The sequence below is a fragment of the Rhodopirellula sp. SH410 genome, from assembly GCF_055811895.1.
Window position 1 is genome coordinate 4,666,115 of record NZ_CM147949.1, and the last position, 53,886, is coordinate 4,720,000.

Consider the following 53,886-nt stretch of genomic DNA (forward strand, 5'->3'; position numbering starts at 1 on the left):
GCTCAGTCCATCCGGCACTGCAGTCTGCAAGTCGAATACAAATTCTGACAACAGCACATACGCACCCAACGGGGCTAGCTTCGCTTCGACTTTGGCCTTGCGCGGTGGAGGCGAATAGCCGTACTCGTCGTGCAACATCCTCTGCAGTTCATCAATAACGCCGGCAGTCCCTTCTATCTTGCCGACAATTCCCTTTTCACAAAGAACCTTGGCGACCACATCCATCGGTGAATCGGTGCCCAGACAATCCTTGATGAGCGGAAACGACTGTCCGACTTTTAGATTGTCGAGCATGGTAAGCGTTGGCTGACCCTCATCGAACAGTCGATCGATTTCACCAGATCGATCGGGCATTGCCTGCCGTGCCAACGATTGCAGCTTGTCACCTTCGTCGTCACCAAAGGCCGCGCCAATAACAGCGAAGACCTCAAACGGGTCTTCGTACCTTTCTTCTTCTCGTTTGCCACGACCTCTAGGACAGTAAACCAGCAAATGTTTGTGCTTCAGTTCCGAATCATCCGGGTTGTTGATCCCAGCCAGAACACGATCGGATTCACGTCGAGACTGGAGAGTTGACAGCGATGTATCGACGACGATGCAGTTGGGTACGGTGAGTTTCGCGACCAATTCCGTGAAGGACTGTTCTGCGTCATACCAGACGACGACACGCTGCTCTTCAAGCAGATCGACCAGTCGGCGGTGAATGAATGTGCTTACGCTCATATTGCCTCTACGCCTTTTTCTTTCGTGATCGTTTCGGTGCCGCACTTGCCACGAACAGTTCTTCTCGATCATGCGCAATGGCAAGCGAACGATCCGATCGGCATTTTTCTGTTACTTCGTCGGTGCGAATGTTGAACGCCAAATGCGACCAGTCATATTCACCACTCTCAATCGACTGCCAGCATTCTTCGCAGTCATTGGACCAAGGCCGGTGACGAAACAGTTCATGAAGTGGCGCGGCGTTGATGATCACACCATCGTTTAAGTCTGGGCGGTAAGGCAGATCAGCGATCCGAAGCAATTCGGTCTTCAAATCATTGAGTTCATTCAGAAATGCCTGCTGTTCAGTAAGTTGATCTTTCAGACGCGTTTGCTCAGCACCGCTCGCCCCAGCCAGTTCTTCTTCCGTTCGTGTTACTGCTCGCTGAACCTCGTCAATCTTTCCCAATTCCAGATATTGGTTGACGATGGTGTAAATGGTCTGATCGGTAAGCCGGTGATAGTAAACCCAAACCGTGTATGAGCCCGATGCAGTAGACAAAGGCCAGTAAATGGGAGCCTGACGCCGGCTCTTCTTGTATCGTGAAAGATGATGAGCAAAGAAATGACTTGGCGTCCGAAAGAACTCTCGGATTGATTGCACACCAAGCGTTTGGCAAATTTCCAGTTCAATCGCTTCTGCGTGATGCGGCCAAATCTGAGCGATGCCATCTCGCACGCGGCTCACAATATCCGAGTCATGAGGGCGGTGTCCGTCCAGTCCGGGATCATCGACAAGAATGCCGTTGTCGGCGATTGTAATGGGGTAGCTTGCAGGTGCCGCCGTGAGCGGCAAGCCGTCATCGCCGACGAGCATACCCGGTGAACACGCAGGAAGTTCTGCAAACGGATCAGCAAGGTCGGGACGAAGATTAGGATCAATTGCTTTCCGTAAGTCCCACCGTCCGAATGCAGCACCAACCAAGTAACTCAGCGTCCCTGCCGCTACTTCCTGCAAATCTTCTGAACGCAGAAGTTCAGCTTCCTGACGAAGTTCAGCAAAGCGTGCTGGTGTGATCTCGAACAAACGGCAGATTGTTGCTTCGGAACGAAGTGATTGTTGCTTCTTACGACGAGATTCCACTCGGACATCCGCAGAAGCATCTTCTCCACCGGGAAGACGGTCGCCGGGCAACACCTTTTTGGTCAGGTACGCGTCGCGGAACACGTCAGCATCAATGGCTTCAACGCATTCGAGTTGGTTGAGTGGGAACTCCAACTCCTCACTCATTATCTCAAAGTCGCTCTCCGTAAATCCGAAGGCTGCGGCTACGACACGATCGAGTCCTTGCTCAGACTCAGACCATTGAATCAGTCGGTGTTCACGTTCCACTACCCATTGCATAGTAGATTGACGAATTGTATTTGCAGAAAACTTGACTGCAGGTGGAACGGTGAAACCGGTCGTCGTTTCATCGACATCAAACTGCGCGATACGGACTGCATCAATTGCTTGATTAGTCAACTCTCCGATTCGTCGTTCCGCATCATCAGACAAATCCGGGTATGGGAGAGCCCCGATTAGTCCCACTTCATATGATTTAGAGGCCGAGCCGGGCGCGTTGTCGCCAGCACCAAGGCGGACTGAGAGAAGTAGCCTGCTCGGACGGGTCGTGAGGATTCCAAGTAAAACGGCTGGCGAATAGCCTGCTTTTGTGATTGCGGCTGGGCCCTTATCGCCGAAGGCGCACCCTCTGGAGAACACTCTTGGCCCAAACGGACTTGTTGTGCGGCGAGGCCACGTAATACCACTTGACCCAAAGAACTGCGTGTTCTGTGGGCGTCCACTACCTAACGCGATAAGTTCTTCGCCATTGCGAATCCACTTTAGGGTGAGATGAATGTCGTCAAAGAAAGGCGAGTATTCACCGCCTTTTGCAAATCTGGGCCAAGTACCCTGCAGTGACAACTCCGACGGAGGAACTTCCCAAGCCAAACGCAGGAAACGAAAATCTTTTCCGCTTGCGAGTCCCTGCTTAACATCCGCAACATCTGGTTTGATCGCATGTTTTGGGGAATATAGTTCGATCAATTCGGTTGACATCCAGTATCCATAGACGGCTTTCGGCATGTCCAAGAACCGTTTCGCGTTTGCGATAAACGCGGATGGATGCAACGTGCCATTTTGCACCTGCAAAATAATTTCGGACAGCATCTCCTCTTTTCGTCGAGTCTTTAAGAGTCGCGTCCATATCGCTTCCGTTTCCTCGGTCGCACCTTTGCCAATTATTGTCGCAATCGTTTCTACCTGTGCCTCCAGTACGAAAGAGCCGAGGTCTGCAGCAGTTTCGATGGCCCCAAGTTTGGTGAATACGTTCGTGCGGAGTTCCTCAAACGTGGGTAAGCCCAGCCAAGTACGATTGGTAATTGCGCCTACCTTGCCCCCCTCGGAAAGCCATTGAAGTGTTCGTTCAAAGAACATTCCGTAGAGATCGTTGCTCGTTAAAGTAAATGCGTCATCAAAGAACTTTTCGCACTTCACCGGGGGCTCACCAAAGGGAGGATTCATTAGAACGACATCGTATCGATTCCGACACACATCGATGAACGCGAACCCCTGAGCGGCATCCTCTTGAAACAACCCACGACGAACCGATGCTCCATTTGTAGCCTGATCAGCGTACCGACGAAGTGCATCGACAATCCGGCTCTCTGCTTCGTGCCAAAATTGGTCATCTGTGACATCAGAAAAATCCAATGTTTGCTGCTTGTCCTCTTTGATGGCGTCCAACTCGCCGACGGAGAACAACAGCTCATTTCCTTGTTTGTCTCTTGCTTTCTCCCATTGGTTCGTCCATTCTTTTTGCGCGGCAGCGATCGATTCGCTGATCAACTCGTCCACTTTCAAAAGTGAACCTGCTTCGCCGGCAAGTTCCATCGACTCGAAGACACGTTCAACCAGTTGTCCGAGTAGTGGTGGCTGTAGCGTTGCAATAAACTCAGCACGCAGGTCTTCTTCTCCGGGCATCGGCTCAGCAGTCACAATGTTCGACTTGCCGATTCGCGGACGATCCGCTGGCGATATTTGCAGTTTTTCATAGCTGCGTTGGGCTCGCAGCCAAAGTGCGAGAGAGGCAATCTGACATGCGCGTGAATCAACATCGATGCCATGCAGGTTATGACGAAGGATCAATTCTGGTATCGCACGTCGCAGCTCGTCTTCGGTCGGGTAATCGACCTTTAACGTCCGCCCCGTCGCTTCGGATGCCGGTGGCCGTTGATCTTCCCATGCTTCAAGATAAATCGTCTCCAACAAGTCGAATGCATACAGCAAGAAATGCCCGGAGCCACAAGCAGGATCGAGCACTTTTAGATCGCGAGGATCTTTCTTTGCACGATACGGAACGAAAAAGTCATCTTCGAGGGATAGCTCCGTGTCATCGTCGTCTGACGCAGGTGGTTGTTGCCCCGATGAAAGGAACACTTCATTCATTCGACGCACGAGAAATTCACATTCATCGGTGATTGCCGTTTGACCAGTACGCATCTCGTACCAGATTCGGCCCAGAGTATTGTCCGTCAAAAACTTGACAACGTATCGTGGCGTAAAGAACTGATTCCGCACCGCCAGTTCGCGTGAGTTGCGAGGCGCAGAAACTTTACGCATCTCCCGCCGCTCTTTTTCGTCATTAAAGTCCTGATAGATCCAGCCGATGGTTTCATCCAACTTCCAAAGGTTGGCAACGTCAGGTTTGTTGAGTTCCGTGACGACGGCCTTCAGGCAGTCTGGACCCGGAAAGATCAGTGATTGAACGGCTCGACGATCGAAGAGCAACCCGAGATCAATCGCCAGCTCGTCGAACATGTGTTCAAGGAAAACTCGATAGGTCGTCTCTCGATCACCGATGGCATTCCTTGCCAACTGCTCATACAGCTGAAACCCTGCCGATTCCATCCCCTTCGAGACACATTCGATGATCAGGCCACGCCGTCCGTCCCCACGTTCGGGACATTCGCACGTCCGCATGGCGGCAAGTCGATTGAGAAAAGTAAATGCGGTTTCGTGCTTGATACGAAACACAGCATTTTTCCGGCGTGTTGCCTCATCGCCAGACGAATCTGAAACTGCCAAGTGGTCGAGCCACTGCCGAAGCGCGGTAGCGATCTCTCGTCCTCGATCATCAAGTCGAAGTTTCGTTACATCCGATGCCGTACCATCCGGCTGAATGCCGTAAACCGACTGCAGTTGCGTACCGATATCAGCGGAGAGAAGCCGCCTGCATTCAGCGACCATTCCTGCGAGGTGGTTTCGAGTTGTCTTGTCAAATGCCATGCTAACGTCTCGCCCTGCGGTTTCTTCGCGCTTGCTGTGTGATGCGTTCCAGACGACTCAACAGTTTTCCGTACGACGGCGAGTAGCCTGCCATGTACGATCCAAAACCGAGTGCCGCCGTCAGTTGCGGCTGATGCGCAGTTGGTGAATAGGGCTTCGTTGTTGCCATGCACTCGGATACCTTGCGTTTCGAGCCACCCGGTTCTTCGACATCGTAACCATCGCGGAACTTCACCTGAGTGTGAAAAACGCCGCGTTGCTTCAGTCGGCGGTAGCCTGCGAGAAACCATGCTTCGTATTCACGATTCGCAACAACAACCTCTACCGGAATTCCATCCGCTGCCGCTTGCGCTCGGCGCGTCAGTTCTGGGCCAAGTTGTTGGTCAGCAGGTTTCCCCCGACGCTGAATGCACTCTTTGTCGGAATCCAATATGACCAAGATTGCATCTGGCCGTGCAGCACGAGCCCGTCGCACATAGTGCTCAATGCCGTTTTCACGTTCCGCATCGTACGGAGCGATCATCGCACTTTGCGGTGCGAAGACAGCTTCGTCGGTCGTGTAGAAATTGAAGAAACGCCGGAACTTGAACCAATTCTTCAGGAGGATCGGCACTGCGTCTTTTTCCCCGTCGCCTTCCACGATTGGAATGATCAAGTACCTAGTCCTTCCCGTCATCGGTGCCCACCTGAAAAAGATCTCCTATAACTTCTGAAGGCTGGTCTTCCTTCCAAAGCGAATTAGAACGAAGCAACCGACCCACGGTTTCAGGCGGTTCCAGTAATTCACGCGTGCCTTCACCAATCCCAAAGACGTAACTCCTATCCGACTGCCAATCAACAATTCGCACATTGTCGGCGTTGACAGTTTCATGTGACAGTGCGTCCGTGCTGTGTGAAGAAACGACAACTTGGCAATGATCAGTGCTGGTTGCTTTAGCAGCATTCATTAGCGATGAAAGCGCCGCTGTATGAATGGAGGCTTCAATTTCGTCAATGAAAACCAGCGATGGTGCCGGCTTCTGCCGCAACGCGACTAGCACTCCCAAACTGTGAAGTGTTCCGCTTGACATGTCAGTCGCCACGAACTCGGTGTCTTTCCCGCCCATCGTCTGTGTGAAACGAACAACACGCCTTCCCGCCGAAGCGCCTGCCCGGATTCGACAAATATCGCGTGTCACGGCATTCATGTGAGCGATGATCCAGTCCATCTCTTCTTTGTCGTCGTCTAAGCGTCGCAACACGTCGCCAAGATTTGATCCATCGCGAGCGAGCGACTCCTGACTTCCAATCCGCGGCTCTGACTGCATGATTTGCGGTGAAAGATCGTATACGAGCATGCGTCGCAGAACGTCAAGCGTCATCTGCCAGACGTCCTCTTCCCCAGCCACGAGCGGAAGGACTAACGACTCGCGATGCACCGATGGCTTTGCTGATCTGATCTCCGAGTTGAAGGTTCGACCCTCCCGATAAAACGAAAACGATTCTTTCGGATACGTTCTGAGATACTCTCGCTTGACCTGAAACCCCGAACGTCCGCGATAAGGACTAAGCGTGAAGCCATACAGCACATTCGTATGCGTTGTTGGTGTCAGCGGGATCTGTAGGTCGATTGCAATTTCCAAGTCTTTGCCAACGGAACGTTTAGTGCCTTCGACCGTTTCGACACTTTCTGGGATATCGCCGGAACTGCTCGGGCGATGCAGAATCGAGTTAATGCCACCACGGCGTTCCAACGCCGTCAATACGGAATGCGTCACTGCGTCCTGCACAAAGTCAATCGCTTCCATCAGCGTGGACTTACCGGCCCCATTTCGACCAACAATCACCGTGAAATCGTTAAGCACCAAACGTGCATTCTCGAAGCCACGAAATCGTCGAAGCCGCAATTCACGAATATGCGGTCGCGTCAGTTTCTTTTCGTTTTCCATAATGCCCCGCTAATCCTTGAAATGGATTTCTTTGTATTCACTCAAGAGCGTCACCAATCTCTCTCGAAGATCACTGATCCACTCGTCAAGGTTTTCCGACGTGATCGTCACCGGCTCTACAAGTTCCTTTGACGAGATGTTGACGATTGTTTCAGACTCTTCTTCACTCAACTCTTCTTCGGGTTGCTCTTCGGGAACACGTTGTTGAACCTCATGCGATAACGTGTCCATCAGACCTGCAAGGCCCATTCGACGCGTGAGCAACAATCGCAGGTCGGCGAGTTCTCTGTCTGGTCGAGGTTGGGATGGCAATTCCGATGATGTCATTCGACCAGCAATATCCTGACGATCATCGGGACTCAATTTGACCCAATCCGGCAAGCCTTCTAATTCGTTGCGAGAGTCTTCAAGTTGATCGTCGAACTGCTGTCGCAGTTCTGTAAATCGTGCGGAAATGTTGTCATTGATTCGACGGACGGCTCCACGTAACGCAGGCAACTGTTCAAAGAAGTTCTCACTCTGCTTGATTGTCTCAACCGTCTGACGCTGATCTTCTTCAAGAATCACCGAGGACTCGCCTTTGAACAGTTCGTCCAACTCGTCAATCGCGTCGAGTTGTTTTTGTGCTTCCCGGATAAGCCGTTCTCCGTCGTCGGACAGAGCTTTCAGCACCAACTTGGACCACTCGATGTCAGCTGGCAGTTTGCAGTCAGAAGCCCCTAAGACCATCGCCGCACCGCTTGCGTCTTCTTTCAAAAGGTCTGCACACGTTTGAAGCAATTGCTGAGCCCGATCCCGTCCCGGAAGTTGCAGCAAACGGAGTCGATCTGGCAGCGAGCCAACACTTTCGAGAACTGTTGGGATGTGTGTGCGTACGGCTCGACTGATGTGTTCTTCCAATGGAAGAACTTCGATGGCGAACAGTTCTTCCAGTCTTCGAGCAGCTCTGTCCATTGCATCAAGTGGCGGACGACTATCTCGAATCGAAACACCAGCTCGATTGAACGATGTGGTTGACTTGAAGGCTTCAATTGCCTGTGGGCCGGGAGTTGTGACTGTCCCTTCCCCCGTGTGCAGTTGAACTTCACCTGCTCGAAACAGGGCCGCGAAGATGTATCGTGTTGCATCCTTCGTCCAACCGTACTCCGATTGGAAAAAGCGATCCTGAAGGACTTTGCCTTGAATGCGACCAGACCCGGATGCTTCGGCAAGCTCGGCAAAACAGCGTAGTGCTTCAACCAAGACATCCTTAGTTGTCTGAACGGCATATTTGCCACCAACTTTTGCAACGAGTTGCAGTGGGTCTTTCTCGCTGGGCATCCGGTCAAGACGCTCGACTTCCAAAAACTTTGCCGCGATGTCAGTGTTTGGACGAATCGGAGCATCTTTGAATTTGGGAAAGACTGTTTTGGCAACTTCACCCACGATCTGCCGGCAAGCTGCATCGAGAGTGCTGCCAAGCTCTTTCACTGGCTTTGGTTGTGATTTGAAGATGAATAGGCCCTGCTGCAACAGCGTCTGCTCAATCAGCTTTTGAGCTTCTTCCTGACTCTTGTTCATCAGGGCGCGTTCACTTCGCAGGAACTGTGCTACGTCTTTGTCGGCATCACGTTCAGGGATGGTGCCGATGATGAAGTCGGAACGCCGAGCTTCGATGAGTTTCTCTTCAATCTCATCCGGGAGCGTGACCAAGAGTGCCACAGTGTTCTCAAATTCACGCGTGTTGTTCGTAGAGAGCAACAGATCTTCACGACGAGCATCAAAGCTCTCGGCAGAAGCCGGCTCAATGCGAATTTGGATATCGTTGCCTTCGCCCACAACCGGCGTCTTTTGGTAGCAAATCCCAGCTTCAACCTTCTTGATATTCTCCAGCATTGATGACGGCAGCTGTTCAAATATCCGTGCCAGTAACTGCGAACGAAGGCGATTGATCTCACCGCCTGTCGGGTTGTATTCGTTTCGCTTGTCGCGATAGACCTTGATTCCTTCGCTGAGAAATCCGTAGCCCCCGGTCTGAGGATCGTTTACCAGTCCCGATTCTTTCTCTCTAATCAGCTTGGCAAGTGAATCCTTAACTGGTTGGTCTTGAGGTTGCTCACCCAATTCTGGATACAGCAGCGCGGCAATGTTCTCTTCAGTTCTTGGGAAGTGTTCCTGCAAGGGCTGAAGTGCTGCAATGGCCTTCGCAACACGAACGGTAAAGGGATCGCTGGCGAAGATTCTCTCAACCTTTTCAATCCCGTTAAGAACGTGTGGAAGCACCTTGCCGATATCGTTACGCAACGTGTCAAAGAAATCGTCAGCGCAAGCGAGTGTTCCCACGGGCCGATCTGCCAATGGCTTTTTCCCAGCTGGCATTGGAGTTCGACTGACATTAACCAACAAGTCTTGGATTACTCGAATTGCAGATCGCAAGCCCACACCACCGGTCGAGCGTGCCAGCGTTCGGATCAACTCCATCAGCAAATCAAAGTGCTGCGGAAGGAATGGGTAGAAGCGGGCAAACGTATCTGGGTCCAGATCCGCATTGAACAGCGACCACCCTTCGAGCTTGGTCGCAGTGATCAGCTTCTGACCTTGCTTGCCAAACCTTTCCTTGAGTGCTTTGTGTGATTCTGGATCTTTGGTGAGAAGGCGTAGGTACGTGATTTCCTTGATGTCACGAGCGTCCAGCTGGATGCTGATTGGAAATCGATCTCGCAGTTTGTTGAGTTCCGCAGAGTTGTATGCCGCTTGTTCGACAATTTCCTGAAGCGTTTGCTGACCGGTAGCCGCAATCCAAACACGCCCTTTGCCAAGCTCCTTCAAGTTTCGAGCTAGACCATCAAGGTTGAGAATCAACTCACCACGCGGAGCAACATACTGGCCGGCTTCGTCAATCAGGAATAGCACGTTTTGGTGCTTGAAGTGCCGGCGAACCAAATCCACCATTCGCTCAGCAAGCTCACGAACGTTCAACTCCAACTCGAACTTTGTGCTTCGGAATTCTCCCGGTTCATACTCACTGAAAAACTGTGGCACCAACTGGTCAGCGCGTGCCATTGCGATCAAAGGGTCGTTATGGATGTCACTCCACTCACCTTTGTTCGGAAATTTCTTCTTGTACGCCTTCTGAAAGTCTGCGTACCTGCCTTCTTTGTCGAGCCGAAATTCCAGCTCTGCGAGTTTCTTTTCCTTCGAGAAGCCGATCTTTTGCAGAACCTTCCAATACAGAACCTTAGTGACCGGGGCCGTTGCTGTGTCGGCCAACTGTTCCGCTCCGAGGTCGAGCATGATGACAGCGGTAGGCTCGTTCTTTGCAAGAGTCTTGAGTTCAGACTCAACAGCAGGTGAGTTGAGACGATCGCTCAGAAGATCAATGAACGGTGTGCCGTTGATCTTTCGATCTGGATCAAGCGCAAAGCCAAGGTACTTGGTAAACGAACTCTTACCAGATCCATAGAAGCCGGAAACCCAAATCCCAACTTCTGTAATGTCACCGGTGCGTACGCCGGCACCAAAGTGCTCGACAAACTTCCTGAAGCAAGCCTCAACATTGTCGGTGACTTCGTACTCTTTGATTTCTCGTTCGAGCCAGTCGGGATCATCACGCTGATAATCAATGACCTTCTCAATTTCCCGATCGATCTTGCGATCAGTTGAAAATAGCTGCCGAATCGTTTCGCTCATGCTGTTCCTCCGACCAACGTTGATCGGTAGTTTCCGTCAACTGAGTAGAACCCAAGAAACTTGAGGCCGTACTGCCCCGATCTCTTTCCCGGATAGAAGATGACCATTGGTACTTTCACTCGATCATGAAGTCCGCTTTCTAAGGTGCGAACTCTAAAGTACGGATGCAGCAGTCCGGTGTCTGTGAGAAACAGGACGCGATTCTCGACCGGCTCAGAGACCAATGCCGCTACTTCCCCAATCAGTCCATCATCTCCACGCAAAACATCTCTCATCGCACTGTTGATATCAGCGGGCTCGGCATCTGGTTCAGCTTCGAGCCATGATTCCCATCGCCCCGAATTATCGATAATCTTCCACGCCAGTTCCGCCATCGAAACGGTTTGTACCTGCAAGTCATCCTGCCGCAGTTTTGCTGCCCAGAGAGGCAGTTTCTGCTTCAGTTCGAGTGTCTCTTCAGGCGCATGAATGAAGTAAAAGACCGGATCACTCTTTGCTGGATTGAGTGCGTCCGTTCCCTTTAACTGAGACTGAAGTAGTTCAAATGTTGAGTCCAGCGAGGACATCTACAGCCTCCTCCATAGTTGATGCGTTCCATGTAATGCGAACGACGTTGCCTGCAGCTTGAAAGACCCACAAACCGTGTCTGCTAAGTTCATCAAGGCTTTCACGAACAACTGCTTTATTGCTCTGCCAGATCGACCAGTCCTGATGAGCCACAACGCCAGCGTCAGATTTGCCAGAGAAATGCAGGTCGTAAGCCAGATAGGCAACAGCGACGGGATGCGGTCGAAAAGAGAGAATCTGCCTCGGCTTACGAGAGTCGGTAGACAAGAGTCCGAATTCAGCAAGAGATTTTAGGACACCGCGAGAAACCTTCTTCTTTGTTTCCGCCGCCCACGCAGATTCCATCATCCCGTTTTCCTCAGCTTCACAGAGGAATGCCACCGCTGTGTCAACGGAGACGGACAACCGCCCTTCGTTCATTGCGTCAGCTAAGAACACGGTGATTGAATCCCGAAGCAGGCGATCCGCACGAGCCGCGTACAGAAGACACAAATCCCGGAACCAGTCGTTGGAACTTCGGTTCTCAACGAGTCGCTTCAGATGGCGTGCGGGACAGCCATCAGGGTTGAGTAGCCTTGGCGCAAAACATCGCTGAACAATATCTCGAACACGGCGTGCCGTGGCTTTTCCTAAGAGGTCATCTTCAAGGGCACGCTCAGCCAAGCTGCTTGAATCCTCATCAACTCTCCATTCGCGCAAAAGCAGCCGAGTCTCGGGAAGGAGTGCGGCTCCTTTCGAGATGCGTATCGTGTAGGGATCGCTTATATGGTCTGTCATTACGCTACTCATCGTCCGCTGCCTCGAAGTAGGGATACACTCGCTGTTTCTTCGCGATGGACGCGGCATACAGCGAGGCAATGACCCGTGGCGTCGAAGCCTTGTTTATCTCTGCAACTTTGCCGAGCGACTTCGGTCCCTTGGCAAACTTGACATCACTACCTTCAGACATCTCCTGCAATAGCCGAACGATGTCGGCAACATCGGTCGGCAGTGACCAGTCGGCAAACTCGTTCGCAACATCAACCAGTTGGTGCTCAATACTCGAAGGAAATCGAAACAGATGAAACGAACGAAGCCCGGTCTTATCATCGTGATCACGTCTGGCTGCAACGGTCGCCGAAGAGAGCGCAGCAACCCCAGTGCTTCTCGGGAAGATACGCTGCCCAATGTTCATTCCTGTTGGCGTAAGAAACTGACTCTTCCACCAAGGTTCACTGACACGCTCACCCAATGCCGCGACCAGAAGTCGTGCTTTTAGGAGTCCGTCGATGATTGAATTGTTCGCCATTTCTATTTCCCGCCTGCCTCACTCATCATCCGAAAGAGTCGGACTATCAAGTTTCTGACGCAGTTCTTCCAAATCAACTCGCTTGAAGAGGCGATAGTTGTTCACTGCGTGTCGATACTCCGCAATCTTCTTGGCCGCGCCCCAGCTTCGGAGCGTGTTCGGTGACACGCCCAAAAACTCAGCCGCTTCTTTTACTGTCATGAATTCGCTGTCGGTGCTCATATTTCCCCCGTTTCGGGATGGAATGAGTTGATCCGTCTGTCTCGACGCAACCTTACCAAAGGTTGTGAACGTCAACAATCAGACTCGATCAAGAGGATTGTTCGATTGCCAAAGAATCCAACGTTCAATCTGCGCCACAACCTAGAAATGGCACAAATCACTCAATCGATGCCGTTTATCTCCCGGCACTTCGGGTAGTTGGTACACGCCCAGAAGCGTTTGCCGGCGTGTGCTCCTTTCGCTGCTTTGCGTTGGACCATTGCGGTGTGGCACTTTGGGCAGGAGGGTTCGCTTGATGACGCCAGCAATGTTGGTGGAGCGGACGTGATGGATGCGGTGTCGGGCAGAACGTCCGCGATCTGTTGCCGGACCTCAGTGATCGAAAAGGTGCGGGCGGCTTTGATGTGCAGAATCGACAGACCTGCGGCGCCGAGAGCTTGGTCGAGGAAGGCGTCGCGTTCTTGTCGGTCCTTGCGATTGTGGCTTGCGTCGTCAAGCTCGATCGCCAGAACGGGCTGCATCGCGGTGGGATCGCAAAGCAGGAAGTCAATGTGCTTGCTGCTGATCTTGTTTTCGTAAGTGCGGCTGTCGTCTCGTCGCGGGACGTACAGCACGTCCCACAGTCGCACCTTGTTGTTGATCGAGTAGGATTGCCCGACAGCTTGCTCAAGGACACGATAGAAGGCCAACTCGGCGGCTGACAGGAAATTGTCTCGTAGTCGGTACGGGAGGTCGTTCTTTCGACGCCCTGCTCCAGCACCTGGACCGATGCCCAACAGTTTCAGAAAGAAACCAAGACAGCCACTTTGTTTAGGATTGCTGGCCATCATTCGGCTTCCGGTTCGACGTGAAGAGTAAACACCTCGGCGTCGCCGACTGAAACGGAGTAGTCTTCGGTTATGAATGTCCCAATGGAAATAACCGTCTTATAGTTTTCACTGCGAACCCAAAAGACAGACTGAGACTTCGGAGGGCGTCCCACCGCTCCAAACTTCCCGTCCAGAAATGTCAGCGAGCCACGAAACAACAATGGCTTGCGAGTTTGCAAGGCCCCAGCCTCTTCCCGCGACATCGGAATGGCGAGCGGCTGCGTCGTTGCAATGTTAAAAGGCATCCTCGCTGATGGCTTGTACTTGCGAATCGGCGACTGAGTCTTGATCGTCGCAAAATCATTCCGCCAACCGACAGAAGCGATTTGCACCTTGTACTCTAAAACGACGCCATCGAATTTCGCGTGAATTTCCTCACGCAGCTTTGCCAGTGAATCCTCTTGCTCCAGTTTCGTATTGCCGACTGGAACGCGCCGAGCGAGTAATTGCATCTCTTTGAAGAAGAGTTCAACCGGCATCGTTACCGGCTCGGGGGATGCGGAAGGCTCATCCGCCCTCGCGGTGTTGCCGCCAAGAAACAGCCCAAAAATGACTGAAATGATTGTCGAAACGATTCCAAATTTTCCCATGCCCACGCATTGCCCCTACCGAACGGAACCCTAGTTTTCTTTGCTTCAGCCACATTTTACCAGATCAGGCATATTCGCTAAATCGGGTAGCTTGATGAACCTTCTTCCAAGCCGATACCGTCCTATTCCGAACAAGGCCTCGAATATTCGCGTTGGCGACTTGTCGAGATCGAAAACTCTTAAACGATCGAACGTAACTTCATGAAGATTTGGTTCATTTCTGACACTCACAACGAGCACCTTGGATTGCAGGTTCCTGAAGTGGACTTGGTGATTCATTGCGGCGATGAGTCGACGCACGGCAATGCTTGGATGAATGAACCCGAGGCGAGACAGTTCTTCGATTGGTACTCGGCGTTAGATATCGAAACCAAGGTGTTCGTGCCTGGGAATCACTCTACTGCGGTGGAACAGGGACTGATCCGCGCCGAGGAGTTCCCCGGTGTTCGGTTCCTGGTCCATGAGTCGATGCAGTGGAACGGGCTGAAGTTGTTCGGTTCGCCGTACACGCCTCGTTTTCACGATTGGGCATACATGAAGAAGCGAGGACAGCTTGATCTCGTTTGGCAATCCGTTCCCGATGATGTGGACATTCTCATTACGCACGGTCCGCCAAAGGGTGTCTTGGATATTACGCACGATACCGAGTCAAAGGAACTCGTCCAGGTCGGCTGCACTGCTCTGCGACGACACGTCGAAGAACGGATCAAGCCGAAGATTCACGCCTTCGGTCATTTGCATGACGAGAAAGGTATCAGCAACTACGGGATGTTCACTCGTGGTGCGACGCGATACATCAATTGCTCATGCTGCAATCTCGCAGCCAAACTGAAGAACAACGGATTTGTTATCGAGTTCTAACCAACACGAAGACGCCCGCGGGGGATTTCTCCTCCGCGGGCGTTTCGGTTTTGTTCGTCTTTCGACTTACAGTTCGACGGATTCGACTTCCCGGACGAAGCGGGATGCGTCGTTTTCTAGGAACGATGAGACGACGTTGGACTCGCCGCCCTCGGCCCAGAACACCCCTGCAAACGTTGACCACTTTCTTCGGATAGCACTCCGGGACTTCATAACCTGGAGGTCAAATAGTACAGAGACACGAGAGACCTTTGGCCGCGATCGCTCCAAAAACCGCCAGCGTCGACGGTTCATCAGGAAGCAACGTTCGACGATCAAGCCGTTCACGCCGTACTTTTGCGGGTCGAGTGCACCTGACAGTTTGCAGGTTTAAGCTGCGACGTAGGCGCGGCAACCGTTGGCCGTTTGTTGGGCGTGCTTCCAATAGCGTTCTATTGGCTTGCTGTCGCTAATGTACGCCGCTCGCAGGCCCAAAACGGCCTCTCCGCCAGCGGTCGACCAGAATTTCTCGCTTCCTTTGATGCGGCGATTGACCTGCTTGACCGTCGATTCCATGATCGAACTCGTTAGCGGATAGCCACGCCGACGGTACTCCGGATAGTTCATTCGCCCCCGATGGTTGCGATAGTAAACTCGCGATCGACGAACAATCTCTCGAGGGTCCGTGTCGCTCGCATCGGCAGGAGGATCCCCAAGTTCCTTCTGGTGCTGATCCAATTCCAGGATCACTTCGTCGACCTTTCCCTGCCAAACCCATGTTGCGAAACGACGATAGCACTCCCATGATTGCGGCTGCTTATCGTAGATCGCGCGGGCAGCTGCCAAGCTGTAAGACAATGCGTGCATGATGTCCAGCACGCTCGTGAAGTTGCCAAACCACTGCTGCTGCATCTCTTCGATCGCCGAGGATCCATCGGAGACAAAGACCCTTTCAGTCGCCTTGAAAAAGCCGGCGTACCAAGCGGAACTGGCTGCCATCGGCCCAAACTCCTTCCAGGTTTGACCGCTAGCAACCACGTCTTTACTGAGCAGTTCAGGCCGTTGCCAAGGAGACTCCTGCGTCACCTCGACGCGCTGGCCCTTGGGGTTTTCGCCAGCAACGCACCCCATATCAGCAAGCTTTTTGGCGATGCAAACGTCTTGCAGGAAGTCAGGCAACTCCGCGTCAGGATCTTCCTGGTGTGACTTAGTTTTCATCGACAGTAAGATCGCCATTCGACTTTCTTTCCAAAAACTACCCGATTCAGGTTTCTCGCCAGCGCGATCGAATCGCTGGTACCGACCGCCATCGCTCATCACCACCGCCAGTTCAGGAGCCTCTTTGTCAGCGGGCCCCGAGTAGTTCTGATCGGGAATGGATTTCTCGAGGAAGGCGTCCTGCAAGATCTTCTCAAGTGCGCGCCGAGCCTTACCGTTTCGCAGCGTAGCCAGTCGGATCCGTTCGGTCTTGATGTCCAGTTCAGCCAGTTCTTTCAAATCGTCACTGGCGATCTGATAGCTGGCCTTGTTGGCTCCCGCGTAAACCATCTTGCGTTCGACCTTGGGGCTGACGGTGGCTTCAACGCGAAGCGCCAATTCAGCGAGCCGAGGGAAAAAAAGACCGGCGACATCGCCGGCAATAGAAGCCTTCGTTGATCCACTCGACTTCACCGCGAGCGGATTGAATGATCATCGGCTCGTCGTCGTCAGGGTCGTGCGGCTTGGGCACGGCTTTGCACTTTGGACAGCGAATGGGCTTTTCTTCGTCGGGCAGATCCTTGGCCGAATCGTTCAGTGCCATCGAACTGAGCAGATCGGTTAGGGCATTGGTTTCGATTTCCAGCTCATCGAAGGTCTTGGGCGTCCCGTCGTCGTGGTAACGACCACCATTGATTTCATTTAATTCCTTGGCGAGCTCGAGCGCTCGAGCGCGATTCTTGGGTGAAATGGCCATCCTAGCCCTCCTGGTTTATCCGAAGTGAACCGTGAAACCGGGATTCTGACCGATCTACAGATCAAAGGCCATGCCAATTGCAAACCGTCAGGTGCACTCTTGCGGGTCGATCGTTTCCATTTCGTATGGATTCGCAGGCATCTTTCTTGGTATCCTTGGGCGAAATCAACGGCTATCTGGGGAATCGTATGTCAAACGAAGCGAAGTTGTTGCCAAACGTCAGCGTGTCGGGTTTGAAGGCTCTCGCCAGCGGTTTGCTTGCTCCGCAGGCACAATCTCATTTGGATGATTTGCTGGCTCGAAACTCCGATGGAAAGCTGAGCGAACAAGAAACGAAAGAGCTCGATGATTTGATCGAACAAATCGACGAACTGAATTTACTCAAAGCGCGTGCTGCGTTCACGCTCAGCCGACACAACCAAAACCCGTGAGCCAATACGTTCCGGCCGATCTCCGGCGGCGGGTTCGTGAGACATTTTTCGCTTGTTGTGCGTACTGCCAAACAGCCGAATCGCTGACTGTTGCAACCTTTGAAATCGAACACATCGTCCCAAGGTCGATGAGCGGGGTGACGGAGTTCCAGAATCTTTGCCTCTCTTGTCCGGCGTGCAATCGCTTCAAATCAAACCGGACTCATGGAACAACGGACGCCGGTCGTGAATCAGTTTTGTTTCATCCCCAACAAGATATCTGGCTCGAACATTTTGATTGGTCGGTCGATGGAACGGTGATCGTCGGATTGACCGAGGTTGGCGAGGCAACGATTCGATCGCTTCGGATGAATCGGCCACAGGTCGTTGAAGTGAGGATACTTTGGGTCGAAGCTGGACGCCATCCGCCTTCATGACGATCGTCGTCATCCGGCTCGGGTACTCCGCCGGGGAACTTTCGGATCGCTGTGTTGACGAGTGATTTGGCGATGACGCGGGTAAACCTTCCATGGGGCATGCCTCTTAGTTCCAGTTTTGCACTTTTTGCTAACTGATATTGGCACGAAAAAGGCGGCCCGTTCCAATGAGATTTGAACCTTCAAACTTTCAAATCCTTTGGCACGGAAGCCGCCCACCATGGAACTTACCAGTTCGTTCGAGACTCTGCTACGCACGTTCTCCCCAGCTTTCACCGCTCCCAGCTTCCAAACGTTTCGCCTGTTGATGACCGGCTGGATTCTGTCAGCCCGACATCGCTATGTCACCGATCTGATTATTTCCAGCGACTCCGTTGGCAACGGGCATTTCTCTGATTACCACCGCTTCTTCTCGCAAGCGGCTTGGGACATCGATCATCTCTGGAAACTGTTGGCCCAGTTGATCCTGAACAACTTGATCGGTGCCGATGCCACGATCGTGCTTTCGGGGGATGACACCCTCTGTCGTAAACGCGGCCTGGGGATCTTTGGTGCTGGAATGCACCACGATGCGTTGAGTTCGTCGAAGTCCAAGAAAATTTGTCACTGGGGGCACGATTGGGTGGACCTGTGCATCGTGATTGCTCATCCATGGTGGGCACCGACGAAAGTCTTTTCTCTGCCGATTTGCATGAGGCTCTATCGCAATCGCCAGGGGCTCGCCAAAGGGAAAGGCAAACGCAAGAAGAATCCCACCGCCGCGCAGGTGCGTGCCGCATCCAAGCAGGCCAAGCAAGCCGCAGCAGCTAAGAAGAAGGCAGCTGAGAACGCCAAGAAGAAAAACAAACCCGATCCAAAAGCCCATAAAACACGGCCTGAACTGATGGCTGAGATGGTGGCCATGGTTGCTGCATGGTTCCCAGATCGCCAGTTCATTCTCGTCGTCGACAGTCTTTACAGCGGCAAGAGCGTGCTGTCGAAGTTGCCTGAGAACTTTGAGTTGATTGGCCCAGTTCATGCCAAGGCGGCGCTCTACTCACCGGCCCCTCAAGAAACAACCGTCCGTCGTGGGCCTCGCCGTAAGAAAGGTGAGCGGTTGAAAGATGCCGCTGCTTGGGAGCAGGACAGTTCACGTTGGCAAACGCTCCACTACGATCAATACGGGCTGCACGGATCGCTGCGGGTGAAAACTCGCACGGGACTGTACTACAAAGCCGGCAACGACCGACTGCTTCGCCTGGTGCTCTCGCAAGACACCGTGGGTCAGCGGCCGACACGAATCTTTTACTGCACCGACGTGTCGATGAAGCCCCAGGAAATTCTTTCGATCTTCTCGCAACGTTGGTCGATTGAAGTGACGCACTTCGATTGCAAGCAACATCTCGGACTAGAAGATCCGGCGAACCGCACTCCCAAAGCGGTCGAACGAACCGCTCCGATGGCGATGTTCCTGTACAGCCTGTCGATCCTGTGGTTCGCGACCGAAGGCCACGAGGAACTCCAGTTTCCGAATCGACCTTGGTACCACTGGAAGTCTGAACCGAGCTTCGCGGACATGCTCACGACGCTACGCCGCAAATCCTGGGAAGAGAAATTATCGGGGGTGTCGCTCGCTGCGACACCCGACGATAATTCCAGACGTCTGCTCACGTTCCTGGCGACGCTCGCCGGATAGCATGCGGAAAGTGCAAAACTGGAACTAAGAATCCTCTCAAGCAGTTGTTGATCGAGTAGAGAGGTGATCGTAATGATTGAATCGCGATCGGATCCATGATCTAGATCGAACCCCGATATCACTGCGAATGCTCGCTCCCAGTAGGCTTTGCGCGCCGACTCTTGGTTCGAGTCCGTGTTCCAACCTGATAGACCGTAGAGTCGCGCCAGGGTCTCTTGAAACTCTGAAACCACCCCCATCCGGTTGTTGTGCTCCATAAAGAATGCAGATAGATGAGTGAGTTCTGTATGGTGTTCCGCCATATCAATCATGACATCCTTGATCTCCTGGTATCCAAGATCCCAAATCGACCTTAGCTCGGCTTCAAGGCGAGTGGTGTTTATCCAGCGATGGTCGTGCAGGTCACGAGTGTATTTATCGAAGACGGTTTGTGCCTCACGCTTTCTCTTTTCGGTCAGTCGATACACGGTAATCCGATTCCTGAATGGTCAATAAAGTGCCTACGCACGGAAGTCACGGGCATGCGAATGCACAATTTTCTTATCCTCTAGTTCCATCAGCCACGTGGCGATATGTAGATAATTGCGGAAAGCTTTTCGGTTCGTTCATTCGTGATCAGACAATTTTCTGCAGCGTCGCTGTTTCCGAGTCGTATCGATAGCCACTGATGCTGCCGTCTTTGATTCGATCAACCACCTCAGCGATCACCGGCAGCGGCACAAGGAACCATTCACGCGGGTGAACCTTGTCGCCGAAGCGGTCGGCTAGGGCGAGGTCGAGGCGGGCTTTGGCGAAAAATTTGTGCAGCGTTTGTTCGAGTGCTTTGCGGTTGATGTTCGCAAGTTTGTAAGTGGCGACCAGTTCGGCTTCGGCCAACAAGAACGTCGGGTCTTTCTTGGCTCCCGCGATGCGGGTAGCCGGATCGCCGCCCGTGACGCCGATCTTGTGCAACACCTCGCGGTTCTCTTGGATGAACGCATCCTCGGAAAGGCTACGGGCGACGTAGATCGTGCCTGATGCCGTGTCGTCGTCATCGACGTCATCGGAAAACAGTGGGCCGAAGTCGCTATCATCCTCTTCAGTTTGCGGCTGGGGTGGAACGATACGCCGGCTTGCCTCGTCTTTCTGGAGCGCCCGACGGAGCGAACGCAGCAACAAATCCGACTCGGTTCCGTTGTCAAAGATCACGCGCAGCCGTCGATCTCGTTCCACCTTCTGACCAGGTTTACTCGGCTCTGGCATGAACCATTTGTCGGCGTCGGCAACCAATGCTTTTTGGCCATCAACAATGAACCAATCACCCTTGGCGATCTTCGTTCGCGTGCTAGTCCGGTAAAGCTCCGTCGTCTGTCGACCGGTTTCGATGTCAGCCTGCACCGCATCGAACTCCGGCCGGAAATCATCGAAGTCGTCACACGGTTTCCGTTGAGCGACCTCGTCCGGGGATGAGCGTTCAGCATTTCGCTGCGATGCCGTCCGGACATGCTTCATCGTTGTGATGTCGTCGTCGCTTGGCCCGACACCCAACGCCTCAAGCAATTCATCATCGCTGCCGACCTCGTAGTCCTCGCTAGGTTCGGCAACCCGGTCAGTCAGCAAACCGTCGTCGTCCAAAGGACGCAGCAATTCCAAGCATTCAGCATCGGCCAGAATTTGGTCCAGTCGCACAGCATACAGCCTCTCGAAAATGTCGTTACCCTCGCCGTGCTGAGGCGACCGGCCGTGCTCGCGAGCAAAACGTTGAATGTCCTCAAACCCGGCGATGATCCGCTCTTGCTTTGGTGTGTAGGTTTTGACCTTCTTTACCTCTGTTTCAACACCAAGTTCGGCGAGAAGTGCTTCGTCATCATCAGTGAAACTGACGCTTGCAGTCTTTCTCTTACCCATCGGCATTCTCCTGCTTCATGCGAGCCAGAAACGCGATACCTTCCGCCATCCGTCGTTCCCACGCATCCTGACTGGTGAGCGACGGAAGCTTGCCTCGCTGCTGTTTGAATTTCAAAGCGCGTTTCGCTAGATCACGGGCCTCGTCAGGTGTCAACTGCACTCGCCTGCCCGCGATTGCCATTTGGACCTGACGTAGTCGATCCTCGTTCATCGCCTTAGCCAGGATGTTGTACGCTTCGCCAAACGGATTGATCGAGTCAATCAAGTCCACATTCAAATCTCGAACATCGGTCACGTAGCGACGAATGCCGTCGATCAAAGCCGTGTTGGCCGCCGGTGAACCGTTACCACGCGTTGCGCGAGTCGCCTGTTGAATCAGATTCAGGGCAGCAACCGCACGTTGGCGAATGGCTTCCTGATCTTGGTCCGAGAGATCCGGATACTTGTCGCGGATGATCTTGCCCATCCGTTGTTGGGTTGTTTCCTGAGGCGGCAAGTCCTCGTTAAACAGACCATCCTGAACCGTCCGGGTATCTTGCACAAAGCTGGCCACGACTTCATTCAAGTCTTCGCGACAGATTCTCGTTCCTTCCTCGCTTTCCGGTTCAGCCAATCCATTGATCTCAACCTGAACGGCCCCGGTTTCTCCGTTCACCCCAACATTGCAACCACCGTCGTCGTAGCCATTCGGACCGTAGTCCAAACCGGGCTGAGGCACGTTGGCGGGCGTCTTAGGGCGGAACTCGAAACGAGGAGCCAAAACTTGCTCCATAAGCAAACTCGCCGCGATTGCTTTGAGTGTATCGTTGACCGCTTCGGTAACCGTTTTCTCGCCTGCGTCAGGTTCCGCGATCAGATTTGTGAACCTGGATCGCGTTTTGCCGGGAGCATCTCGCGTCGCGCGGCCAATGATCTGCACAATCTCAGTAAGACTACTGCGGTAACCAATTGTCAACGCGTGCTCACACCACACCCAGTCGAATCCTTCTTTTGCCATTCCCAAAGCGATGATGATGTCAACATGATTCGGATTGTTGCGGCCTGCTGGCTCACGAAGCGCCGCAGCCACCTTCTCACGCTTTATTGATTCGTCATCAACCAAGTCGGCAATCCGCAATACACGACCGGTGGATGTCTTGACCAATTGAAACCCAGTTGTTTCATCAGTCCCTTGCCACTCGCCTAAGGTTTCGAGAATATGCTCGACCTCTTTGTGCTTGTCCTGCGTGCTTTCTCGGCTGTTGACGTTGGGGATGTGGATGATTGTCTTTTCGTCTTCGTTAAGCACCTTCGGCAGGTCGTCGATGTAACTTCCTGAATAGAAGTAGTAACCGATGTCGAGCTGCTTTAGATACTGATAGCCTGCGAGTTGCTCGTAGTAGGTGTAGGTAACAGATTCAAAACGGCGCTCATCCTCAGGCATCAGCACGGCGGCAGCGTCGCCGCGGAAGTAGCTGCCTGTCATCGCAATCAAGTGTGTCTTGTCTCGCTCGATCAATTGACGCACAAACTCGCCCAGTCGGTTGTCTTCGCTGACTGATACATGGTGAAACTCATCGACGGCAATCAACCGATCATCAAATGCCTCGACTCCGAATTTCTCAAACGCAAAACGGAATGTCGCGTGCGTGCAAACAAGCGTCTTATCATCGCTCGCCAGAAATCTACCGACCGCGTCGACCTTCCCGCCATCGGTGCCGGGTGCGTTGCACAGGTTCCACTGCGGTTCTACTTTCCAATCGGCGAAAAACCCGCCCTGAGTGAGCTGTGTATCTGCAAAGCTGGCCCCGATTGACTTTTCGGGAACGACCACGATGGCTTGTTTGAGTCCTTGTCGATGCAGCTTATCGAGTGCAACGAACATCAACGCCCGGCTTTTTCCCGAGGCTGGCGGCGATTTGAGCAGAAGATACTGCTCGCCACGAAATTGCCACACGCGCTCTTGCATCGGGCGCATGCCCATCTCGTTCGCCCGCGTCGAACGACCATCGCCCGCGTAGCGTACCGACACCGACGGGATTGATCTTGGTTTACTTGCTTTCGCGGCGATGCGATCGTGGTGTCGCGCAACCAAGTCGGGCAACTCGGTAGCGACATTCTCGCGAACTGCTTTGTATTTCGCCGCTTCTTCCGAGGTAAGTCGACGATCTCGTTTGATTCGCTTCATGGTTGCATGCGTCTTGGGACGTCGTAAGCGGTAATGGGATATACAGTTTCTGCGTCGATCTGTTCGTAGACCACAATCAGGTGCCTGCCGGTTCGAGTGTCACCGAACGCGACGGGATAACCGGACGAGTGACTTGTGTCCCTGTCCGTTGGATTTGCCAGGACATCTTCGACTTCTTCTTGTGCCACGCCGTGTTCAGCAACGTGGACAACATTTCCTTCGGGGTCGTCATCAAGATCCCAGATGATCGAAGAAAGCGGCATCAACATGACCTCGCAACGTAACTCATTATAGACTTCGCTGGTGATCGGTTCATTTCGCGTTCCCCGTCGTCAACTCGGTGTACATCCGAAATAGCGTTTCGAGCCGTTCAGTGTCGTTCTTAAAGCGGCGACCGATGTAGATGCGTTCGAGCGTATCGTCGTTTCGATCATGAGCGGCCCGCAGATCATCCGGCATCTTGTCCGGGTCATACAAATCCGCGATTGTCGCCGGCCAATGAGACTCTCGCGCCAGCAAAATGTCTTCGGCACAGCGAGTCAGGTCGGCTTTGTTTTGATCGGTGAGCGTTGGGACGGGAAACGTATTCCAGCCGAGAGTGCTTGAATAACGAATTCGAGTTTCAAGTTTTCCACAAACGGTTGCAATCCAAACCAAGTGGATGGTTGATACGACCAACGACAAATTCCATAGTGCTTCGTTAAGAAACGCGTACGCCAGATTGCTAATTACGGTCCCTTTTGGTTCGACGGCAACCGGAATGAACTGCCTTGTCTCTGAGGACACACTCGGCACGACGATAAGCAGCTCATCGCCAATTTGCCGAGTCTGTTGAAACCTATGAGCGGTCGCAGCTCCTCTTTGTGTCATCGGCTTTGGGCTTTCTCGTCTCATTTCCGCTACTCTCGATATTCGATCTGCGATCTCCGGGATTTCAGTCGCAGCATCTTTCTCATCATCACCTATCCAAAGGCAAAATCGGTGCTTTCCATTAATGGCATCTTCGGACCCCATATACTTGCGGACAAACTTCACAGCATGTTCGGCGCTGCAACGTAGCCGCCTCGCTTCGTCGCAGGACAAGAGCAGGTGCCCTCCGTCGACCGGCTTACTTCCATTAATTAAACTTCCGACGCCCGATAGTTGATGAGTTCTTGCACGCACAATTGTCGCGTTGTCTGGCACAAGGTACGGACCTATGAAAGCAACGCTGCGGCATCTGGATTCAGTTCCATTCTCCAAGAAATAGATTTTTGCTGCAGAGTCAATGCGACTAAGCCCAATGATTACAACAGTGACGCCAGCGTTGTATGAGGCAAGATTCGCCCATCGAAATGACTGATGAGCAAAGCAAATATTTTGCCCTCGCGCAAAAATGAGAGGCCAGAGTCTTGCAACTTGCTCACCTTGAACAATCGAATTTGTGCAAACAAATGCGCAAGTCGCGGGCGTATTGCTGGCGTAGTTTGCAAACTTCATGAACCATCCGCATACATAGTCGAGCGACTTCCAACTGCTACTCAATGTCTCAAACACGTGAGACATGTCGGATTTTTGTTCTTTGTTTTGCTCCGTTCCTCCCTTGTACGGCGGGTTTCCACAGACATACGTCTCCCCACCTTCATTCTCGAAATCAATCTCCGGTTGCTCCAATGGCGTCTGAAACAAGTCGTCTTCAGTCAACTTGATTCCACCGGTGCCGGTCGGTGGGCATACCTTCAACCAATCCAGACGCAGCGCATTGCCGTGCGTGATCCAGTTCTCCTTGTTGAGCGGCAGAAACTCGGCGAGTGCCAATCGCTGGCCACGATAGAGTTCGTCGCATTGGTACTCGGCGATGATCAACGCCAGTCGAGCAACCTCGACAGCGAAGTGCCGTAGCTCAATACCGCGGAAGTTCGTGAGTGGAATATCCGACGCCCGTTCCGGTTCGCCGCGAAGAATGTTAATCTCCGATTCGATCGCACGCATCTGTTTGTACGCGATGACCAGAAAGTTGCCGCTGCCGCATGCCGGATCGAACACGCGGATGCGGGCCAGCCGCTTGCGGAGATTCAATAACTTGCGAGCGTTGTTGCCGGCCTCTCTCAGTTTCTCATGCAGGTCGTCGAGGAAAAGTGGATTGAGCACTTTGAGAATGTTAGGCACGCTGGTGTAGTGCATGCCCAGTGCCCCACGCTCTTCATCGTCGGCAACGGCCTGGATCATCGAACCAAAGATGTCCGGGTTGATTCGCGTCCAATCGAGCGAACCGATGTGTAGCAAATACGAGCGAGCGATTTGGGTGAACTTGGGAACGTCGTCTTCGCTGGTGCCGCCGCCGAACAAACCACCGTTGACATAGGGAAACTGGCTCGCGAACGGACGAAGGTTCGCCGCGTCGCGATCCTTCATCGGAACGTCCATCGCCCGAAACAACTCGGCCAAAACCCAATGCGTGTTCCCGCCATTCGTTTCGCTCATCTGGCGAACCGTCTCAGTAAACAGATCCTTTCCGTGAAAGATGCCAGTGTCCTCGGCAAAGAAGCAAAAGATCAGGCGAGCAAAGAAATGATTGAGTTCTTCTCGGCGTGTGTCACCGTCCCAATCGGGATTGTTCCGCAGTAGCTCGACATACAACCGGTTCAGCCGCCCGGTCGCCTTGATATCGAACGCATTTTCACGGATCTGCCGAACAGTCGAGATGCCGGCAAGTTCCATGAAATAGCCAAAGTGATCGTCAAGGTCCCTGAACTCGCAAACCAACGGTGGTTCGTCGGAATTCAAACTCACCGCATGGACCGTATCACCGTCGGTCGCCAGAGCAAACTTCGCCTTGTGCTTCGCCGTCGCCGCACTATCGGTCAACTTACCCAGCAAATCTGCGACCACATCAGGACCGCCGCCATCGCAACTGGCGATGTGGATGTTGTTTCGTTGCAGCACAGCAACCACGCCATCGCCCTCGACATCGGACTTGTTGGTGGTGTTCTTTCCGACGCTGCGCAGACGCTTGATCGTCGCGTCTTTGTTCCCGAACGCCTCCAGGAACGCATACGGAAACTCCGCCGCATCAAACGCTGCTTCAACCAGCTTGCTGACTGCCTCCTCAATTTCAACTGCGTTCAATCGCTCGATCCCTCGTGCCAATAATTGTGGTGCAAAAATACATGGTTTCGTCGCCACGCAGCATGTTGCCTGCGGACTGCTACAAATGTAAGATTATCTGCGTCCGGTAACAAGCAGGCAGGCAGATCAACATGAATGCATTCGGTGCCCGAATTCGCGAGTTGCGCAAATCGAAGGGTTACTCGCTGCGCAAACTCGCACCGCTGGTCGGCGTCGGCTTCTCGTACCTCAGCAAAGTTGAACGCGGTCGACTCGACTTCGACGGTTCGCCGTCGGAGTCACTGATCCACCGCTTGGCCGATGTGTTGGAAGCGGACGAAGACGAACTACTTCTCTTGGCTCGCCATCTACCGCAGAAAATGGCAGATCGCATCTTCGAGCAGCCTGAAGTGTTTCGAGTCCTCGCTAATTGCGATCAGAAGCAACTTAGATCGCTTGTAAAGCGGGTCGAAAAAACAGCCGGGCATTAGGCAAGTCAGCAAAACTTGACATCAAAGGGCAAGACGGAGCGAATGGCAATCAAACCACGGACGAAGCTGATTCTCTGGACTCGATCGGGATGTCGATGCGCTTTTCCGGGCTGCCGACGGAAGCTGTATCTCGAAGGCGATGAACAGACGCCCGATGTAATTCTTGGCGAAATGGCACACATCGTCGGTCAGGGGGATGACGGACCACGTCGAGACAAGACGATTCCAGGCGGCGAAATCGACGGATACGAGAATTTGATCGTTCTTTGCACGGAGCACCACACGATTATCGATCGACAACACGAAAAATATACCGTCGATCGTCTGGTACAGATGCGAGTTGAACATGAGCGTTGGGTGGACCGACAGCTTTCATTCGAGGATCGCTTTCGCAGTACTTTTGACCCTGGTGACTATGAAGACGAAGTCGTCTCCAGCAGCCTTCTGCCGGTCGAGAGGATGCCTCGCTACATTTTTTCGGCACCATGCACTGTCAGTGAGCGAGCAGTGAAGACTGGCCTCATTAAGCATGGTGGCGTCGGTTTCATGACGCCTTACATCATTCGAGAAAAGCGACTCATGACGTTTTGCGATCTTGAGTCAGTCGATTCGCCCTTTGCCGACTTGATCGACCATGCGGACGTGCGTGATGAGGATGCATTCTCTGATTGGTGGCCGAACCCAGATCGCTTGCGCTGGTATGTCGATTTGTTGAATCGATCGCTGAACAAGATGACCGGCAGAAAAGGATTGCAACTTGACCGAGATCACAACCGCTACTACTTCGACCCTGACGAATCCGGAGAAAAACGGTCGGTTCGATACCAAACGCTGACCGGACGTTGGTCGACGCTCGGTGTCGCATGGGAACCAACGTCAAAGAAAACTGGAAAAGGCAAAGGCTATTGGGAACACTTGGCGGTTAGCCTTCGGTTTGAAAAAGTCGGCGATTCAAGCTGGTGTTTTTCAATTCGACCCGAACGCCGGTTCACCAAAGATGGTCTGGCGGAACTAGCAGGCAAGGCGACCGGAAAGAAAGCAACCAGTCGGAAGTCTAGAATATACAACATTGACTATCGACAAGAGTTGCAATTTTGGCGTGACTATTTCTGCAACGGAACGCCTCGCATCTTGTTTGACTTTGGCGGTCAGTCGCTGGTCATTCAATCTCAATTCGTGGAGCCAACCGTCAATTGGCCTGGTGTTCATGGCGACATTCCGCAGCCAGACGAAATCGAATACGAGGATGACTTGTTTTCGTTTTCGGAGTACCACCAATTGATTGACCATCGTTCGGGAATCAGACATGAGTAAATCAGCAATCTCGGCGAGTGGCGAGCTTGTTACCCCTCGCGTTACTTGCATTTTTCACGACGAACCAGCTATCCGGTTTGGTTGCGAACGAGAGCATGTATCGCCTCAAGCTGGGCTGTCGTTGTACGGTCCGCGATTTGTTGAGGACGATCACCAGCACCCATCGACGGTGCGAGTTGGGTTCATTGGTTCTGGCAAGTCGATTGGGTTAGCCGAGCAATGGATTAGCGATTGTGCCGATGGCGTCGCTGGCGATGGCGTCAACTTGGATTTCCCTGGCTACAAAGAAGACCGAGGTTTTTATTCGCGTTTGTCCATGTCAACGAAGTGGCGCGAAAAAATTACGACAAACGAGATTGCTGCGATCAGCTCTCTAAAGTTCAGACGCGATCGATTCGAGCAAGCACTGCGACTAATATCCGAAAAGGCTCACTACCTCAGCGAACTGGATTCCGAACCACAGGTGTTAGTTCTTGCATTGCCCGATGATCTCCTGGCACACTGCAAGACCGTTGAGTACAAGGATCCCGACGCTGGAAGAGTGCATCGAGATTTTCGGCGGGCGTTGAAGGCGGAGTTGATGCGATATCGGATCCCAACGCAAATCCTGCTGCAGCACACGACAGAGGCAACGCCAGCTTCACGAAACGTTGACCACAAGTCTCGGTGCGCTTGGAATTTCTTCACCGGAATGCACTACAAGGTCGGCGCTGCCCCGTGGGGGCCAATCATGGACTCAGCTGGATCACTGTTCATTGGAATCAGTTTTTTCAAGGCATTGGGAACACAGCAGGGTACGATCCGAACCAGCGTTGCCCAGGCATTTGACGAACGCGGCGAAGGTATCGTTCTACGCGGAAAAAGCTTCGAGTGGGACGAGAGTGCCAATGGAAGAAGTCCGCACCTAAATGAAGACCAAGCTAAGCAATTGATTGACGATGCGGTGAAGCGCTACAGCCGGGAAACCGGTCACACTCCAAAGCGTATTGTCATACACAAGAGCTCTGAGTACTGGCCGGGCGAATTGCTTGGATTTCGCAGGGCTCTCGAATCGGTCCGTGAGCACGATCTGGTTTCGTTTCGTTACAGCGATCGGATACGTCTGTTGCGGCAAGCGAGCTATCCAGTGTTAAGGGGAACTCAGTTCACTGTTGGTTCCCGTACATTTCTTTACACAACCGGCTACATTCCAACCCTTCGGCGTTTTCCACATGGTCACGTTCCGTCACCGCTTGAGATTTCAGAACACCACGGTGACTCTTCCATGGAGGAAATTTGCCGTGAAATCATGTCCCTAACGAAACTGAACTGGAATTCATCCTTCTTCGCTTCGACAGAACCGATCACCTTGAAGTTTTCAAGAAGTGTTGGCGGAGTGATGAAAGAGATGTCAGACGGCTTCGAGCCGAGGCCACAGTTCAAATACTACATTTAGATAGCTTCACTAGCCCTACGGGTTAACCGGTAACTTGGTGGGCGGCAGTGAGGCAGCCGTTTTCGGAAAACGCGGCGGGGACTCATTGTGAACGAATTGGTGCAGGTGTTGTTGCTGACGACGATGGCTGGGGCTGCCATTCCGATTGGTGGTGCGATCGCGATGGTCGAGAAGATTTCCCCCATTGAATCGAAGAAGAGTTTCGTCACAGCGTGATTGCGTTCGGTGGCGGCGTCTTGGTGTCGGCCGTTGCCTTGGTGCTGGTGCCAGATGGTGTGAAAGAGTTGTCGCTGGGCTGGATCGTTACCGCCTTCGTTACCGCCTTCGTTGCCGGTGCGATTGTTTTCTGGGGACTGGAGACACTGCTGGCGCGGTCGAAGAGTTCGATCGCCCAGTTGGTAGCGATGCTGTCCGACTTCATCCCCGAGGCGATCGCACTGGGAGCCGCCTTCGCGCACGGCGAGGAGACCGGATTGTTGCTGGCGGTTTTGATCGCGCAGCAAAACTTGCCCGAGGGATTTAACGCGTATCGCGAGCTCAATGCGACCGGAGATATCGGCGGTAAGAATCTCGTTTTGTTGCTGGCGGCTTGCATCCCGCTGGGTCCGCTGGCTGGGTGGGTAGGCTACGAGCATCTCGCGGTTTACCCAAGAGTCGTCGGTTTCATCATGCTGTTTGCCGCCAGCGGGATTCTGTATTTGACGTTCCAAGATTTGGCACCTCAATCGAAGGTCGAGAACCAAAGGGCACCCGCGATCGGTGCCGTGCTCGGATTCTTACTCGGCGTCGTCGGCCAAGTCTTGCTCAACGGATAGTTCGCATCGCCGCTCTCCATTGAGGCTGGAAGCCGGCAATTTGGGCTTCTCAGTGTCTCTAAATCACATGACCCGGCAAACGGTGTTTGTGCTCCGTTTCGGTGGGTCGCTACGAAGTGGGTGATTGGAAACGTCGCGATTTTCAGGGGCAAACGCGGTTCTCAACTGGACCGAAAGGGAGGTCGCTACGGCTCCTAACCCAAACCGGCTAAGACACAGAGAACGTAAGAATTCTGGCCCAGGAACCGAAATCCGGCCGCGAGTGCCGGCCAGCGTGTTCTCAGGATTCTGAGACGACTAAGAAACCGCCGCCGCGAACATTGACGCAAGTGGTTGCGGGATAACGGGATAAAACGAAAAAAGCCGACGTGGAGCACACGTCGGCTTTTCGTTTACTTGCGGGTCAGAACGTGTTCCAACCTTTCAGAGAAGTTGCGGGAGCCGGATTCGAACCGACGACCTCGAGGTTATGAGCCTCGCGAGCTACCGGGCTGCTCCATCCCGCGGTATTTAGTAGACATTTCGTTTGAGTCCTGGTTCACTGAAAACTGACCCTTTTTGAGAGACTGTTTCGGAGTGTGTCGCAGGCGACTTGTCTGGGCCAGAGAATGGCGGATTGTGCTCGTGCTGTCAACCGTGGATGATGTCTTGTCGCGAAAGTTTTTCATTTCACTGCCGCGCGGCCTATTTTGCTGGGGTAAACTCAACGTAGTTGTCTCGCCTCAGTTCGGTTGTTACGTTCGAACCGTTGTGAGGCGCCCGCTCACCTTATCTCTCCTCCCTCGAACTTCAAACAGCGCAACTCCCGCTCAAGTCGGGATTGCAGGTTTGCTCTATGTCCATGTCCCATTCGGATCCTCCTTCGGCATCTAGCTCAGGCGATTTATCGCCCCTGCCACCGAATTCGAATGTGGTTGGAAATTCGCAACCTCCCCCCGTGCCGAGTCCCCCACCCCCACGTCCGCCACGGCCCGTGCCATCCGCCGTGCCGCCGCGACCGGCAACGCCCAGCCAGAATCCGCCTCCGCCACCTCCTCGCGCGACCTTGCCACCGGTCGCTGCGCCACAACAGCCGGTCACGAGCGTTCGCAAGAACGTGGCGGGCGGACAGCCTGCGGAATCGCGACGGGCAGAACCGTCGGTCGACCATGGGAGCCGATCGCGTTGGCGTGGCGAGGTCCCGGCCGAGCCGCCTGTGAGCGAGATGGCGAACGAGTCCGCGAGTGAGGCGGCGGCGCGCCGGGAGGAGGAGGACGGAGACGAATTGCTCGCTCCGGTGCGGAAGTCTATTCCGGCGTGGTTGGTGAGCATGATCATCCATATCGCGTTGCTGTTGGCTCTCGCGTTATGGACGCTGCCGGTCAGCAACGGCATTCGCACGCTGGTGCTGGAGTTTGGTGAGGCGCCCGAAAGCGAGTCGGCGGAGTTGAAAGAATATTCGCTCGAGAGCTCGAACGCGGATGTGCAGCAGGAGGATACTGAGCAGGAGACGGAGGACCCCGTCGATCTCGATGTGGAATCGCTGATCGAATCAATCGATATCGCCGAGCCGACCGAAATGGTGCCGGTGGAAATCGGCGAGACGTCGCTGGAGATGGAGGTCAAACCGATGTTCGGTGGACGTCGCGGCGCGATGAAGGCCGCGTTGCTGGCGATGGACGGCAGTCCCGAGACGGAAAAAGCGGTGGAGCTCGGCTTGAAGTGGCTGGCTCGCCAGCAGCGTAAAGACGGGTCGTGGAGTCTGCGCGGTCCCTATGAGGATGGCTCCTACCAAGAAAACACGACCGCCGCGACCGCGATGGCTTTGCTGGCGTTTCAGGGTGATGGCAATACGCACCTGGACGGTCCCTATGCCAACACGGTCGGCAAAGGCCTGAAATATTTGTTGAACAAACAGTCGAAACGCAACGGATTTTTCGCGGAGGGTGAGCCTGACCGACAACAATCCTATGCGCACGCGCAGGCCACGATTGCGGTGTGCGAACTCTACGGCATGACGCAGGACTCCCTACTGCGTCAGGCTGCCGAAGCGGCGGTGCAGTATTGTGTGCGTGCCCAGTCGCAATCGGGGGGCTGGCGGTACCAGCCGCGCAGTGATTCGGATTTGTCCGTGACGGGATGGTACGTGATGGCCCTGGTCAGTGCGAAATCAGCGGGGATTCATGTGGAGCATTCGACGCTGGCGGCGGTTCAAAGCTATTTGGACCGAGTTTCCGTCGAGGATGGGGCGGGGTACTCCTACCAAGAAGGACGCCCGCCGAGTCAGACGATGACGGCCGAAGGATTGCTGTGTCGCCAATACCTGGGATGGTCGCGTGAACGTGAGCCAATGGCGATCGGGCTCAATACACTCGTCCAGGACTGGCCGATCAATCGCGACGGCATGAATGTCTATTACTGGTACTACGCGACCCAGGCACTGCACCATTTCGGCGGCTCGGGATGGACGATTTGGAACAACAACATGAAACAGGTGTTGCCGGCAATGCAGGTCAAACGCGGTAGCGAAACGGGCAGTTGGTCGCCTCAAGCTGACGAATATGGCAACGCATCGGGAAGACTGTACACGACGTGTTTTTGCATCTATTGCCTCGAAGTTTATTATCGCCATCTGCCACTCTATAAGATGGGCAAAGAGTAGGAGTGGGGAGCTTTTTTCCAGAGCCAGTTGGCAGCGGATTGGACTTCGTCGCGATGTTGGTGATCGATCACTCCGCCGTGGTCGAGGTCCGCGAGCGTCACGACACGATGGTCACCAGCGTAGGCTTCGTGGATGCTGCGCTGCAGCGGTGGTGGGACCAGTTCGTCGTGTTCCGACATCAGGAAGACCGCTGGCAGGTTGCATTTCGCTGCGTTATCAAGAGCACTGAGTTGTTCGGGTAGGTGGGCGACGACACGCTGCATCCAAGCTCGGGCCGCATAGCGGTCAGCGACTCGCAGGATGGTGTTGGCGAGGTCAGGCGGGTTTCGCAACCAGAGCAGGCAATTGCTGGGTGCCACATTCGGTGGCAACCAATCAGGCAATCTCGCCGCGAGCGATAGCGCGGGCAGGCAGCCGAGACTGTTCCCGCACAACCAAAGTTGAGTCTGTGATCCAGAGCGAGCCCGGGTGACTTGGGAGATGAACGCCTCGGCCGTTGGAACGAGGTTGGCGAGGCTTGCTCGACCACTGCTCCGCCCATAGCCCGGCGGGTTCCAAGTCCAAACTTCGTAGTGGTCCCCGTCGTCGATCGACGCCCCCGCCCGACACAAGGCTTCCGGCCCCCCCGTTCCCCCGCCCCTCTCGCTATCGCGTGATCCCCCCGCACCCTCGTCCCAGTGAGCGGCAATCAGGTTGGCGGGGAACGGAGACGATCGCTCGGCACGACCGGCAGTGCCGGGAAACTTGATGACAAGTGTCCGGGGTGGTGGAACGTTCAACCCATCGGGCAATCCGCGAACGTACCCCGGTGGCGAGCCCGATGGGATCGCGTTGAGAGGTCGATTGGTGGCGAGGAACGCTTCGAGAGTGGTTGCTTGATTGGAATCGGGCAGGCGCAGCGGCAGCTCGTACCGCGTCAGATCGCCAGCGTGGATGGCATGGCGTGACGGGCGTAGCACGCAGCGATCGAGGAAGTGATCGAGGAAGCGATTTCGCAGGGCGGCGAGAGGGTTCAAAATGAGATGGCAGGCGAGTGTGGGCTTGAAAGAGCGAGTTCTAAAGCGGACTTTTCAATCGCGTTGCATATTGTGTGTTCGCAGCGGTTGATGCCAGTGGCATGGCGGGGATGTCGACGGCGGGGCGGATTCGCATCGCGTGAAGAAAAACGGCTCGTCCGGCGGAAGGGTGCGCGGGAGTACAGCGGCAGTTTTTTTAAGGATCGCTCCAGTATCCAGTATGGGTTCCATTTTTCTTCTGCAGCTCCGCCTCCTGAAGACCAGAGCAAATTGTCCCCGTCTCCCCGTCTCCCCGTCTCCCCTCTCCCCGACGCTTCGTGGAGGAGCGGGGAGACGGGGACGTTTTTGCTTCGCGTGGAATCAAAATGCAGAGGCAGGATGATAGCGTCAACCCCAACGATTTAGCGGTCCAGGCCCAGTCTAACGCTGTCAATCCAATCCCACAAATAAATCACGGGATACTTGAGACATGCCTCCGAAACCTCCGCCGCACGCGTCCGTCGGATGATCCAGAAACACTGACGTAGGTATGCTCGCCAGACGGCGAAAACCACGTTCTGGCGAACGCAGCGATGCGGGTGATGCGTTCACGACACGTTGGCGAGTAGGTCTTTGATGCCCGTGGAGAGAATGGGGTCGACCGCTGGGGCACACCAGGCAACGCTGGCTGCGTAGCCACCTTGGGGAAAGCCGTCCGCTGTTGGGATGTACCATGGGCCACCATCCCCGTATGCCGCGCAGGCGACAAACCGGTTGGGAGCATGAGCCTGCGACCGAAGTTGGTATTCGACGAAACACTCCGAAGGCAGATGGAGCAACGAAACATCGTTGATGTGCAGCCCACTGAGGGTGATGGGGATCTTCTTTTTGATCCGCCGCGACCAGGCGACGGCATAGGAGGGCCGATTGCGATTGACGACGCTTTGTCCCGAATCCGAAATCTGCGTCATCAGTTTGTCTTCATCGATCGCTGGATTCACCGGCGGCAGGATGTCCTGGGTCACCCAGTTCACGGAGTCAATTTCGCGCGGCACTAAAGTTTTTGCTGACTCCCGCATCCCCGCCAAGATGCGATTCATCAGGATGGGCCTCATTTCCTTCGAACCATCGTTGTACTTCCCGGCACCGATATTGCCGCCGCAGCCATTGAAATACAGGTGCGTGCAATCCGGTTCATCGATTTGCATCTGTTTTCGGGCGAGACCGCAAAAGTCCGAACTGACTCGGCCGTCGCCGTAGTAGCTCATCGGATGACAAGCGTAATAGTAGCTGGCGGCGACTTTTTGATCGCCGTTATAAAACGCCACCTGTTTAAGCATCGGGTCGATCAGCCCCTCGGGGAACTGCTGGTGCGCCGCCAGCCGGGAGCTGCTGCCACGTTGCGATTGGACTTTTCCGTCCAGACCAATCAGCCTGCGGTTGCCGGCAACCTTTTCCACAGCTGCTTGCCCGGAAGCGATGTGGGTAATAGGAACGGTTGCCTGCATCGCGGTTTCGACAGCGTGCCCCGCCGCGGCAAGGCAGCGGTCGTAGAATGCTCGGTCCACGGTGAGTGGCAAGTCACCTTGTGCAGCGAGAATTTCGTTGGCATCCAAACAGGCAAACGGTGCGTTATGTTGGTGGACGCAGTGGACGGTGACTCGATCGATCGTCGTGCCGGCGGCATCCGCCAAGGCTTGTCGCCAATTTCGATGGGCCGAATTCAGCAAGCCTGTCCAATCGACAACACAGACCACGATTGGTTTCCCACACCCCAGCAACACGTACCCGATCGCCTCCAACGGGTCATCGACGGCTGCGACCGGTTTGATCCATCCTCCGCAAAGGGGATGCCCCACGGGCGGAGTAACGTCGAACCGAAAGGCGCCTAGCTGCAGACCATTCTCCGTGGGCGAGGGTTGGTCTGCAGCCGCCCCGACGCGGGCGGCGACGGATCCGGCTGCGGCGGCGGCGAGCATGGTTCTGCGGCTGAAAGCACCGCTAGGGGAAGTCATCATGGTGTTACTCCGGTGAGGATGCGAGAAAGGTAGGAAGCGAGGTCGGTCGATACAGGATGCTCTGCCCGACGGGCAACCAAATCCGATTGGCCCGGCAAGGCATCGAGCGGAAAAGACGGTCAGAGTTGGTGGTCGCACGCTCGGCGGTCGAAAACCCCGACGTCGCGAGCGTTCGACCACTGATCGGCCGATCAATCCCAATGGGAATGGCCGAATCGGCCTGGTCTGAGGTGAAATGGAGGTGGGTGCGGAGGGGGGAGGGGAAGGCTGTCTCAGTGTTGACGTTCTTGGTGCAGAAATCGATTGTAGGGCAGATCGTTGCCAACCGGCCCCTTTCGCTCTGATAGAATCAGTGGCTTCTTAAAGTCTATCCTTGTTGGGGGCCCTGCCGATGAACTGCGTTCTGCTGATCCGATGGTTACCGATTCAGAAATTCTCGTTTTTGGTTGTCGTTCTGTCGTTCATAGCTGCCTGGGAAGGAACCGCTGTCGCGAAGGAAACCCGTGTTGCGGCTTCGAGTAGCGAACAATTGGCAGAATCGATTCGGCCTCTGATGTCCATTCTGTCGGGAAAATCTCAGCAGTTCGCGGTATCCGCACAGCTTGATGTCCAAATCGATGATCAAATTCAACGCGTCGATGCTCGATTGATTCGCTTTGACAGTGAATCCTTCGACATCCAACTTACGCATTCGGATTACAGTTTGCAAATTCGTCGCCGCAAGAACGGGACGGCGTTCGCACTTCCGCACCATAACGTTGTCTTTGCAGGGACAGGAGCGATCACGGGCGAGGACCAGTTAGCACCTGAGGGGATGGCGGCCAGGCTGATTGGCCCCGGGTCGGTGGCCGCTGTGTATGCGCCCATCATCTTAGGGGGCGACCCGGCGGTGGTTTCTCAAGTATTGACCAGCTTCATTCAGCCGGACTTCGACCAGGAACAGCGTCGCTGGCAATTTTCAGACGATTTCTCGCTGCAGTTTTCCGATGGCAACCGGAACATCGCGGTCGAGGTGGATGATCAACATTCAGCAATCGTGAAAATTGAAACGGAGATCCCTGCCATGGCAGATGCCTTTGATTGGCCGGGATACGAAACGGTCTTGATCGAGCGCAAAGAGATTGAACAAACCGTCGCGAGAGGTGTCCGCCGAGCGATGGAGATTCTGCTTCCTTCGCGTCAGCTGATTGACCCGCCGCAACGCGACCGCAAGGTAGCCCACGGAGAGCTGCGTTGGCGGGAGGGGCAGCGAGTGGTTCTGCTGCATGGGACGCCGCAGCAAGTGGGGCATGCCCATGGAGCTCTGTTGGCCGACGAGGCTCAGCGTTGTATCGATTCGGTTCTCTACACGTTTGGAATGGTGAACACGATTCGCACCGGCACTTGGTTCCGCCACGATCTCGACAAGGCCTACGACAGGCTCGCCCCCTTCATCCCGAACGATCATCAAACCGAAACCCTTGCGTTTGCGGACGCGATGGAATTGGACCCACAAACCGCACAAGCGATCAACGTCTTCCCGGAACTCTTCCATTGCAGTGGATTTGCTCTCTTCGGCGACGCCACCACAGACGGAAAGCTACTGCATGGTCGAGTTCTCGATTACATGACGACCATCGGTCTACAAGATTCCGCGACGACGTTTATTATCTCCATCGACGGCAAACACAGCTTTGCGAATATTGGCTATGCAGGGTTCATGGGTAGTGTTAGCGGGATGAATGACCAATCCATATCGCTGGGTGAAATGGGCGGTCATGGCGAGGGCCAATGGGATGGTGTTCCGATGGCGACATTGATGCGGCGTGCCCTGGAAGAATGCAGCACGCTGCAGGAAGTGCAGGAACTTTGGACGTCCAGCCCGCGGACGTGTGAGTATTACTATGTCTTTGCCGACGGGAAGACCAACGAGGCCGTGGGCGTGATGGCAACTCCTGAAACATTGCTGTTCATCCATCCCGGTGAATCGCACGAACGACTCGGCGAAGGCATCGAGGACGCGATTGTACTCTCGGCGGGCGGGCGGTTAGAAACGTTGCGTCAGCGTATCGAGGAGAATTACGGGGAGGTGGATGTGGAGGTCGCGAAGTGGCTGATGAGCCGACCGGTGGCGATGTCCTCGAATCTGCATAATGTCCTCTTCGTTCCCCAAGACCTCGTCTTTTATGTCGCCAACGCCAGCCATTCTCAGCCCGCGGCGAACCGACCCTACGTCAAAATGGATCTTCACGCACTGCTGAAGACGATGCCCGCCCCAGACGTTGCGGAGTAGAGATTTTGGGAGGCAGCCGTTCGGAACGATTCTCGTAGTATGGAGTTCGATGTGATGCGTGTTCTACTCTGTTTGATTTGCCTGGTTGTCGCGACCCCGCTGTGCTCAACTCGGGCAGCGGATCGATTGGCATTGGACGGCGCCGATTTTTCGGCCGAGGATTCGCTGAACGTGCTTCCCGATGCGTCCGCTGATGCGAGCGCCTGCCTCGCTGGAATCGCCTGGCCACCGGCCAAGTTTGTCGTCCAGACGGCGCCACCGGTTTCCTGGATGGCGGATGCATTGATCTCGTTTCCATCACCGGTTCCCAGCGGGGACCCGCAAAACGATCGCGTGACGATGGAATGGCATGCTGCACGCAATAAAGAAGGGCAAATTGCAACCCGGCCAGCGGTGGTGGTGGTTCATGAATCCGGTTCAAAGATGGCCGTAGGACGCTTGTTTGCCTGGGGGTTTCAAGCGAGTGGTGTGCATGCGTTTCTGATTCACCTGCCGTATTACGGCGAACGCTTGGGGACCGATCGCAAGCATGACCGAGTCGAATCGCTGGATTCGATGATCCAGGCCGTCGCCGACGTTCGCAGGGCGCGGGATGCGATTGCCGCGCTGCCCTTTGTCGATGGGGAACATGTGTCCGTTCAGGGGACGAGCTTGGGTGGGTTTGTCGCGACAACGAGCGCGAGCCTCGACAGCGGCACAGCGGGTTCCGGCTACGAAAATGTCTTCGTGTTGTTGGCGGGCGGAAACCTGATCGATGTGATCCGATCCGGAAAACGCGACGCTGCGAAGTTCCGAGAACGCTTGCTGGAGGCGGGGCTCACCATGGACCAGATCCAGGAACGCTTCGATGCGGTGGAGCCGATGCGGATCGCTCACCGTTTGGATCCGAAGCGGACATGGCTTTTTACCGCAAACCAAGATCAGGTAGTCCCGTTGAAAAATGCCCTCGCCTTGGCTGCGTGTATCGAGGTGGAACCGACGCACCATATTCGCTTTGAGGCCGACCATTACTCCGGCATCTATTTTGTCCCCATGGTGCTGAGCGATATGGTACGCGCCATTGAGGCATCGGCAGCTTCGGCTCCCGAATCGAAACCCGAATCGAAATCGCCCGAATCGGAATCGCCCGATTCTTGATCGACGATGGGCGGATGATCAACGACGAGATTGCCGGCGTGCTCTTGCGGGGCCGGGAGAATCATCGCATGCCTGGTACCGAGTCAGTGTGCTTGGCACTGAGTCACCTGGCACCGAGTCAAAATCGCTAACGTCATCACGCGAGATTCCCACGGGTGGCGATGCTCGCTGCCCAGCGGGTCGAGCCCGACAACCGGCACACGCTACCTGCCGGTGCTACCAAGCCGGCCTCACACTGGCCTGGCAACATTGGCCTGGCAACACTGGTCTGGCAACATTGGCCTGGCAAATCCATCGCCGCATCGACGATTGAATCCGCACGATCACTGACCGGTGGGAGAACGAATCAGGGGCTGCCGATTACAGCAACTCACTAACCCAGTCGAGTTCGTGAGCGATGTCAACGGCGAGGTTGCCCGACCGCATGTCTTCGGGCAGGACCGACCACGCGTACGTTTCGACCTCCAGGTGCCCGGTGAACTCGAGGGTGGGCTTGTTCCGGGAGGATCCCTTTGCCGAGGGTGACGAAAGTTGCTCGACCGCATCGAGGGTCTCGGCAATTTGGTCTTGGGTGGTTTGCAGGTGCCCGAATTTCTCCATAAAGATCGGCACGTGGAAATGGATCACCCAGCGTTGATCGGTGACAGGAGTCTGCGTCATTTGAGCGAGCAGTTCGGGTAGATCTTCGGCCAATTCGAAGCTGCCGTCCGCTCGCAACCGACCGGTCTGGTGGAGGTATCGGTCTTCGGCGAACGATCGGAGCTGTTCCAACGTCGCGGCGTGGTCGGCGGGGTCGATCGATTGCCAGTCAGCGACAATCGCGCTGCTGATCTGAATCTTGCCGAGCACGATGCCCGCCTCAGCGTATCGCTGCAGCGTCTGGCGTTGGTCTTCCATCATCACGGCGGAGTGGCAAACGTCGTGACAGACGCCGATGTACCGCCGGTGAGTGGGATCGGGGAGCTGGGTCTCGAACCACTCCACGAGCTGCTCGGCTCGCTCGATCAGGCAGCCGGGTTCGGGTTCGATCGCGACAACGATTCGTTTTCCCGTCCGGTTCTCGAGCATCCGAAGATCCTCAGCCAAACGGCGGAAGTTAGTCCCAGCGTGATGCACCTCGTCTTCGCTGGCGTCTCGCAGACACGTTTCCTCGTCGCTGGATTCAAACTCGTCGACCTGCCGTGGCCAACCAATCGGTAGCGTGCTGATGGTGCCCATGGTCGTCTCTTCGGGCAGCAGTTCCGCGAGCACCTTGGCCAGGTCACGGGTGTACGCGACCCGCTCGTCGGTCCACCACGTCGGCAGATACACATCATGCTTAACGCGTTCTTTGTGGAAATCCTCGTAGGGGAATCCGTTGATCGTGTACGCCAGCAATTGATTTTTCTCGATTGCGTTGACGAGCGGTGGCATGCCGTGTCGGCGCAGGGTCGTGCAGGCGGATCGCGGCAACCAGAGCCCCACGCCGAGCCGGCCGTCAGCCTGTCGCAGACGGCCCACTTCCGCGGAGATGTCGTGGAGGGTATCGCAGATCTGCGTTACCTCCGTGCCCGCGTGAATATTGGTGCAGTAACCCAGAGTCCATTGGGAGCGTGGATCAGATGGCATGGAGCAAACTCTACCTTGTCGAAATGGTGGCCGTAGCGAATGGTGCAGAGAGTTCCGCTACGAGGACGTAGAGCGTAAACTGCGGAGGCCGGCTTGTCGCCCCGGCAACGTGCTTTCCCTTGCCAACGATTCTCAGCGATGATTCGGTTGCCGGGTGCCTTACGGCACTTGGTTCAGCGTTCGGTGCTTTGCGGCACGCCTGCTGTTGCCGGGTGCCCTCGGGCGCGCGGGCCAGCGTTTCCCTCCAACTACGAACACCTTCTCAGCATGTCACTCCTCACGGCAGAAATCATCGCGATCGGCGATGAAATGATCAGCGGCGCCCGGCTCGACACGAACACCGCATGGCTCAGTCGGCGGCTCGCTGAGCTCGGCGTCGAGGTACTCTTCCACAGCACCGTGGGCGACACCCTTGCTCACAACATCGACGTCTTTCGGATTGCGGTGCAACGCGCCGACCTCGTCGTCGCGACCGGGGGACTGGGGCCGACCCAAGACGATCTGACTCGCGACGCGATCGCTCAATCGCTCGGTGTTCCACTGCGCTTCGATCCGGAATCATTGGCACATATCGAAGCCATGTTCAGCCGCCGGGGTCGCGAGATGCCGGAGCGGAATCGCAGCCAAGCGACGTTTCCGGTGGGTGCCACGCCGATTTTCAATCCCCAGGGGACCGCGCCTGGGGTCGACATCGTGGCCACGAGAGCCGATGGCACCGGATCCCGCATATTTGCGTTACCGGGCGTGCCGGCGGAGATGAAAACGATGTTTGACGAGTCCGTCGCCCCTGCGATCTTGTCAGGCGGCGACGGGGATCAACAGATCCGACACAGCGTGATGAAATTTTTCGGTTTGGGCGAGAGCGACATGGAGGCTCGATTGGGCGATATGATCTCGCGGACTCGGCAACCACGTGTCGGCATTACCGTCAGTGCCGCGACGATCTCGTTGCGAATCAGCGCGATGGCCGCGAGCGTGGCAGAGTGCGAATCCATGATCGCGAGGACGCGTGACGAAATCATGCTGCGGGTGGGCGATCTGTACTTCGGCGATGGCGAGACCTTCGAGCAACAGCATGCGGTCGACGCCATTTTGCGAACGCGAGCTGAGCGACTCTGTGTGATTGAACTCGGCCACGCCGCACCGCTGGGGGATTGGTTTGCTGCCATCGGCGATTCTCCGGTGCTTGCCGGTGGGTTGTCGCTGGTGGGACTCGAGGAGCTGCGTCGTTTCGCGGGTGCTAACGCTGCCCATGCCCCGCTACAGGAATGCGTCGAAATCATCCGACAGCGTTTTTCAGCGGAGTGGTTGTTGCTGGTCGACGCCTACCCCGACCAAAACCTGCTCGAAAATAACGTGATGCCCGAGGCGACCATCACGTACTCGGTGAGTCATCCCGACGGTCAGTGGACTTCGACGACCCAAACCATCGGCGGGCACCCGAGCATCGTGCATCCGCGAATCGCGAAGGCGGGCCTGCGGTATCTGCGTCACTGCCTGTGAGAGTCACCAGGTCAGTTGGTCCCAGCGTCTTTCGAGTTCACGCGATCGCACGCGATTCCATGCAACCGGTGGCGGGCACGAGAACGTCATCGGCTCGCGCCGCGTTGGATGTTCGATCGTCAACTGCATGCTGTGCAGAGCAATCCCATGGGGCCACTCGGTTTGACTGCCATACTTGCGATCGCCGAGAATCGGCCAGCCCCTGGCGGCCAACTGCACGCGGATTTGATGTTTGCGTCCTGTCAGCGGAGCGACCGCCAAGACACTGCTGTGATCACTCGTGATCAGCGTTTGATAAACCAAGGATGCGGGTTTGGCATCGGCCCGCGGATTATTCGCCGCGCGCATGCGGTGGGCGGCGTCGTCTTTGTAGAGCAGGTCATCGAGCCGAGCGTTGGCGGGCAGGGGTGCCGCACGGTTCGGCTCCGCCCTGACGACGGCGAGGTAGGTTTTGCGGATCGCCAGCGGGCTGGAGTCGTCCCCTGCGGCCGCACGGGCGGCATCAGCATTGAGCCGCTGGGCATGATCGGCGAACTGCGTGTTCAAGCGCGCCGCCGCTTTGCTGGTCCGGGCCAGCACAATCACGCCGGAGACGAGGGAATCCAGGCGGCTGACGATACCGACGTAGACGCCGTGCGGCTTCCGATATTTTTGCTTGAGGTACGCCCCCGCGAGACTGTGCAGGGTCGTACGATCGCCGTCGCCCATCGTCGCCAGTCCAGCTGGTTTATTGACGACGAGCAGATGATTGTCTTCGTAGAGTACATCGAGCTTCACTTTTTTTCCCTACGTGACGTGAGGTTTGAATTAGAATAGTGTGCTGTCTCCGACTTCTGTTCCGCCCCACTCTTCCACTTTGCCCCCCATGATCCTCTTCATCTGCTGGGTTGTTTTCATACTTGTTCTGATCATTTCGGTCACCGTCGCGGCTGTCCTGGACAAGCGAGGACAGGAATCGCCTGCCGTCGTGGAAGAGCCGATCGACAGCAGTTATGAGGACAGTGAGGTATCCGAGGACGGCGAGGCGGTGGAAGAGTTTGAAGCCGTCGAAGAATTCTCCGAGTTTCCTGCCGAAGGCGGGGAGCCCGCGGACGATTTCGCCGCGTTTGACGAAGAATTCAAATAGCGATTCGGATCACTCACGCGTCCGAATCGTCGCCCCGCCAGGAGGGGCGTTTGCGGCGTGCTCGAGGGTGGTGAAACACGATCTCGTACGGGGAATCGCTGGCCTTGAGCTTCCGGCCGGCCGGTCGATGGGTGGGCCGCACGACCTTGGCCCGCAGTTTTTTCGTCAATTCATAATGATCGTCGTCGAGTTCAAACTCAACGTACATCTCATTTTGAGCCACGATGCGGGGATCAGACTCCCAGGCCATCTTGTGAAAAAAGACATCCTCGCGGAAATCTTCGGCACGAATGAACCCGAATTCACCGTCGTCGCGAATGTACTTGATCTCGCCCAGACGCTTGATTTGAATCCGAAACGGCTTTTTTTTGACTTCGTCATCGTCGTCACGTGAGCGACCTTTCGATGAAAAGCCAGATAATGGGCGATCAGACACAGGTGAATTTACTGAATTGATGGAAAAAAAAGATCACAATGCCAATGGCGTTAGCAGAGTGCAGTAGCCCCGGATCTTAGTTGAGCAGGTGGGAGTCGGCAACGTGCGTGACCCCCGCCCATCGCGAGACGCTGCCTGCCGTCGCCGAACGAATCAATTTCGGCCATAACCATTCATCGGCGGTGGAGAGAATCTCGTTGGTAGCGCGAACGCGGTGCCACACACCACCCTCGATCTCGCTGGTCAGTTGCTCCTGCGTCCATCCGAGGTGCCCGACGATCAAACGGTACGGTACGGGTTGCTCGGCCTGCAGCAGTGCTTCGAGATGATCGCGCTGGGCGGCGACGAAAATCCCCTCGCCCGCCTCAGCCTCGGCAAGATGCGGCGCACCATGCACGGCGACGACCGGACCGGAGAGCGGACCCCCGAAATACAACGATTTGCCCAACAGAAACTTACCCGCATCGGGATCGTCCGAGGGCCCCACGAAGGCGATGGTGTGCGGGTTGGCCGGATTTTGCTCGTCCACCTCGTCAGCGACCTCAAGATCCTCACTGGCGTGTGGCACATCGGCTGTCTCCAGCGACTCGAGATCGACCAGCGGTGACAATCGGTGCGATATTGATTTCGGAGCAACGTGGGGCGAGCCGGTCGCGTTGTTCGTTGATGGATCCCGGAACATCTGCATGGGCCGATTCAACATCACGCCGACGGCGCTGTTCTCGTCTTCATAGACGAGCAAGCACACGCCACGATTCAAAACGGTACCATCGACTTCCGTCGTTGCCACCAATAAGTCGCCCACTTGAGAATTTCGCACGATAGAACCTCACTCAGAAAAGAAAAACGCTTCCCGCCCGATGGGTGCTACTTAAATGAACAAACACCCCATTTCACGGACCTTTTAGCCCTTTTGGCGATAGCCACAGTGGTCCGTTGCACGGGCGTGAAAAACCGGGGGGCACCGCCCACACGGCTAATCAAAATAGAACCGTCCAGGTAGAGTCACCTTGGCAGCCACCTAAGAAGCGATTCCTATAGAAGGCAAGTGGCGCGCCAAAGAGCTCGCTTTCCTCGAAAACCTCTCCAGGAAAACCATCTTGGGGGTTACTTTCGCACTGTTTCCCATGCAAAACACATGAATTCATTTGCCAAAAACGATTCTCCGGCCAAACGCGTCCACCAGATGCGGCAAGATTACACGCTCGGCGGGCTCCGTAAGCAGGACGTCACCCCCGACCCCTTGGTTCAGTTCGAGCTGTGGTTTGGCCAGGCGACTGGGCGAAACCCCAGCGATTCGGCCACCGCGGACGATTGCGTAGCCAAACCATCCGGGCTGCCTGATTGGATGGAACCCAACGCGATGACGCTTTCAACGGCGAGTCCTGCGGGCGAGGTGACCAGCCGCACGGTGCTGTTGAAGGGAATTACGGACAGCCATTTCATTTTCTACACGAGTTACGAATCCACCAAGGGCCGTCAGATCGCCGCGAACCCTCAGGTGAGCTTGTGTTTCTTTTGGCCGCACCTGCAGCGTCAGGTGTTGGTCATGGGCCGAGCCGAGCGCACGGACCGGGAATCCTCAGCCGTCTACTTTCACTCGCGTCCGCGCGATAGCCAGCTCGGGGCGCACGCAAGCACCCAGTCGTCGACGATTGAGTCTCGCGAGGTGCTCGAGACGCGGATGGAGGAACTTGCCCAGCAGTATCCGGCGGGCTCAACCGTGCCGCTGCCCGAGAATTGGGGCGGGTACGCTGTCACGCCGCACCGGATCGAGTTTTGGCAAGGACGCAGCAACCGGTTGCACGATCGCATCGCGTACACCCGACCGCTCGACCAGCCGCCGGAAACTCCCTGGCAAATCGCGCGGCTGTCCCCATAGATGGCCCTCCTCTTAGATGCCCGACCGCTCGCACCGCCCGAGCTGATTCCGGTGGTGTTCGTGCTTTCGTCGACACTTGCCGCGAAAGCATCCGCTATCGAACCCACACCGGATGCTCCCTGAGCACCTCAACGACCTCACGCACCAAGTCGTCGATGGGACGCTCCGTTTCCTCCTCACCTTGATGCGTTGCGATGAAACGCAGCTCGCCCATCGAGCGGAACCAGGTCTCCTGGCGGCGGGCGAGTCGGCGGGTGTGAAAGAGCACCTGTTCGGCAACGCGTGACCAATCCGGTGGAACGTCTGGGTTGGCACTCCACGCCTGGAACTCTTCGCTTTCCAGCACCTCGCGGTAGCCGACCGCGGTACGAGCCGTTTTCGAGAGCGTAGGATAGACCTCGGTGAGTGCCCGAATTTCATCGACCAACCCGCCCGCAAACATTTGCTCCACGCGGCTCGCAATTCTCCGGTGCAACACGCTGCGTGGTGTTTGGAGAGCGAACACGAGGCCTGCCTGGGGTGTCTGTTCGATCTCAAATTGGTGCTGGCGATGGCTAATCGGCGTGCCTGTTTGGCGAGCGAATTCGAGTGCGCGGATCATTCGCCGCACGTCGTGGGGCTCAATTCTCGCGGCCGACAACGGATCCACTTGTCTGAGCCGTTGGTGCAAGGCGGTCGCTCCGAACTGCTCGACATCTCGCATCACCGCATCGCGAAACGCCTCATCGGCAGGCGGACCGGGATCGAACCCGCGTAGGATCGCCTTGAGATACATGGGGGTGCCCCCGACAAACATCGGTCGATTCCCACGCTCATGAATTTGATCGACCAGGGCATGGGCGGCGGTCAAGTATTCGGCGACGCTGGTTTCCTGATCTGGCTCGACCACGTCAATCATGTGATGAACAACGCAGCGTTGCTCGGCCGGCGACGGTTTAGCCGTGCCAATGTCCATCCGCTGATAGACAGCGATGGAATCGAGCGAGATGATTTCGATCTGGGGTTGGGCGGACGCCTTCGCCGAGGCCGTTGCAACCGGCACATCCCGCATCGCATTAGCAACCCGCACCGCGAGCGATGTTTTTCCCGAGGCTGTGGGCCCGGTCAATACGAGTGCGCGATCGAATAGAGGCGGAAAACACGCGATTTCGGCCATCGGAGTCGACGGCTTGGGCGTCATGGAAGCCAAATAATAAGTCCAGTTCAGGTATCGCTCATGTGCTAGAATGGAGCTCTCGTTTGAGCAGGAGGACTCTCAGTGTTGTGCAGCGACCACGTTTAGGAAAGGGGATTTGCATGGGCATGACTTATTTTCGTCGCTACCGAATGGAACTGGACCTGCGTGAATTCCGCGGCGACTGGGACCAGGAATCCCTTGCTTCGGCAGGGTATCAATTCGTGGGCTTCGACGAGGGATTGATTCGTGATCACGCCCAAGCCAAGTATCAGAGTTTTCGCAGTGAGATCGACGCGGATGTCTTCCCGTGCCTGGGTCGGCGCGACGGATGTTTACGTTTGATGCGTGAGATCACCTCCCGGGCAACGTTTGTTCCCGGTTCGACATGGTTGCTGAGGTATCACGATCGCCCGGGCGGCCGTGGCATGCCGGTCGGCACCATTCAGGGACTGGAGTCGGACGGATGGGGTGTGATTCAAAACATTGGCGTGATCCGTGAACACCGCGGCCGCGGCTTGGGACGGTTGCTCATCAACCGGGCGGCAACGGGATTCCAAGCGGCGGGAATCGAAAAGATGCACTTAGAGGTAACAACCGCCAATACGGTTGCCATCGGTCTCTACGAAAAAATCGGGTTTCGCCGGGCCCAGGTCGTCTACAAGGCCTGTGAAGTGGTGGGGTAGCGGTCGCAGGGCAGTTCGCCCCCCGTCCATTCACCCCGTCCATTCACCCCGTCCATTCACCCCGTCGGATCAAACGTAACGACCGTCGCCAGAGCGTGGGCATTCACGCGTCTGGCAAAGGTAGCGACTGACTGACACGTTGCGTTTTCAACAATAGTTTCTAAGTTATTGGGCTAATCGACGTCGAATCCCCGCTCCGCACTCGCGAGACCTCATCGCCATGAAACGGCACGCCCTCCCCACCTTACTGCTCCTGATCGTCCCCACCCTCCTGATGACGGCAGGGTGTCGCCGCGAGACAGCGTCCACCGCGCCCGAAACGAGCGTCAAGTCGATTGCCCCCAGCTCGCCAGCGGCTCCCCAGTTAGAACCAGACTCGCCCGATGCGATCGCTGCGATCGAGGCTGCAGGGTTCTCGGTCGGCAAAAACAGCGAGGGAGTTGTTGTCGAAGTCAGTGGCGGAAACGACAAAGTCCATGAGGTGTTGGCTCAACTCGGCGGCGTGCCCAACGTGCAGACGATCGCATTGATCGGGCCGACCGTCGACGACGAGGGGATCGAGAATCTCGCGAAATTGACCAAGCTGCAGCGGCTCGATCTGACCGGCGCCGCGATCAGTGACAAATCACTCGAAACGGTCGGCAAGTTAACAAACCTGATCGCGCTCCAACTCCGTCGTACCGCAGTCACCAACGAGGGACTCGGTAACCTGACCGAGCTGAAAAAATTGCGTGCGATCGACCTGAGAAATACCAATATTGGTGACGCTGGCATGGAGCCGCTGACGAAGCTCGATGCCCTCGAAGACCTGCAATTGGAAAAATCGCAAGTCACCGATAAGGGACTGGTTCAACTGGGACCACTGAAATTGAAATCAATCAATTTCAACTACTGCACCACGATTAGTAATGACACGATGGAGGTACTGGGCAAGATGCCCTCGCTCGAATCTCTGCAGGGTGATTATTCCAAGGTCGACGACCAGGGCCTGGAAATGATCAAGGGACTAAAGAATCTCAAGCGTCTGCGGTTGCGGGGCTGTGACGTCACGGGTGCGGGACTCGAACACATCAAATCGAATCCAAAACTATCGCGAGTGGAACTGCGAGATTCCTCATTGGATCGGCAGGGGCTCGAAATTTTGTCGGCGATGCCATCGATCACATTCCTCGACATGAGCGAGTGTCGTCTGGCCCAACCTGAAGACATCGCCTTGGTGGGCAAACTCAAGGGACTGACTTACCTCGGCCTGTGGGAAACCAACACCGATGATGAATCGATTGCCGCGATGGGTGACCTGACTCAACTGAAAGAGCTCAATCTGAAATCGGCTGCCGTGGGCGACGAGTCGCTGCCGACGTTGAAGAAACTGGTGAGCCTCGAGCGGCTCAACGTCGCCGGCACCCAGTTTACCGACGAAGGTTTTCTGGAACTCGGAAAGCTGCCGAAACTGAAATACCTCAACGTCGCCAACACGAGCATTGGGTACGACACGATCGACACGTTGACCGAGACGCACGATGGACTCGAAGTCGTTGACTTTGAGAACTAGTAAATCGGTTCGGTAGCCGCGTTCGCCAGAACGTGGATCTCAGTTTCGTAGCCACGTTCGCCAGAACGTGGAATGTGTTCGCCAGCGGCCGAACGGTCCGCGGTCGGGAGTATCGACCGCGAACGTTCGACGATCCGTTCAAGTAGAATCCATCGGCAGGCGATGGAGGCGACAGTTGACCGTCGCGCGACTTCAAGTTTTCCGCAAGAGTTGTCCACAGCATGAATACAAAATCGCGTCGGCCAGATGAGCACGATTTGTCCCTGCCGGGGCACTGGGCCATTGTGGACCGGGTGGCGGGCGACTGCATTTTAAAAGTGCTCGCCGACCAGCTCTACTGGATGTGTGACCTCGGCAGTTCGTTGTCAGCAGAGCTCGTCGACCGTGTCCACGCACCCTATGGGTGGACGGTTCGGCAAGTTGTCGAACACTGCGTTGACGCGGAACGGATATACGGTGATCGGATGCTGAGAATCGCGGCGGGCGATCCCACGGACCTGCCTGCGTGGGACGAGAACGCGTACGCGGACGCGAGATTCGGGCTGGGCAATCTCAGCCACCTGATCAGCGAATTGGGGAACCTCAGGCAAGCCAATTTGATGCTCCTCGGCCGGATCATCCCCGGAGCTTGGGATCGGGTGGGCCATGTTGATTCGCATGCCATCACCCCCCGTGGGATCGCGTGGCTGGCCGCCGCTCACCTGCAGCACCATTTCGAGATCATCGAAAAACGGTGTGAGATTTCCCCGCAGCGTTCACCGATGTGACCCCTGTGATTTCCCGTCCGATGATCGGCGTTCTCCATGTCCGACGCTCGACCCGTCAAACCGCCTAGCACGACCGCCGCAACGATGCGTCGCCGGGTCGTTCAGCGCCCCGAGGATGCGGGTGTGCGGCAACAGATGTACGACGTCATCTTCGAAGCGGATACGCCCGCCGGTCGAGTATTCGATATCGGGCTGCTGATCGCGATCATTGCGAGCGTCGTGTTGGTTTCGATCGAGACTCTGCCGCAATATTCAGGTATCGACACCACCGTTTTCCATGGTGATCTGGACACGCTTGATGAAACGTCCCCCCTCAAGCACATTCCGCTGTGGTTGACCGCGGGTGAATGGCTATTAACCATTCTGTTCACCGTCGAATACATTGCGAGATTGGCTTGCGTGCGGCATCCCATGCGATATGCCAAGAGTTTCTGGGGCATCGTTGATTTACTCAGTATCCTGCCGAGCTACCTCGTGTTTTTCGTTGGGCACTCGGCGAAATCATTTGCGATTCTCCGAAGCGTCCGCTTGTTACGTGTGTTTCGAGTTTTGAAGCTATGGCGAATGATGAGCCAGGCCGACGAGCTCTCCAACGCGGTGTGGCGGAGTCGTGACAAAATCATAGTCTTCCTTTCGGTAGTACTGGTCGCGGTGACCATTAGTGGTGCCCTGATGTATCACATTGAAACCGTGCTGGTCAACGATCCATTCGATAGTGACTTCACCTCCATCCCACAATCGATGTACTGGGCAATCGTGACGATGACGACGGTCGGGTATGGCGACGTGGTGCCGCATACGACGATTGGTAAAATCATCTCGGCCGCCTTGATTCTACTGGGCTACAGTTTAATTATTGTGCCGACGGGATTCGTCAGTGCGGAGTTGTCGCAACACATGTCGGGGAATTCGATCGACCTGTGTCCCTGCCCCAATTGTGCCGTCGCGCGTCACCGCAGCGATGCCGACTATTGCTACCGCTGCGGAGCCCCTTTGGCACATCAGATCAAACCGCCAAATGACTAAGGAACGAGCAGAAAATCACTGTCCGAAATGGTGGCCGAACGCTCGGCAGTCGACCCTTCCGACCGCGGAGCGTTCGGCCACTTATTTTCCGCTCGTTCCTACGCACAACGGGTCAAGTCGAATCATTGCCCCTGATGTGCTTCGCGACAGCGAGACAATAACACGCATCGAATCAAAAGTAGCTACCGTCGCCAGACGGTGGGATCCACGTTCTGGCGAACGTAGCGACTCGGGTTATTCATTCGCGGGCGTGTCGCGAGCGAGCTGCCATCTCAACCTGTTATAACAATACTAGTCACCCTGAACCCTGAACCCAAAACCCTCTCTCCTATGCCAATTGCAGTGAAATGCGGCTGTGGCAAACAGCTCAATGTTCGTGATGAACTCGCCGGCAAGGCGATCAAATGCCCCGGGTGCGGTAGTGTCATCAAAGTAGCTGCCGGCGGCGGAACCACCAAACCACGCGCCGCGGCGACCCCACGTCCCGCCACTACCGCCGCACGACCCGCACCGGCGTCTCGACCCGCACCGGCGCCACGGCCCGCGGCGGAACCAGCGAGATCGGAACTCGATGATCTGTTCGCCGAAGAGGGGATGGATCGCGAGATGGGAGCGACCTGCCCCGCCTGTCGCAAGGAGCTGCCCCCCGGAGCGGTACTCTGTACTAAGTGCGGTTTCAGCTTGCAAACGGGGGAACGCTTTGATGGACACAAAGTGGCTGGCGTCGATATCGACAAGGGCACGATGGCGCTCGACAAAGCAGAGCGGGATATGAACGAAGCCAAACGGCTGCAGTTGGAGATGATTGGCAAATCGGGCATGCCCGCGTGGATGCTGGCCCTAATCTTGTTCATCCTGGGCTGTGCGGTGGGGATCGCTGTTTTGGCGGTCAATGCTTCGCGGCGTGAGGAGGCCGTGGCGTTCAAGCCCATGCAGATGTTCATGAACCTGGGCGGATCGGCCTTCCTGCTGGTCGCCCTCGGTGCCACCCTAAGCTTAATTTCCGTCGCGTTTCGCTCGGATACCAAGCAAGGCTTATTGTCGCTGACGATCCTTTATCTCTTTGTCTTTCCGTTCAAGCACGGCAAAGGCACGTGGAAGATTTTAGCCGTTGCGATGCTCTGCGGAGGGATCGCTGGCGCATTCTTTTTCGGTGCGTCCAGGATGTAGCCTACGTTGAAGAGATACCGCGACGGGCCGGCCTCAGCGGAGGCCCCCGGTGGCCCAAAGGCACCACGATCGATCACGCGGCCGCTCGGTTGGATCGCCTCCGGCATCTCAACGGCGCAGTGGTCATCGCTCCACGCCGCGCCTAACTCCCCGTCGTCGTCGACGACGCCATCGTGGTTATCGTCCCAGCCTGCCCAGCCTGGCTGACGATCACGGCCGGGCGTGATCCAGACGGGTCGATTTGGATCCCAGACGTCCACCCCACTCGGAACGATCTCGAGAGCGGAATGCCCGCCTAAGGAGACCGCATCGATGTTGGCAAACGATACCCGCCAGGGCTCCGGATGCGACGGCGTCGGGGCATTGCCGAGCTCTGCGCACTGAATTTCGACCTTTCCGCGGACTGCGTCCGCAAGGGCCGTCGTATCGGGCACTCCGGCTGCCAGCCACAGCCCGCGCCAGACTGCCAGGGATCCGACGACAGCCAACGCGATTCCATTCCAATTCATCGCCATCCTGCTCACTTGCCGTCGCGGAAACTGTCAAAATATTGTTGTGTTTGGTCGCGTTCGTCGCGCGGCAGTAATTGGTCGTCGAGCGGATCGCCCTCTTCGCTCATCGACGCGTCGATCACGCTCTTGATTGCCTCACGAGTGATGCCTTTCCGGTTGGGGCCATCGGCGAAGCCCGCGATCACGGCGCGCCCGCGTTTCACGTCCCCTTGGACCTTGGTGTCGTATGTATTGGTGTCGTCGTCCTCGTCGGCGTTCTTGCCGAACCCTGGCCCCAGTCCGTTTCCGGGGCGTTTATCCTGGCCCATGCCGCCACCGGCGTTCATGCACTGCTGGCACCCTTGTCCGTTGCAATTCTGGCAGTTCATCTGCCCTTTGGACTGGGCGAGATCATCGAGGGCGGACTGCAGATCCTCCAACTCGCTCATCGCGCTCTGCATATCGCCGAGTTCATCGCTCATCGCCTGCATCGCATCGGCGGCCGCCTTGGAATCGCCTTGCTCCATTGCTTCAGCAGCATTCTGCATCGCCTCAGCCATATTTTGCATTTGTTGCATTTGCGCATCAGCGGCTTGCGCGTTGTTAAGCTTTTCCTGGAGTTTGGCCGCATCGGCACTGCGACCTTCCCGCTTGGCTCGCTCGATCTGTTGCTGCAGTTGCTGTTTCTTCTGCTCGTGCTGTTGCACTGCGGCGTTCATTTG

45 protein-coding genes and 1 tRNA gene (2 of these 46 only partly in view) are annotated in these 53,886 nt (G+C 55.5%); 20 read left to right on the forward strand and 26 right to left on the reverse strand.

Annotated elements, in window-relative coordinates:
* The 11 genes from SH410x_RS17065 to SH410x_RS17115 form a co-directional block, all read right to left on the reverse strand.
* On the reverse strand, positions 1-723 hold the 5' end (the start) of the coding sequence (locus tag SH410x_RS17065) for a PglZ domain-containing protein (protein ID WP_473669187.1). The gene continues 1,815 nt to the left of window position 1, outside the view; only the first 723 of its 2,538 coding nucleotides appear in the window; its start codon is at positions 721-723; the stop codon falls past the left edge of the window.
* 7 nt (positions 724-730) lie between these two features.
* Positions 731-5,035 (reverse strand): BREX-1 system adenine-specific DNA-methyltransferase PglX, encoded by a 4,305-nt coding sequence (gene pglX, locus SH410x_RS17070; protein WP_473669189.1) that lies wholly within the window; start codon positions 5,033-5,035, stop codon positions 731-733.
* Between the two features lies 1 nt (position 5,036).
* The gene (locus tag SH410x_RS17075) at positions 5,037-5,690 is read right to left on the reverse strand and encodes a DUF4276 family protein (protein ID WP_473669191.1); all 654 of its coding nucleotides are present in this window, start codon (positions 5,688-5,690) and stop codon (positions 5,037-5,039) included.
* Positions 5,691-5,694: 4 nt separating this feature from the next.
* Positions 5,695-6,963 (reverse strand): AAA family ATPase, encoded by a 1,269-nt coding sequence (locus SH410x_RS17080; protein ID WP_145167964.1) that lies wholly within the window; start codon positions 6,961-6,963, stop codon positions 5,695-5,697.
* A 9-nt stretch (positions 6,964-6,972) separates the two neighbouring features.
* Positions 6,973-10,632 carry a BREX system P-loop protein BrxC gene (gene brxC / locus SH410x_RS17085; protein ID WP_473669194.1) on the reverse strand — a complete coding sequence of 1,220 codons (3,660 nt, stop codon included), beginning with the start codon at positions 10,630-10,632 and terminating at the stop codon, positions 6,973-6,975.
* Positions 10,629-11,198 (reverse strand): BREX protein BrxB domain-containing protein, encoded by a 570-nt coding sequence (locus SH410x_RS17090; RefSeq protein WP_473669196.1) that lies wholly within the window; start codon positions 11,196-11,198, stop codon positions 10,629-10,631. Before SH410x_RS17090 ends, brxC begins: the two co-directional genes overlap by 4 nt.
* On the reverse strand, positions 11,173-11,988 hold the full coding sequence (locus SH410x_RS17095) for a BrxA family protein (protein ID WP_473669198.1): 816 nt from the start codon (positions 11,986-11,988) through the stop codon (positions 11,173-11,175). Before SH410x_RS17095 ends, SH410x_RS17090 begins: the two co-directional genes overlap by 26 nt.
* Positions 11,981-12,487, reverse strand: coding sequence for a BrxE family protein (locus SH410x_RS17100; protein WP_473669200.1), 507 nt, complete (start codon positions 12,485-12,487; stop codon positions 11,981-11,983). The genes SH410x_RS17095 and SH410x_RS17100 overlap by 8 nt, the downstream gene beginning before the upstream one ends.
* A gap of 18 nt (positions 12,488-12,505) precedes the next feature.
* Positions 12,506-12,709 (reverse strand): helix-turn-helix domain-containing protein, encoded by a 204-nt coding sequence (locus SH410x_RS17105; RefSeq protein ID WP_473669202.1) that lies wholly within the window; start codon positions 12,707-12,709, stop codon positions 12,506-12,508.
* Between the two features lie 161 nt (positions 12,710-12,870).
* The gene (locus SH410x_RS17110) at positions 12,871-13,536 is read right to left on the reverse strand and encodes a DUF2726 domain-containing protein (RefSeq protein WP_473669204.1); all 666 of its coding nucleotides are present in this window, start codon (positions 13,534-13,536) and stop codon (positions 12,871-12,873) included.
* Positions 13,536-14,057 (reverse strand): hypothetical protein, encoded by a 522-nt coding sequence (locus SH410x_RS17115; RefSeq protein WP_473669206.1) that lies wholly within the window; start codon positions 14,055-14,057, stop codon positions 13,536-13,538. Before SH410x_RS17115 ends, SH410x_RS17110 begins: the two co-directional genes overlap by 1 nt.
* Before the next feature lie 312 nt (positions 14,058-14,369).
* Here SH410x_RS17115 and SH410x_RS17120 point away from each other — a divergent pair, with 312 nt between their 5' ends.
* The gene (locus SH410x_RS17120) at positions 14,370-15,029 is read left to right on the forward strand and encodes a metallophosphoesterase family protein (protein WP_473669208.1); all 660 of its coding nucleotides are present in this window, start codon (positions 14,370-14,372) and stop codon (positions 15,027-15,029) included.
* A gap of 369 nt (positions 15,030-15,398) precedes the next feature.
* Here SH410x_RS17120 and SH410x_RS17125 read toward each other — a convergent pair whose 3' ends face one another.
* Positions 15,399-16,604, reverse strand: coding sequence for a hypothetical protein (locus SH410x_RS17125; protein ID WP_473669210.1), 1,206 nt, complete (start codon positions 16,602-16,604; stop codon positions 15,399-15,401).
* A gap of 1 nt (position 16,605) precedes the next feature.
* Positions 16,606-16,962 carry a hypothetical protein gene (locus SH410x_RS17130; protein ID WP_473669212.1) on the reverse strand — a complete coding sequence of 119 codons (357 nt, stop codon included), beginning with the start codon at positions 16,960-16,962 and terminating at the stop codon, positions 16,606-16,608.
* Positions 16,963-17,150: 188 nt separating this feature from the next.
* Here SH410x_RS17130 and SH410x_RS17135 point away from each other — a divergent pair, with 188 nt between their 5' ends.
* The 3 genes from SH410x_RS17135 (at position 17,151) to SH410x_RS17145 (ending at position 19,484) form a co-directional block, all read left to right on the forward strand.
* A complete protein-coding gene (locus SH410x_RS17135; protein WP_473669214.1) occupies positions 17,151-17,393 on the forward strand; it encodes a hypothetical protein in 243 nt (80 codons plus the stop codon).
* A complete protein-coding gene (locus SH410x_RS17140; protein WP_473669216.1) occupies positions 17,390-17,809 on the forward strand; it encodes an HNH endonuclease in 420 nt (139 codons plus the stop codon). The genes SH410x_RS17135 and SH410x_RS17140 overlap by 4 nt, the downstream gene beginning before the upstream one ends.
* A 220-nt stretch (positions 17,810-18,029) precedes the next feature.
* The gene (locus SH410x_RS17145; RefSeq protein WP_473669018.1) at positions 18,030-19,484 is read left to right on the forward strand and encodes an IS701 family transposase; all 1,455 of its coding nucleotides are present in this window, start codon (positions 18,030-18,032) and stop codon (positions 19,482-19,484) included.
* A 615-nt stretch (positions 19,485-20,099) separates the two neighbouring features.
* Here SH410x_RS17145 and SH410x_RS17150 read toward each other — a convergent pair.
* The 4 genes from SH410x_RS17150 to SH410x_RS17165 are packed head-to-tail and all read right to left on the reverse strand — an operon-like array spanning position 20,100 to position 26,646.
* On the reverse strand, positions 20,100-21,371 hold the full coding sequence (locus SH410x_RS17150; RefSeq protein ID WP_473669218.1) for a GIY-YIG nuclease family protein: 1,272 nt from the start codon (positions 21,369-21,371) through the stop codon (positions 20,100-20,102).
* Positions 21,364-23,538, reverse strand: coding sequence for a hypothetical protein (locus SH410x_RS17155; RefSeq protein WP_473669220.1), 2,175 nt, complete (start codon positions 23,536-23,538; stop codon positions 21,364-21,366). Before SH410x_RS17155 ends, SH410x_RS17150 begins: the two co-directional genes overlap by 8 nt.
* On the reverse strand, positions 23,535-23,801 hold the full coding sequence (locus SH410x_RS17160; RefSeq protein WP_473669222.1) for a hypothetical protein: 267 nt from the start codon (positions 23,799-23,801) through the stop codon (positions 23,535-23,537). Before SH410x_RS17160 ends, SH410x_RS17155 begins: the two co-directional genes overlap by 4 nt.
* Before the next feature lie 49 nt (positions 23,802-23,850).
* Complete coding sequence (locus tag SH410x_RS17165) at positions 23,851-26,646, reverse strand: class I SAM-dependent DNA methyltransferase (protein ID WP_473669224.1); 2,796 nt, start codon at positions 26,644-26,646, stop codon at positions 23,851-23,853.
* A gap of 131 nt (positions 26,647-26,777) precedes the next feature.
* Between SH410x_RS17165 and SH410x_RS17170 the strand changes: the two genes are divergently transcribed.
* The 5 genes from SH410x_RS17170 to SH410x_RS17190 all read left to right on the forward strand — a co-directional run bounded on the left by SH410x_RS17170 (position 26,778) and on the right by SH410x_RS17190 (position 30,680).
* Positions 26,778-27,116, forward strand: a complete 339-nt coding sequence (locus SH410x_RS17170; protein WP_473669226.1) for a helix-turn-helix domain-containing protein — start codon at positions 26,778-26,780, stop codon at positions 27,114-27,116.
* Positions 27,117-27,287: 171 nt separating this feature from the next.
* Positions 27,288-28,430 carry a hypothetical protein gene (locus tag SH410x_RS17175; protein WP_473669228.1) on the forward strand — a complete coding sequence of 381 codons (1,143 nt, stop codon included), beginning with the start codon at positions 27,288-27,290 and terminating at the stop codon, positions 28,428-28,430.
* 730 nt (positions 28,431-29,160) lie between these two features.
* Positions 29,161-29,865, forward strand: a complete 705-nt coding sequence (locus SH410x_RS17180) for an argonaute/piwi family protein (protein ID WP_473669230.1) — start codon at positions 29,161-29,163, stop codon at positions 29,863-29,865.
* Positions 29,866-29,952: 87 nt separating this feature from the next.
* The gene (locus SH410x_RS17185) at positions 29,953-30,081 is read left to right on the forward strand and encodes a hypothetical protein (RefSeq protein WP_473669232.1); all 129 of its coding nucleotides are present in this window, start codon (positions 29,953-29,955) and stop codon (positions 30,079-30,081) included.
* Complete coding sequence (locus tag SH410x_RS17190; RefSeq protein ID WP_473669234.1) at positions 30,078-30,680, forward strand: ZIP family metal transporter; 603 nt, start codon at positions 30,078-30,080, stop codon at positions 30,678-30,680. The genes SH410x_RS17185 and SH410x_RS17190 overlap by 4 nt, the downstream gene beginning before the upstream one ends.
* Before the next feature lie 432 nt (positions 30,681-31,112).
* Here SH410x_RS17190 and SH410x_RS17195 read toward each other — a convergent pair.
* A tRNA-Met gene (locus SH410x_RS17195) sits at positions 31,113-31,186 on the reverse strand.
* Positions 31,187-31,653: 467 nt separating this feature from the next.
* Here SH410x_RS17195 and SH410x_RS17200 point away from each other — a divergent pair.
* The gene (locus SH410x_RS17200; RefSeq protein WP_473669236.1) at positions 31,654-33,321 is read left to right on the forward strand and encodes a prenyltransferase/squalene oxidase repeat-containing protein; all 1,668 of its coding nucleotides are present in this window, start codon (positions 31,654-31,656) and stop codon (positions 33,319-33,321) included.
* On the opposite strand, the gene SH410x_RS17205 is transcribed toward SH410x_RS17200, so the two are convergent.
* Positions 33,300-34,337, reverse strand: coding sequence for an alpha/beta hydrolase (locus SH410x_RS17205; protein ID WP_473669238.1), 1,038 nt, complete (start codon positions 34,335-34,337; stop codon positions 33,300-33,302). The genes SH410x_RS17200 and SH410x_RS17205 overlap by 22 nt on opposite strands.
* A 587-nt stretch (positions 34,338-34,924) precedes the next feature.
* Complete coding sequence (locus SH410x_RS17210) at positions 34,925-36,334, reverse strand: hypothetical protein (protein ID WP_473669240.1); 1,410 nt, start codon at positions 36,332-36,334, stop codon at positions 34,925-34,927.
* A 391-nt stretch (positions 36,335-36,725) separates the two neighbouring features.
* On the opposite strand from SH410x_RS17210, the gene SH410x_RS17215 reads away from it, so the two are divergent.
* Both SH410x_RS17215 and SH410x_RS17220 read left to right on the forward strand, forming a co-directional pair.
* Complete coding sequence (locus SH410x_RS17215; RefSeq protein ID WP_473669242.1) at positions 36,726-38,606, forward strand: C45 family autoproteolytic acyltransferase/hydrolase; 1,881 nt, start codon at positions 36,726-36,728, stop codon at positions 38,604-38,606.
* Between the two features lie 54 nt (positions 38,607-38,660).
* Positions 38,661-39,743: an alpha/beta hydrolase family protein gene (locus SH410x_RS17220; protein ID WP_473669244.1), complete on the forward strand. Its 1,083-nt coding sequence runs from the start codon at positions 38,661-38,663 to the stop codon at positions 39,741-39,743.
* A gap of 360 nt (positions 39,744-40,103) precedes the next feature.
* Here the strand turns inward: SH410x_RS17220 and eboE are convergent, their stop codons facing one another.
* The gene (gene eboE, locus SH410x_RS17225) at positions 40,104-41,351 is read right to left on the reverse strand and encodes a metabolite traffic protein EboE (protein WP_473669246.1); all 1,248 of its coding nucleotides are present in this window, start codon (positions 41,349-41,351) and stop codon (positions 40,104-40,106) included.
* 267 nt (positions 41,352-41,618) lie between these two features.
* Here eboE and SH410x_RS17230 point away from each other — a divergent pair, with 267 nt between their 5' ends.
* Complete coding sequence (locus SH410x_RS17230; protein WP_473669248.1) at positions 41,619-42,854, forward strand: competence/damage-inducible protein A; 1,236 nt, start codon at positions 41,619-41,621, stop codon at positions 42,852-42,854.
* Positions 42,855-42,857: 3 nt separating this feature from the next.
* Here the strand turns inward: SH410x_RS17230 and SH410x_RS17235 are convergent, their stop codons facing one another.
* Positions 42,858-43,631, reverse strand: a complete 774-nt coding sequence (locus SH410x_RS17235; RefSeq protein WP_473669250.1) for an RluA family pseudouridine synthase — start codon at positions 43,629-43,631, stop codon at positions 42,858-42,860.
* Between the two features lie 88 nt (positions 43,632-43,719).
* Between SH410x_RS17235 and SH410x_RS17240 the strand changes: the two genes are divergently transcribed.
* Entirely contained in the window at positions 43,720-43,980 is a 261-nt protein-coding gene (locus SH410x_RS17240; RefSeq protein ID WP_473669252.1) for a hypothetical protein, read from the forward strand.
* Between the two features lie 13 nt (positions 43,981-43,993).
* On the opposite strand, the gene SH410x_RS17245 is transcribed toward SH410x_RS17240, so the two are convergent.
* Together SH410x_RS17245 and SH410x_RS17250 are read right to left on the reverse strand one after the other, a co-directional pair.
* Entirely contained in the window at positions 43,994-44,416 is a 423-nt protein-coding gene (locus tag SH410x_RS17245) for a cold shock domain-containing protein (RefSeq protein WP_473669254.1), read from the reverse strand.
* A gap of 76 nt (positions 44,417-44,492) precedes the next feature.
* Positions 44,493-45,236 carry a YqgE/AlgH family protein gene (locus SH410x_RS17250; protein ID WP_473669256.1) on the reverse strand — a complete coding sequence of 248 codons (744 nt, stop codon included), beginning with the start codon at positions 45,234-45,236 and terminating at the stop codon, positions 44,493-44,495.
* A 318-nt stretch (positions 45,237-45,554) separates the two neighbouring features.
* Between SH410x_RS17250 and pdxH the strand changes: the two genes are divergently transcribed.
* Positions 45,555-46,298 carry a pyridoxamine 5'-phosphate oxidase gene (gene pdxH, locus SH410x_RS17255; protein WP_473669258.1) on the forward strand — a complete coding sequence of 248 codons (744 nt, stop codon included), beginning with the start codon at positions 45,555-45,557 and terminating at the stop codon, positions 46,296-46,298.
* A gap of 94 nt (positions 46,299-46,392) precedes the next feature.
* Here the strand turns inward: pdxH and miaA are convergent, their stop codons facing one another.
* The gene (gene miaA, locus SH410x_RS17260; RefSeq protein WP_473669260.1) at positions 46,393-47,478 is read right to left on the reverse strand and encodes a tRNA (adenosine(37)-N6)-dimethylallyltransferase MiaA; all 1,086 of its coding nucleotides are present in this window, start codon (positions 47,476-47,478) and stop codon (positions 46,393-46,395) included.
* Between the two features lie 116 nt (positions 47,479-47,594).
* Here miaA and SH410x_RS17265 point away from each other — a divergent pair, with 116 nt between their 5' ends.
* From SH410x_RS17265 to SH410x_RS17285, 5 genes are all read left to right on the forward strand, one after another.
* Positions 47,595-48,158, forward strand: coding sequence for a GNAT family N-acetyltransferase (locus tag SH410x_RS17265; RefSeq protein WP_473669262.1), 564 nt, complete (start codon positions 47,595-47,597; stop codon positions 48,156-48,158).
* Between the two features lie 220 nt (positions 48,159-48,378).
* On the forward strand, positions 48,379-49,710 hold the full coding sequence (locus SH410x_RS17270) for a leucine-rich repeat domain-containing protein (RefSeq protein WP_473669264.1): 1,332 nt from the start codon (positions 48,379-48,381) through the stop codon (positions 49,708-49,710).
* Between the two features lie 221 nt (positions 49,711-49,931).
* Positions 49,932-50,477 (forward strand): DinB family protein, encoded by a 546-nt coding sequence (locus SH410x_RS17275; RefSeq protein WP_473669266.1) that lies wholly within the window; start codon positions 49,932-49,934, stop codon positions 50,475-50,477.
* Between the two features lie 36 nt (positions 50,478-50,513).
* Positions 50,514-51,503, forward strand: a complete 990-nt coding sequence (locus SH410x_RS17280) for an ion transporter (protein ID WP_473669268.1) — start codon at positions 50,514-50,516, stop codon at positions 51,501-51,503.
* Between the two features lie 330 nt (positions 51,504-51,833).
* Complete coding sequence (locus SH410x_RS17285) at positions 51,834-52,673, forward strand: hypothetical protein (protein WP_473669270.1); 840 nt, start codon at positions 51,834-51,836, stop codon at positions 52,671-52,673.
* Between the two features lie 520 nt (positions 52,674-53,193).
* Here SH410x_RS17285 and SH410x_RS17290 read toward each other — a convergent pair.
* Positions 53,194-53,886 carry the 3' end of a hypothetical protein gene (locus tag SH410x_RS17290; protein ID WP_473669272.1) on the reverse strand. The gene runs 1,026 nt beyond the window's last position, so only the last 693 of its 1,719 coding nucleotides appear in the window; its start codon lies beyond the right edge, outside the window; the stop codon is at positions 53,194-53,196.

Bases quoted from the DNA above. Each gene is read 5' to 3' on its own strand.
- SH410x_RS17130 (WP_473669212.1), bottom strand. From the start codon at position 16,962: ATGGCCATTTCACCCAAGAATCGCGCTCGAGCGCTCGAGCTCGCCAAG.
- SH410x_RS17135 (WP_473669214.1), top strand. From the start codon at position 17,151: ATGTCAAACGAAGCGAAGTTGTTGCCAAACGTCAGCGTGTCGGGTTTG.
- SH410x_RS17265 (WP_473669262.1), top strand. From the start codon at position 47,595: ATGGGCATGACTTATTTTCGTCGCTACCGAATGGAACTGGACCTGCGT.
- SH410x_RS17100 (WP_473669200.1), bottom strand. From the start codon at position 12,487: ATGGCGAACAATTCAATCATCGACGGACTCCTAAAAGCACGACTTCTG.
- SH410x_RS17240 (WP_473669252.1), top strand. From the start codon at position 43,720: ATGATCCTCTTCATCTGCTGGGTTGTTTTCATACTTGTTCTGATCATT.
- SH410x_RS17110 (WP_473669204.1), bottom strand. From the start codon at position 13,536: ATGGCCAGCAATCCTAAACAAAGTGGCTGTCTTGGTTTCTTTCTGAAA.
- eboE (WP_473669246.1), bottom strand. From the start codon at position 41,351: ATGCCATCTGATCCACGCTCCCAATGGACTCTGGGTTACTGCACCAAT.
- SH410x_RS17215 (WP_473669242.1), top strand. From the start codon at position 36,726: ATGAACTGCGTTCTGCTGATCCGATGGTTACCGATTCAGAAATTCTCG.
- SH410x_RS17170 (WP_473669226.1), top strand. From the start codon at position 26,778: ATGAATGCATTCGGTGCCCGAATTCGCGAGTTGCGCAAATCGAAGGGT.
- SH410x_RS17160 (WP_473669222.1), bottom strand. From the start codon at position 23,801: ATGCCGCTTTCTTCGATCATCTGGGATCTTGATGACGACCCCGAAGGA.
- SH410x_RS17115 (WP_473669206.1), bottom strand. From the start codon at position 14,057: ATGCCGGTTGAACTCTTCTTCAAAGAGATGCAATTACTCGCTCGGCGC.
- miaA (WP_473669260.1), bottom strand. From the start codon at position 47,478: ATGACGCCCAAGCCGTCGACTCCGATGGCCGAAATCGCGTGTTTTCCG.
- SH410x_RS17145 (WP_473669018.1), top strand. From the start codon at position 18,030: ATGGAACTTACCAGTTCGTTCGAGACTCTGCTACGCACGTTCTCCCCA.
- brxC (WP_473669194.1), bottom strand. From the start codon at position 10,632: ATGAGCGAAACGATTCGGCAGCTATTTTCAACTGATCGCAAGATCGAT.
- pdxH (WP_473669258.1), top strand. From the start codon at position 45,555: ATGAATTCATTTGCCAAAAACGATTCTCCGGCCAAACGCGTCCACCAG.
- SH410x_RS17175 (WP_473669228.1), top strand. From the start codon at position 27,288: ATGGCACACATCGTCGGTCAGGGGGATGACGGACCACGTCGAGACAAG.
- pglX (WP_473669189.1), bottom strand. From the start codon at position 5,035: ATGGCATTTGACAAGACAACTCGAAACCACCTCGCAGGAATGGTCGCT.
- SH410x_RS17230 (WP_473669248.1), top strand. From the start codon at position 41,619: ATGTCACTCCTCACGGCAGAAATCATCGCGATCGGCGATGAAATGATC.
- SH410x_RS17095 (WP_473669198.1), bottom strand. From the start codon at position 11,988: ATGAGTAGCGTAATGACAGACCATATAAGCGATCCCTACACGATACGC.
- SH410x_RS17155 (WP_473669220.1), bottom strand. From the start codon at position 23,538: ATGAAGCGAATCAAACGAGATCGTCGACTTACCTCGGAAGAAGCGGCG.
- SH410x_RS17280 (WP_473669268.1), top strand. From the start codon at position 50,514: ATGTCCGACGCTCGACCCGTCAAACCGCCTAGCACGACCGCCGCAACG.
- SH410x_RS17150 (WP_473669218.1), bottom strand. From the start codon at position 21,371: ATGGGTAAGAGAAAGACTGCAAGCGTCAGTTTCACTGATGATGACGAA.
- SH410x_RS17090 (WP_473669196.1), bottom strand. From the start codon at position 11,198: ATGTCCTCGCTGGACTCAACATTTGAACTACTTCAGTCTCAGTTAAAG.
- SH410x_RS17080 (WP_145167964.1), bottom strand. From the start codon at position 6,963: ATGGAAAACGAAAAGAAACTGACGCGACCGCATATTCGTGAATTGCGG.
- SH410x_RS17105 (WP_473669202.1), bottom strand. From the start codon at position 12,709: ATGAGCACCGACAGCGAATTCATGACAGTAAAAGAAGCGGCTGAGTTT.
- SH410x_RS17220 (WP_473669244.1), top strand. From the start codon at position 38,661: ATGCGTGTTCTACTCTGTTTGATTTGCCTGGTTGTCGCGACCCCGCTG.
- SH410x_RS17285 (WP_473669270.1), top strand. From the start codon at position 51,834: ATGCCAATTGCAGTGAAATGCGGCTGTGGCAAACAGCTCAATGTTCGT.
- SH410x_RS17270 (WP_473669264.1), top strand. From the start codon at position 48,379: ATGAAACGGCACGCCCTCCCCACCTTACTGCTCCTGATCGTCCCCACC.
- SH410x_RS17180 (WP_473669230.1), top strand. From the start codon at position 29,161: ATGGACTCAGCTGGATCACTGTTCATTGGAATCAGTTTTTTCAAGGCA.
- SH410x_RS17210 (WP_473669240.1), bottom strand. From the start codon at position 36,334: ATGATGACTTCCCCTAGCGGTGCTTTCAGCCGCAGAACCATGCTCGCC.
- SH410x_RS17275 (WP_473669266.1), top strand. From the start codon at position 49,932: ATGAATACAAAATCGCGTCGGCCAGATGAGCACGATTTGTCCCTGCCG.
- SH410x_RS17120 (WP_473669208.1), top strand. From the start codon at position 14,370: ATGAAGATTTGGTTCATTTCTGACACTCACAACGAGCACCTTGGATTG.